Raw genomic sequence first — 57,671 nt, 5'->3', positions numbered from 1 at the left:
TTAAAAACAACCAGGGGGTTTCACAACTGTATCTTCACAGACCTCCGGGCATATCCTTTTTAAGGCTTTCTAACCCGGGAGAGAATGGAGATACTGCGGGTTTGGATATAAAGAGCGTATCAGAGATTTTTTCAGGGGCAAAAAATTCTGTCTGCCTTGAGATGGGGCGGTCAGGTCTTGTCACAGGGGGTGCTGTAGCTGTCTATAATGATGGAAAGATCGCTGGGAGTGTTGGCACCCTGTTTACCTTAGGGAATGCATTTATGGATGATTATCACAGGACCTGGAAGATAAATGCCGCACTTTACACTATAGCAGAAGGCAAACCTGAGAGAATAACAGCAGCCGGGGAGCTTTCTCTTGAAAACATTTCAGGGATATACAAAGGTCAAGGGAATATACATGAGCCAGATATAATGATATCACCTGAAAAACACCCGGACATGTCTGTTTTAATAGGCCCTGTTGTAAACTGCTCAGGAGAGGTTGTTGCACTGATAGTCTTCAACGCTGACAGGACAGCAACACTTAAAAGACTGGCAGGCACCAGGAATCTGATGGTTTCAGCTGGAATTGCGGTCATCCTCATATCCTTTCTGTTTATCTATCTTGTAATTAATCTGTTTATAAAACCTATAAAGGAGATAGTGGCAGAGGCCCGCGAGATTGCATCAGGGGAAAGGGAGAATGGACTTGATGTCAAGAGCTCAGACGAGGTGGGCTCCCTGACAAACACCCTTAACACAATGCTTGAGGCCCTTAAAACCAGACGCATGGAGATAGAAAACTATGCAAGGACCCTTGAAAAACGTGTTGATGAGAGGACATCAGAGCTCCTGGAATCTGAAGAAAAATACCGGACAATGGTGGAAAATGTCCCGCTTGTTGTCTACAGGATATTAAAGGACGGGACAACCGAGTTTGTAAACTCTTACCTGACAGAAAATATAGGTTATACTGTAGAAGAGGCGCTTGATGACAAGAGATTCTGGCGGGATAAGATAGCGAGTGAGGCGCCTGAGGCATTTAAAACAGTTTGGAATACCTGTTTTATTAAAGGTGAAGAGTGCAGGCTTGATCACAAGGTAAGGTCAAAGGACGGGAGGCTCCTCCATTTTATTACACATTCAATACCAACTACCGATGAGAATGGTGAGGTGAAATGGGTTGATGGATTTATGCTTGATATAACCGAGCTCAAAAGACTGGAGGATCGGGCCATACAGACAGAGGAGGTGCGGACACTTGGTGAGATATCTGCAAGAATGGCACATGAGATAAGAAACCCGTTAAGTATTGCCGGGGGATTTGCGCGAAGACTCAGGGATGCCATGAAGGATGATGACCCCAATAAGCGCCTTTCTATTATAATAGTTGAAGAGGTGGCAAAACTTGAGATATTCGTGACCGGCCTCTTATCCACTATAACCCCGTTTGAACTCACACTTTCAAGTGTGAATATAAACGAGCTTATACTGGAGTCTATCGCAGAACTTGACAGGCTCCTTGAATCAAGAAACCTTGAAATTGTCTCAGACCTTGAATCGAATATCCCAGATATAGAGGCGGATCATAAGATACTCTGCCAGGCAGTAACCAATATCATAAAGCACTCAATAATATCATCCCCTCCCGAAGAGAATATCTCGGTTTCAACCGCATTCAGGGATGATGAGGTGGTTGTTACAATCACCAATGCCTTTAAGCACATGTCAAATGCCGATATAGAACAATTCTTTTTTCCTCATATTGAGCAGAAGCTGGAGGAGAGCGTTCTTGATCTGCCACTTTCGAAGATTATAATCCACAGGCATGGCGGGAAGATAAACCTTATTAAAATCGGCGATAATATACTTAAAATAATTATTTCCTTTCCGATGAGAACTGCCTGACCTCTTTTTACTGTTTACCAAATCCGCATACAGGGTACCTGCACTCTTTACAGTTAGAGCAGTACCCCCCATGACCTAACGATGAGATATACTCCTTTGTTACCGGTTCATCTGCTATAACAAGGGGCAGGATAAGCTCAAATATGCTTGCCCTGTAATACATAACACACCCTGGAAGCCCCACAACAGGGATATTACCGATATATGCAAGCATAAACATGGCCCCGGGGTATACAGGCGCTCCATAGGTAATAACCCTTGCGCCTGATTTTCTTATGCTTAAAGGGGTCTGGTCATCAGGGTCAACAGACATGCCCCCTGTAAGGGCTATGAGTTCTGCCCCCTCCTTTATCAGCTCATGTATGGCCGAAACTGTCTTTTCCACATCATCAGAGACAAATACCTGTTTAATTACCTCGCAATCCATCTTTTTGAATTTGTCTTTTAGCACAGGCCCAAATTTATCCTTTATGCGCCCGGAAAACACCTCACTCCCGGTTGTAATAACACCAACCCTGAGATGTCTGAAGGGTTTAACCTCAATTACAGGATAGTTCTCCCTGCATATACGTTCCACCTCCCCTATATTCTTTTCATGTGTGGCAATAGGGATTATCCTTGTGCCGGCCATTGCCGTATCAGGTTTAACTATCTGGTTCCCATGGATGGTAGCAAAGGTGATATCCTCCACCAGATTTATTTTAAGGAGTGCTTCTTTATTGACCTTTAACAATCCTGTGCCGGTTGATATGAAATTTATTCTACCCTCAACAGGTTCTGAATGCCTGATGCCCCTTCCTGATGAGGCATTTGCAATGCGTCCTGCTGCCTCGTTTTCATGGATAAAACCGTCCTTTGGGTCAAGCACATATATATTCATTTTACCCATATCAAGTAACCGGGTAACATCCTCTTCTTTAATAATATGACCCTTTTTAAAGGCCGGGCCCTTAAATTCCCCGGGTATAATCTGGGTGAGATCATGCCCAAGCATCATACCTACCGCTTCATTGAGTGGCACACTTTTATATTTAATATCAGCCATTTACATCTCCTGCAATTATAATTCCTTAAAAATAAAAACTGCACAATAACATAGATATGTTAAATATGAAAGAAGGAAATTATAAAAAAATAAAGGGTTCAAGGGGTCCAGGGTCCAAGGAAAGCAGATTTTCATTAGACTACGTTTTTCACTCGAACCCTTGACCTCTGGAACCCTGCTGTTTAAATTCCTGTTGCCTGATTCTAATTACTTTATTAGAGTCGCAAAGTTGAAAAAAATTAAGGAAGCAGGTTCAAATAATGTTACCAGCTGTTAAGGTTTCAGGTGTATCAAAGTCCTACGGGAGTCTGAAGGCGCTTGAGAATATAGATTTCCAGATAGAACAGGGCAGTTTTTTCGGGCTTCTTGGGCCAAATGGCGCAGGAAAATCTACCCTGATAAATATTATGGCGGGCCTCACAAAGGCATCAAAAGGGTATATAGAGGTCAAGGGCTATAATGTAAGGAGCAGATGGAGAAAGGCCAGAAAGACCATCGGGGTTGTTCCACAGGAGCTTGCCTATGACCCCTTCTTTTCGGTTCGGGAGATGCTCAGGCTGCAATCAGGTTACTTTGGACTAGGTTCATCTAACCATGCATGGATAGAGGAGATCATCTTTCACCTTGATCTATCAGATAAGGCAACAGAGAACATAGGGAACCTCTCCGGCGGCATGAAACGACGTCTCCTGATTGCACAGGCGCTTGTCCATAGGCCTGAGGTTATAGTCCTTGATGAACCCACAGCAGGTGTGGATGTGGAACTTAGAAAAAGCCTCTGGAGGTATTTTCGCGAACTGAATAAACAGGGGCAGACCATTATTCTTACAACACACTACCTTGAAGAGGCTGAGGCCAACTGTGACATGATAGGGATACTCAGCCATGGAATTCTCAAGGCAGTAGAGGAGAAAGAGAAATTGCTCAACCGATATCCCTACAGGTTCCTTAATCTTAGATTGGCAAAAAGCAGTACAAAAAAAATCCCTGAAGGTATCAGGGAAAAGATAATCTCCTCGGAAAACGGGGATATCTGTCTGAAGCTGCATAAAGAAAATGATAAAATAGGGGCGATCATTGAGGAACTGCGCAGGGCCAGCGTAAACCTGATTGACCTTCAGACAAAAGAACCGGGACTTGAAGAGGTGTTCATAGAACTGACAGGTGCTGAAAATGATTAACTGGGGAGGGATATTTACACTCTTCTGGAAAGAGGTCTGGCGGTTCCTGAAGGTATCCATACAGACCATACTGACCCCTGTGGTAACAGTACTGCTCTATCTCCTTGTATTCTCCTCGGTGCTTACAGAGAGGCTTGAGGTGTATAAAGGGGTTCACTATGTAACATTTCTTATTCCGGGGCTTATAATCATGTCCATGCTCCAGAATGCCTTTGCAAACAGCTCATCCAGCCTGTTTCAGTCAAAGATGAACAGAAATATTGTATTTATGCTGCTCGCCCCTTTATCGGATCTGGAGATATATATCGCCTATGTTGCAGCATGTGTTGTAAGGGGAATCCTTGTTGGCTCAGGTGTATGGATAACAGCCTACTTTTTTGAAACAGTATGGATACATGACATTCCCCTGGTTCTTGCATTCAGTTTTTTAGGTTGCGGCATACTTGGGGCACTAGGGCTTATCGGTGCAGTCTGTTCAGAAAAATGGGATCACATCGCAGCATTTCAGAATTTTGTCATACTGCCATTATCCTTTTTGAGCGGTGTTTTCTTCTCAATACACACACTGCCTGACTTCTGGAAACAGGTATCCTATTATAATCCGTTCTTTTACATGGTGGATGGTTTCAGATATGCGTTCCTTGGGGTTTCGGATACAGACCCCTTGCTGAGCCTTGTCATAACAACCCTGTTTTTTATCCTGATAAGCATTGCAGGACTTATGCTTCTTAAAAGCGGTTACAAACTCAGGGAATAAAAGGATAAAGTTGCACCTGGACTCTATAATTACTCTCTTATAAATAAAGTGAAATATGACATATATTGTTATACTTAACCACGGAGGACACGGAGAGCACGGAGATATTAATTTTTAATTTTTTACTCCGTGTTCTCCGTGCTCTCCGTGGTGAGAATTGTGTTTTGTACTTACACAAATTTATACTAAAGCTTGCCTTGCAGCCTGTTTTTATGGCAGATTACATAAATATATTTCAGGTTCATACATGTCCTCAATTGAAGAAGGTATTTTAATATTAAAATGGATTTAAAAACAGCATTACTGAATTTAACAGCATGGTTTGAAAAATATGTAAAGGGCTTTATAAGCGGTCACTCGGAATCAGACATCAATGTAGAGCTGAAGAAAAACCATACCATACGTGTAAGAGAGGCAATCATTGATATTGCAAAAAGCATTGCCCTTGATGAAGAAGATATGTCAGTAGCCGAGGCATGCGCTATTCTCCATGATATCGGAAGATTTGAACAATACAGGAGATACAGGACATTTTCCGATTCAATATCGGAAAACCATGCTGCCCTTGGTGTTAGGATTATCAGGGAACAAGATGTTCTCAGGGATTTTCCAGCCGAATGCAGGGAGGTAATCATACGTTCTGTAGGGTGCCATAACATGCCTGCGATCCCCTCAGGATTCAGCCCGGAAAGTATAGAGTTTTTAAAGCTGATACGGGATGCAGACAAGATTGATATCCTCTATGTTGTAACCGAGTATTATATGACATCAGCTAGTGGCAGCAACAGGGTAATTGAATTGCATCTGCCTGATACAGAGACCATTTCTGATGAGGTCTTTAAACCTCTTACATCCGGGCAAATAGCCCAGGTAGATAATCTCAGGTCATTAAATGACTTTAAGCTATACCAGATGGGTTGGGTCTATGACCTTAATTACAGGCGCAGCCTTGAGATTATACGTGAAAGAAAATACCTTGAGATGCTGCGTGAGGCCCTTCCTGAAGTGTCTGACAGGGCCGATCAAGTCTACAGGATTACGAATGAATATCTTGATAAAAAATTGGGAGGTAAATAATGGGTAAACCTTTTTATTCAATCGATAACAGTATCTTTGAGATGTTTCCGGGATACTGCCGGGGTGTGGTGCTCGCATTTGATATCAAGGTGACTGGCTCACCAGCAGAACTGGTATCCATGCTTAGAGATGCTGAAAAGGCACTTAATAACAAGGTGAATGCTGATGACCCTGCATCTCACGTGAGAATTAACTCCTGGAGAGAGGCGTACCGGCTCTTCGGTGCCAAGCCTGCCAAGTTCAGGTCATCCATTGAGGGGATGGTGAGAAGGGTCTTGAACGGCAATGAACTGCCCTCCATTAACACTGTTGTTGATATTGGAAACATCTTATGCCTTAAGTATATTATTACAGCAGGTGCGCATGCAATAGATGTTGTTAAAGGTGATATCTCACTTAAAATAGCCACAGGGGAAGAGTCCTTTACCCCATTTGGCGCCGATATCACGGAACAGACAGAACCTGGTGAGATAATCTTTACTGAAGGAAAAAACTGCCTCGTCAGGAGGTGGAGCTGGAGACAGGCAGAGCATACATCCATAAAGAGTGCAACAACCGCCTTTGAGATGAACATTGACGGCCTTCCTCCTGTTACAAGGGATGAAACAGAGGGGATATGCATTGAGGCGGTTGACCTGATAAAAAGATTCTGCGGGGGCAGGGTGAGTTATAAAATCCTTGACTCGGATAATCCTAAAATAGAGTTAACATTATAACCTGTACCTCAAAAAAGATAACTGACCCTTTGTCAGATAATATCTGACAGAGGGTCAGTTATTATAATTACCCTATAATGCCCTGTAAATGATTGGAAAGTCCTGCCCTTTTATTTCAATCTTATTATCAGATTCAAGCAGCTCAAGATGTGAGAATATCTCTGAGAGTGCAATAAAGACATCTGCCTTTTCAACATTAGGAAATATCTTTCTTACCATATTGTATGCGGGTAACTCTTCATCCTTTACTGCATTCAATACCTGCTCCATCCTCTCTTTATAATGAACCCTGTACATGCCTATAACAGGCTTCATATCGCTAATATACTCACCATGACCGGGGAACAGGTGCCTCACATCCAATCCAGATACCCGGTCAAGGGATTTCAGATAATAAATCAACCCCTTGTAGTTTTTATCGATCATCCTGTCACGGCTTAAGGCCAGTATAGGCTTTGGAGTCAGATTTTTTATAATATGGTCACTGCTGAAGAGTATCTTCTGTTCAGATTCATACAGGCAGCATAAACCAGGATCATGTCCCGGGGTAAAAATCACCCTGAGACTGTAGCCTTCACCTTTAAATATATGGCCATCCGCCATCTCCTTCGGTTCATCAATGGGTTTTGCTATACTGTAATATTTTCTGATACCCCTTTTCATTGCATTTAGGATATCATCAGGTATCCCGGCCATCTGCTGAAGCAGATCAAGCTCATCAGCCCATATTTCATTTTTTAAAAATTCGCTGGATATCTTCCATACCCCTTCAGGGTGGATATATATCTCAACAGTATGATCAAGCCGCTTTATAATTTCAGAGGCAAGACCGAAATGGTCCATATGACCGTGTGTCAGGATTATCCTGTTGATGTTGTTAAATATGAGACCCTCTCTTTTAAAGGTATCCATTATGAATTGAAGGGCGCCGGGGATGTCAGGGCCGGCATCAATAAGCGTTATTTCCTCTTTACCAAGGGCGTAAATATTTGCTGTAAGGAGATAAGGCACCTCATTAAAGGGTATCGGGATCGGTGTAATATTTCTTGTTTCCGGAAACGGTCTGATCAACTCTTTTATCACTTTTAAAACCTGCAACTTTCTGACAACACCCAGGCTTAGCCGCCTGCGAGTGTATGTATAATATATATTTTGTCATCATCATAAACCTCTTTTTTCAAGGCATCAGGATATGCGCTTGATGAATTCACATATACCTCAATAAGCGGGTGCAGCTTACCCTCTGCTACAAAAATGGCCTTCTCAAACTCAGGATACAATAAAATTATATTCTGAAGGCATTCCTGCACAGTAGAGCCATTTACCTCTATTTTTTCCAGACTGCCGCAATACTTCTGAAAGACCCTGTGAAGGTGAACTGAGACACCCATATATTTAAACCTTACCAGTATTACATTCCCTGCACTCAGGGTTTCTGCTTAATTTAAATTCTCTGAAACTGAGATCCATGCCATCATATATCAGGAGCCTGTTTGTGAGCAACTCACCCATGCCTGTGAGGTATTTAATAACCTCTGTAGCCTGTATTATACCTATTATTCCAGGTGTAACACCAAGAACAGGAAATTTTCCTGGTTTTGTATCGGCCCTGTACATGCATCCGATACACGCGGTTTTAAAAGGGATAATGGTAGTCACCCTACCCTCCAGACCGCTTACAGCCCCGTGAATAAAAGGGATTTTTCTTTTTATTGCTGCCCTGTTCAGGACAAACCTTGTCGCGATGTTATCCATTGCATCGATAATAACATCACAACCGTTAGTTAAGCCTGATATATTATCATCATCTATTGTTTCATCAAAAATCTCAACCTTTGTATGCTCATTGAATGAGTTTATCTTTTCCCTGGCTGATTCAACCTTTTTCGAGCCGATATTTCTTGGCCAGTGTAAAATCTGCCTGTTGAGATTGGTTATCTCAACACGGTCATTATCAGCAATAACCAAAGTTCCCACACCCGCAGCAGCAAGATACAGGGATACAGGAGAACCAAGCCCGCCAGCGCCCGCTATAAAGACCCTTGAAGACTTTATCTTTTCCTGGCCCTCCAGCCCTATCTCAGGCACCATAATCTGCCGGTCATATCGGTTCAACTCATCCAGTGAAAGCATATTTACTCCTGTTAGAAAAGTTCAATTACAGGGCCTTTTACCCCAGTGTACCGCAATATTCCCAAACATGAATTTCCTGTATTTGACATCTGTAAGACCTGCACCTTCAAGTATCATGACCAGCTCATCAGGCATTATAAACTTAATAGTAGATTCAGGGAGGTATCTGTAGGCATCCCTTTCTCCTGAAATCAGCGACCCCACGAGCGGGATTAAAAGCCTGTAATATAAAAGCACAAACGGCTTAAAAATATTGTCTGGTACAGGGCTTGTATCCAGACATACAAGTCTTCCTCCGGGCTTAAGCACCCTCAACTGCTCCCTGAACATGAGAGCCATATCAGGAACATTTCTGGCAAGAAACCCGGATGTAACAGCATCAAACCTGGCATCAGGAAAGGGTAGTTTCAAGGCATCTGCCTGGCACCACTCTATTTCGTCACCGGCCTTCCTTTTCTTCCCTACAGTAATCATCTCATATGTTAAGTCAGCGGCAATCACCTTTAGCACAGGATTCCTTTTTTTTATCTCAATAGCGATATCACCTGTCCCTGCACCAGCATCAAGAACTGCACCACTGTCAGGAAGCTGCGCCATTTTGATCAGGAACCTGCGCCACATGGTATCAAGGCCAAGGGAGATGAGCCTGTTCATGAGGTCATATCTCTTTGAGATGCGCCCAAACATGCCCCTTATTTTTTGCGGCCTCTTATCCATGCCCTCCATACCCTATTTTAATTTCCTTACCATTATAAATGCAGAAGCCCTGTCCTGTATAGAAACAAAATGATTCTCATACTGAGGTTACCCAATAACAGGTTTTTTTTCAACTCCAGGGATCATAAAAATAAACAACCCCTCCTGAATACAATCAGGAGGGGTTGTTATATACTAAATCAGCCTTTTAAAAGGCAATAGAGAATGTCAATCCGCCATAAAAATGATTATCATCACCATCCCAGCTTCCACCCCTTATATTGTCTTTAGATTCACTTGTTAGAGCAAAAGTATATGCTGCATTAGGCGTTATGCTGATATAGTCATTAACAGCAAAGGTCATTGACGCAGAAATTGTGCCATCATGCAGTTCACTGTAGCCGTCTGAATCATAATAGCCCACGGATGCGCCAAGGTCCAGTGCCAGATTATCTGTAAAGGCAATAGAATGGCCTATACCCAGGTTAAAATACCATCCTGGAAATGCATCAATGACCTTATACACGGTTAATGAGGGTGAAAAAATGGTATCCAGCCCCAATGACAGGTATATTTCCTGTGTATCCTCTCCTTCAAGGGCATAATAGATGTAACCGGTACTGATACTGAATTTATCAAATGACCAATCATAAGATAATGTCATGTCAGTCTCATTAAATGAGGTATCATCATCAAACGGATCATCTGTATCCAGATTTCCCCAGAGATTAAAACTGAAGCCCTTATATGAAACAGTCACAGAGGGTTGCATCACGATACTGTCATCGCTTAATGCGTAACCACGCCAGACATATTGTGAAAGTGCAGAAACATCAGCAGAGGCTGATACGGGTGATTCTTCCCCTGCCCATGATGGTGAAACTGCCGCTGTAAGCGAAAAGAGCGTTATAATAACCAGTTGTTTAACAAAATTCTTTTTCATTTTTTCTCCTTTTTTAAGTTTAGAGTGTGCATTTCGCACACTCTTTTATTTTATTTTTAAGCCAATTACCTTTTATTGCTGAGTGTATGATGAGGTTTCAAAGTCAGGATATGCATTACCACCATGCTCAGCAAAATCCAGGCCCTCTGCCTCTTCCTGCGGACTTACCCTCAGACCAATGGTCTTTGATATAATCTTGAAGAGTATAAATGCCAGGACAAAAGTCCATATAAAACATGAGCCTATGCCTAAAAGCTGAACACCAACCACCTTTAAAGAAAATCCATCTATATGGAAAAGAGCTGCTGCAAGAGTTCCCCAGGCCCCGTTTACTCCATGAACCGAAATGGCGCCAACCGGGTCATCAATTTTTATCTTGTCAAAGAACAGCACTGAGAATACAACAAGCACACCTGCAACAGCGCCTATTATTATTGAACTTGTGGGTGTTACAGTTGCACACGGGCTCGTAATTGCCACAAGACCTGCGAGTGCGCCGTTAAGACTCATGCCAACCTCAGGTTTGCCAAATTTAATCCATGAGGTAAACATCGCGACAGTACATCCTGCAGCTGCCGACAGATTCGTATTTACAAATATCATAGCAATATCCTTATTGGCTGCTGTTGTTGAACCAGGGTTAAAACCAAACCAACCGAGCCAGAGGATGAAAACACCGAGCGCCGCAAGCGGCATATTATGACCAAGTATCGGCTTAATATTGCCATTTTTATCATACTTTCCAAGCCTAGGACCAAGCACTATGGCACCAGCAAGTGCTGCCCAGCCACCAACCGAGTGAACAACTGTTGAACCTGCAAAATCTATAAATCCCAGCTTTTCAAGCCATCCACTGCCATTAAACAGGCTACCCCATGCCCAGCCTCCAAATATCGGATAAATAATCGCGCTTATTGCAACACTGTATATCATATATGAAGAAAACTTTGTCCTCTCTGCCATTGCTCCTGAAACAATAGTTGCTGCAGTTGCTGCAAACACCACCTGGAACATCCAGAAGGCCAGAACCCAGGGATCACCTCCGGAGGTATAGTCACTCAGAAAAAAGCCTGAGGTGCCTATCCATCCTGTAGCAGATACACCAAACATGAGTCCAAAACCTATTGCCCAATATGCAAGTGAACCGAGTGAAAAATCCATGAGATTTTTCATCATGATATTAATTGCATTCTTTGCCCTGGTCATACCGGTTTCAACCATCGCAAACCCTGCCTGCATAAAAAATACAAGCGCTGCTGCAATCAACGTCCATACATAATCTGCATGGGTCTGCACAAGATCGATGGCCTCCTTATTTGTAAGAGGCGTAGGCCCTTCATCACCAGCCCACGCCTTTCCAATGCCAATTAAAGCTAATATAAAAACATATATAAATGCCTTTGGTTTCATCTTATTTCTCCTTTCTATATGGCATCATTGCCCTTTTCACCTGTTCTAATCCTTACGGCCTCTTCGACCGGAAGTACAAATATCTTGCCATCACCTATCTGGCCTGTCTGGGCTGTTTTCTTGATTACATCAATTGCGTCATTCATTATTGATTCATCAATAACAACCTCAATCTTTACCTTTGGCACAAAGTCCACCTGATACTCAGCGCCCCTGTAGATCTCCTTGTGACCACGCTGCCTGCCAAAACCTTTTACTTCGCTTACAGTTATTCCCTTTATCCCGATTGCGGTAAGGGCATCCTTAACCTCGTCAAGCTTAAAGGGTTTAATAATCGCTTCCAGTTTTTTCATCACGATCCTCCTTGGTAATTATATAGACCTTCATCCAGTCCATTTAAATTTTACATTAAGAAACAGCAAGAGATATGCCACTCTTTTATAAGATCATTTATGAGGTATTATCCTATTGATATCATTTTATATTTACTGATTTAACGTTATGGCGATAAAAAATTACATTACTACATTTTTGTCATTAGATCTTTATTGCATAACATTTTCGTATCATATATTGCCTTTTAAAGCCTGGGAAAAAACTTCACCAACCAGAGTTTTCTGTAATAAAATTAAAACAGCAGATCGAATATTCATATAGAAATTTGGATATACATTTGATAATTAAAAAGCTAAATAACCCTTCGAACTGATTATTTCAACAGGAGGCTTCTAATGTTGAGACTACAGAGCCTTGCAGGGCTCTTTATACTTGCATTTATTGCATGGTCGATTTCAGAGCACAGAAGCAGGGTAAAATACAGGACTGTCGGGGCAGGGATTGCACTTCAGCTGATAGTGGCGATTATCCTGGTGAAACTCCCCCTAAGCCACTCCTTTTTCATGAGGCTGAACAATATTGTAGGAGCCCTGCAGGCATCCATAGCAGAGGGCACAGGTTTCGTGTTCGGATACCTTGCAGGAGGAGATACGCCCTTTACAGTAACCAACCCCGGTTCGACCTTTATACTTGCCTTTCAGAGCCTTCCACTTGTGCTTCTTATAAGCGCACTTTCTGCCCTGCTCTTTTACTGGAGAATTATACCTGTAATAGTTAAGGGTTTGACCCGGGTACTGACAAAGATCATGGGTATAGGGGGAGTAGAGGGTTTTGGTGTCTCTGCAAACATATTTGTTGGCATGGTTGAGGCCCCGTTACTTGTGAAACCCTATATCCGTTCAATATCAAGAAGTGAGCTCTTTTCTATTATGACTTCTGGGATGGCAACAATAGCAGGTACTGTCATGGTACTATATGCAACAATACTTAACAGCGTTATTCCCGGTGTAGTTGGCCACCTTTTGATTGCATCCCTGATAAGCGCGCCAGCAGCCGTAACCGTTGCGAAGCTCCTGATACCTGAGACAGGCGGGATATCGGATGGCGAGATAACCCTTTCCGTTCATGCAGAGAGTTCAATGGATGCAATCACAAAAGGTACAATTGAGGGGATGACCCTGCTTATCAATATCATAGCAATGCTTGTTGTGCTGGTATCCCTTGTTCACCTCTTAAATCTTATCCTTGGTATTATCCCTTTCCCAGGATCAGAACCGATCACAATACAGAGGCTTCTTGGATATATAATGGCCCCTGTTACATGGGCCATGGGCATACCATGGGCTGAGGCAAAAGTATGCGGGACTCTCATGGGCGTAAAAACCGTGCTCAATGAATTAATAGCATACCAGAACCTGGTCTCCCTTGGTGAAGGGGTGATTTCAGAAAGGAGCCGCATTATAATGACATATGCCATATGCGGTTTTGCCAACCTGGGCTCACTTGGAATAATGATAGGCGGTATGGGCGCAATGGCGCCTGAACGGCGGAATGAGATCGTAAGCCTGGGCATGAAATCGATTATCGCCGGAACACTGGCGACCTGCATGACAGGCGCAGTTATAGGAATCATTTACTGAATTGTATATTGGTTATAAGACAGGTTAATCCGCTGCAGGGACCAGTATTAATCGACCCCTGCAGAAGATGGATACTAAATTATTGCGTTACAGGAAAAATCTTTTCTTCTGACTCATAACCGGATTTAATACCGTATGGCAGCATGGCCCCCGGGGCCTCTATTTCATACATCTTGCCGTTTCTGATCTTGTAGATATGCATTGCAGCAAGGTTGAACTGCCCGTAAGTGGTTTTATTATCGGTTCCAGGCGCAGCATCTTTAGGCAGCCTTTTTGTGCCGTCATGCCTGAACATTGAAAAACCGACAGAGAGCCCCTTCTGAACATCAGCAACAACCATGTGAGGCCTGATCTCAGTGATATAGGAGAAGACACCTGCGCTCAGCTGGCCTTCACAGTCCATTGGTATGTTTCCGAAACCGCCGGTAGGCATAGCAGTCCCGGGGGGTAAATCTTCAGGTTTGGGTGGTTTTCCTCCGGCTGTTGTCATGCCGTTTTCATGGCGTTCACACTCCTTTGCAAATGGCGTACGTGTGCCATCCTCGGATGTGAGTGAGTCATAGTATGAGAGCCCTATCTTTAGGAGCTCTTCCCTTGTCATCTGCTCAGCGGCAGGTATATCCTCCGCAAAACCAGGCCGGGCCTTCTGTAAAGATGGCATCGAGCTGTAAGGCTGTTTACTCATTGACTCTCCGCGCACAACAAGATGCTCGGCCTCTGTGATCTTGCCGTTTTCGAGTTTAATGCGTGCCCCGAAAATAATATCCTTATTATTCTCTTTCATAACAACAAGAGTGGCTGCTGACTGGGCCACAGGATCAGCCGCATAAATCTCAAAACCCTTAGGGCCTTCAGTTGCGGTCTCCCAGAGCCCTTTACCTACCGCCAGAAATTCAATCCCATTATCCGAGTTTTCGGTGAACTTGACCTTATCGGCAAATGGCAGGTCACCGGGTGTATGTTTAACTATTGCCCCGATATATTTCTGCATAAGGTCAACCAGGCCCTGCCTGTCGTAATCCTCTACACTCTTTTGCGAGCAAGCAATACCCATAATGGCAAGAGTAACAATTAACAATAATGTGACAAACAACCGTTGCGTTTTCATTACAGCCTCCTTTTTATTGAAACTAATAGATATGAATAATAAGAGAACCATCTTTGCTTTTTTTAAGCGGAAGAAGTATATGGAGTAAGCAGTTTTATGTCAACGTGTAATTTCGGTATATAAAACTAAAAACCCTGCTTTTTCCCTTTGAGCTTTGAACTTTCAGTTTTATATTTCAAGCAACAGCACAGCCCTGAATTTTTAATCACGCTTATTGCATGCAATATGCCAATAAAAAAATAAATCAAAATAGAAGGTTGGGTTAATTTTCTTAACCCAACCTTCTATTTCCGGTTATTTTGTAAAAACCGGTTTACGCTTTTCCATAAATGCAGTTACCCCCTCTTTTATGGCATCCATACAGGATATCCTGCCTGAATACATGTAGGAGACCTCCATTGCATCCTTAAAACTCTCTGCCTTTGCAGCATCTCTGATAACATCGGCTATTATCCCTATAGCCTCTTTGCTTAGCGTTATGTCACCTGATTTTGGTTCAGTAGGGGGCATAAACACAGGCATCTCAGCAACCCTGTCAGGGATTCTGGGAATCTGTCCTGACAATCTCTTTACTTCGTCAATGGCTGCCCTGATCATATTCATATAGCCGTCAGTTATCTTTGTAACGATACCAAGTTTTTCAGCATCATGACTACTGAGCCGTTCTGCCTGTGATGACATGGCACTAAACTTACCATTGGTCTTTGGCCATTTTCTATAGGGGATAACAACCCCGCCCATACCGGGGAAAATACCCAGTGTAATCTCAGGGAACTGAAAAAAGGCCTTTTTATCAGCAACAATAGAATGGCAGCCCATTGCAAGTTCACAACCTCCACCCACTGCGAAACCATTTACTGCCGCCACAACAGGCTTATTCATTTCGTTAATATACTCTACAATGCTGCCATATTTCCTGCTTAAGGCTGATCCGGCGGGGGCATTGCCGATGGTTGGTAAGAGAACGCTGATGTCAGCGCCTGCACAGAATGCCTTTGTGCCGTAACCTGTAATAATAATGCCTTTGACTGATGGATCACCCTCACCCCTTTTCAACTCTGATAATATCTCATCACAGGTGCTTATGTTTAAGGTGTTTGCTGCCTGGGGCCTTCTTATCGTGATAATCCTGATACCATTTATATCATCCACAAGGATATCCCTTGGAAAATTTATATAGCTGTCAATATCATGCTTTGGAATCGGGAATCCCGGACGTTCTGCTTTAAAGCCTTCCATTATATCTTTAACTCCTTGACTTCCCATATCCGCCATTACCTCAAAGACCCCCTTTTTAAAACCAAGGCCGATAACAGTCCCCAGGTTTAGATCAGAGCGCGTGCCAATAGACCTGTCGGTGATATCAAAACACTGAGAGAATATGGCGCCCAGAAGCCTTTTCTTGATCCATTTTTTAATATCATCAGGCACATCAACCTTTGTTCCGGGCCTGTTAACCTTCCAGGTATCAACAGATAAAAGAGAGAGGGATGGCTTATAACAGGTTGATTCGCTAATCCTGCGGCTCTGTGAAATATGGATCAGGGGATTTCCACCTGTAAAATTTAAAACAAAGAACGGGCCTGATGCAACAAACTCTTCAGCCACATGATCAACCTGCTGGCTTGTTGCTCTGTCAATAAGAAAGGCTGCCTCACTGCACCATGTTTCAAAAATCCTGTTAAGGAGAAATGAAAAGACATTGGCAGTCATCATGGGAACCTTACCTGTATTTGCAAAAAACCATAACAGATAATCAAGTGTCTTTGAAGAGGCGCCCTCCCAGTTTATCACCTCAACAGGGAGGCTTCTCCATGCAGGGGCAAAGAAATGGGTGATGGTGGCGCGTTCAGGGTGTTTCATCGCTGAAAAAATCTCATTTGCAGGGATACCGCTTGTATTACTTGTCAGGATAGTATCCGGTGAGGTTACCTCCTCAAGCGTCTGAAAGATCTTTTGCTTCAGTTCAAGGTTTTCTGTTGCCGCCTCAATAACAAGCCCGCAGTTTTTTATATCGTTATAGTCAGTGGTGTAAACAATATTCCCGAGTATCTTTTCAGCAGCTTCAGGGGTTATCTTTTTCTTCTGTACTGCCTTGTCAGCATATCCTTTGAAGCGCTCCTTTGCCTTGTCAAGCTGGGCTTCAACAACATCAACCACATATAATTTTTTGTGAGTCAAGCCGGTACGCAGGTAGTAGGCAATATCAGGGCCAATATGCCCGGCGCCTATTACAGCGACTTCATCAGGGATAGGACAATCAGGTTCAATAAGATAAGGATTAGTAAATGATGGGTAAAGCGCTTTTTTTTCCATAAATAAGTCTCCTTGATTTCAGATTGATAACCACTCCGGCATCTCCGCCTTTATTGGTCCCTCAGTAGGATTATTATGTAAAAAAGTACTGCGTATAAGGTTTAAAAATTACCCCCCATGTATAATATAAATAAGGTCTATCTTGTCACCATCTTTTACCGGGGTGGATAACCCGGTTTCATAGGTGCTTTCACCATTCAGGTATACCTCAAAACGGTTTGTTATGTTTCCATTGCTGTCAACAATCATATTTTTTGTCATAGGATATTTTAGAGAAAGATCATTCAGGCATTCGCCCACAGTCTTTCCCTTTACTGTTACTGATTTCTGCCCGTTAAAGTAAGACCTGAAAACATGGGCTATTTCCACTTCAATGCTCATATTTTTGCTCCGGATAAAAACCCTTTTTTTTAGTCAAAAGAAAAAGGCCGCATTATTTCTACCCAATGCGGCCTTTTAAGTCAATATTAAGGATTTAATTTATTTATATAATTCCCTTGCAACAAAATCCATGCCCAGGTCAAGAAGGGTCTCCTTTTTTGGTTTCCCTGTCTTTGTATCCCAGCCCATTGCCTCGTAGTACTCTGTATAGATCTCTTGAAGTTCCCAGGTAATGCCTGCCCTTGGCCCAACTGTCTTGGCCGGTTTTCCGAGCATCCTGTCAGGGAATTTCCATGGTGTTGTTATACCTTCACGGATATTGAATGCCTGACGCATTGCGTTAATACGCATCCCGGCCTTGATGATCTCTTCACGGGATACATCCCATCCTGTGATGGTTTTTATTGCCTCCAGAAAATATTCCGCCTTTCCATATCCATCGCCATAACAGATCATGCAGAGCCCGGCTGCATTATAGTAGTTGGAAAAGGCAGAGCCTATCATGTGGGGTATTCCGCGACCCTTAAAGGTTGTAGGATCATACTCAGGCATTGTTCCCGGAGGATGAGGCATCTCCCCGCTCATTGTGTGGCGGCCAGGTGTTGGTTCCGAGCAATAGGCTATCGCAAATCCGTGTCCGCCCCTTGAATCATGCGCAGGAAATTCCTGACCTCCCACATGCATTGCAAATTTTTCAGAACCTTTACCTAATTTTTTAGCCGCCACCTTTGTGCCGTCAGCAAGTATATCGCCGATACCTTCACGCCTTACAATCTTGTTAAGGAGAGCAATACTTGCCTTGTGGTCTCCCCACTTCATTTCAATACCGTCTGTATCCTTTGCGGTAATTATACCCTTTTCATAGCATTCCATTGCAAAGGCCACCACTGCGCCTGCCCCTATTGTATCCATACCATACCGGTTACAGATATCACTGGCCATAATTATTGAATCAACATTATTGACAAGAAGGTTAGTGCCAAACATTGCCTGGGTCTCATATTCCGGTTTGTGTGCGTGCTCACCCCATTTATACTCGCCTGTTGAAGGCTTCATTATACCGCCGCAGGCTATCGGGCATCGGTAGCAGCCATATCTTCTTTCCTGCTGGGCTATTATATGCGGCCCGCCAATATCTGCATAGTTGGGCATATCACCCTCACCGGTGCCTGCCCAGTTCTTGAATGGGGCATCATCCACCTTGGCGCACATCTCAAGCATACCACAGGTGCCGAACTCCTGCATGAATTTCACCATCGGCCCCATGTCACTCAGGTGTCTTTTACGCATTGCCTTTGCAGCCTCTTTATCAGCCACGGGTATTTCTAGAGATCCGTTTATGGCAATTGCCTTGAGCTTTTTTGAGCCCATTACAGCGCCAAGACCTGAACGTCCTGCTGCGCGGCCTTTATTATTCATGACAGCAGCTATAAGTGATAATTTTTCTCCGGATGGCCCTATACAGGCAACTTCAAGCTTTTTGCCATGCCTGTCTCTCAGGATGTCTTCTGTATCAAAGGTGTCCTTACCCCACAGGTCAGATGCATCCTTAAGCTCTGCCTTGCCGTTATCAATATAAAGGTATACCGGTTTTTCAGATATCCCTGAGAAAAATACAGCATCATAACCACCGAACTTCAAAAATGGGCCCACATTACCGCCTGAATTGGCATCACCCCAACCGCCTGTAAGGGGCGATTTACCAACCATTACATAACGTGAACCGCCTATAGCATCTGTTCCGGTAAGCATGCCTGTAACAATACCAAGCATTGCATCAGGGCCAAGAGGATCAACCCCTGGTTTCTGTCTTTCAAATAATATCTTTGCACCCAGACCATAACCGCCTATATATTCCCGGACTGTCTTTGGATCAAGTGCCTCTTCTTTAAGCTGTTTTTTGCTGAGATCAACAAACAGCATCTTTCCCATAACTCCATGCGCCATAATAAAGCCTCCTGATAATTTAGTTTAAACTGTTTAAAGCCCGGTTGTGCATATGTTATTGATGCATTTCAGGCTTAGCACTCTTTGATATAAATTCGTTGACGTACTCAACACATCTTTATAACCATTGAGGATACGGAGATTTTTTAAATTTTATTCCCGTGTACTCCGTGCTCTCCGTGGTAAAAAAAATGCTTTTTTTATTTATTCCAATGTATATATACTTACCTGCAACACCCATCACCGGACCTTGCGTTTTTTTAAATATAAGGGGCACAGTATACACATCTTACTGAATGATTTAAAGCTTTTTTTGAAGCCCTCCTGATATCTTTTTTGATATAACAGATTGATAACTGTAGATATTTTGGTAGCATTACAAGAAGTGTTAATCAACACCTTGGATTGACGGGGCTGATGAATCTATCCAGCCCCGTTATATCTACTTCTTCGGAGGAAAAGGTATCTGTGCAAAACTCGGGCGTTTGTTAAGTTTTGCTATCCAGCGTGTTATGTTTTTATATGCAGAATAATCATACTTTGCAAAATCAGCCGCCATAACACAGCTTGCCACATTGATATCAGCAAGGGTGAACCTGTTACCAAGGATATATTCCTTTCCTTCAAGCTGGTTATCCAGAATCTTTAACACCTTTGGAAGCTCATCCATCGCCTTTTTAATAGCCTTTTCATCCCTGTCTGCCTCTGGCACCCAGAATTTCTGGAATGCGATTGAATAGAGGTTCGCCTGCACCTCAAGTATGGACCAGTAACTCCACTGATCAATAAGGGCATTCTCCTCAATGGTTTTCCCAAGGAGGTCTGAATTGTGTTTTGTAGCAATATATTTATTGATTGCCATAGATTCCCACAGCACAAAATCACCATCAACAATGCATGGTATCTTACCGTTCGGGTTCAGCTTAAGGTATTCGGGTTTAAACTGATCACCCTTTTCAAAATCCACCTTTACCTCTTCATGCTTTATACCCATCTCAAGCATGAGCACATGGCATCTGAAGGCGCTTCCCATCTTTGCACCATAGATCTTTATCATATCCTTACCTCCTGAAAATGTTTTATAGATATTTACTATATACTCATGATAAATTTTATACCATTAATTACTTTAGCCATTTTTTCCTTTATCCTGTATTTTTTCGTGCCTTTCGCCTGCTTCGCGGTTCAGTCTATACCCCTCCTGAAAAGGCCTTCAGGGTGTAATAGAGATCATTCCACTTGAGTTCCTTTTTAAAAGAGCTGAGATCTGTTTTATCATCGATCAGGAGCATCTCTATACCACACATCTCACAGAAATCTGTCAGCATCTCTGTTGTTACCTGCTTGCTGTACCCGGTATGATGAGCGCCACCCCCCAGTATCCATGCATGGGATGCTATTTCAAGATCTGGTTTGGGTTTCCAGAGGACTCTGGCCACAGGGAGCCTTGGAAGCTTCTCTGTAATGTCTACAGTATAGACCTCATTCACCAGCAACCTGAACCTGTTTCCCATGTCAATAAGTGATGCATTAACAGAATCTCCTTCAGGCACGTTAAATACCAGCCTTACAGGGTCTTCCTTTCCACCTATCCCAAGCGGATGTATCTCAAGCCGCACCTTTTCTGCCCCTGATATGGTCGGGCAGACCTCCAGCATGTGGGCGCCCAGGACCATCGAGTTTTCCGGGTCAAGGTGATAGGTATAATCTTCCATAAATGATGTGCCCCCGGTAAGCCCTTTACCCATAACCTTCATGGCACGCACAAGAAGCGCTGTCTTCCAGTCCCCTTCTGCACCAAACCCATACCCCTTTTCCATCAGCCTCTGGCATGCAAAACCGGGAAGCTGCCTCATCCCTTCAAGGTCTTCAAAGGTGGTAGTAAAGGCGACAAAATTACCATCAACTAAAAAGTTCTCTATGCCTGCCTCCAAACGGGCAGCCTCTTTGAGGCTCTCGTGCCTGCTGCCTCCGGGAAGTAGTTCTTTGTCAACAACATAGGTCTCTTTGTATTCTTTGATCAATGCATCGATCCGCTCTTCTTTTACCTCTTTTATTCTTGCTACCAGGTCACCCACCCCGTAGCCATATACATCAAAACCAAAGGCGATCTGGGCCGCAACCTTGTCCCCCTCTGTAACAGCCACATCCCTCATGTTATCCCCGAAGCGGGCAACCTTTGCGCCCCTTATATCCCTTAGCGCAGCAGCAGCGCGTATCCATGAGCTGATCCCTTTATGCACCCTGTCATCCTTCCAAAATCCTGTGACCACCTTACGATCTATCTTCATGCGTGTATTGATGTATCCATGCTCCCTGTCACCGTGGGCAGACTGGTTCAGGTTCATGAAATCCATATCAATATCACCCCAGGGTATATCCCTGTTATACTGGGTGTGCAGGTGGAGGATCGGTTTGGTTATCACCTTGAGCCCGTTGATCCACATCTTGGATGGTGAAAATGTGTGCATCCAGAGGATTACACCCGCGCATTGGTCATCAGCGCTCGCCCTTATACAAAAATCAGTGATCTCCTGCAGCGTGGTCAGAATGCCTTTATACAGAATCTCCGCTGGAATGTTATCCAGCCCGTTCAGATACCCGGCGATCTCTTCTGTGTGTGACCGCACCTGCTTCAGTGTCTCTTCCCCGTAAAGGTGCTGACTCCCTGCAACCATCCATATAGAGATGTTCTCGTATGCTTTCATATCCTATCCTTTCAATATATTATTGATCATCATCAAAACGCCTTATGCTCATGAACAAGTGCTTCGAGATCGGTCAGTGTGATCTCTTCAAGAGTATTCACGACCCTGTCCGCATTACTCAGGTGGTCATGTGTGGAGAGCACCCCGACACATGCCATGCCTGCCCTGCGGGCTGCTGTCAGCCCTGCGGGGGCATCCTCAAGCACTATGCAATTTTTTGGAGATACACCGAGTTTCCGGGAGGCAGTAATACACCCCTCAGGATGCGGCTTACCCTGGCTCACATCTTCAGCACAAATCAGTACAGTAAATGTATCAGGGCGATTGAGCGCTTCAAGTATAGCAGTTATGTTCATACGTGGCGCGGATGAGACAACGGCCTGGGGCCAGCCGTTAGTTTCAGCCTGATCTATGATCTGCCCTGCGCCCGGCAGGAGCTTGACCCCCTCTCCTTTCAGCACCTCCCTGAATGCCTCCTCTTTTGTATCACCGATCCTTACTATCTCAGCATCCGGGAGACTCACACCTAACAGGCTGCGTAATATGGTATCATTCCTCTGCCCAAAAGTTTTAAGAAAGGTTTCCCATGTGAGATCATACTTTTCATCGGCCAGTATTTTTTTCCAGGCAAGCCAGTGCGCCTCGCGTGTATCCACCATAGTACCGTCCATATCCCAGATGATGGCCAACATGCTATTTCCTTTCATCGCTATTTTTGTGTCTCCTTAAACATTCATATGCAGTACAGCAGCCTTTTCTATTGCCAGCCCCTTGTGGTATCGTTCAAAGAATTTTTCAAAACCCTTCACATCCTCTGGTTCAGGTTTTACGGCATCCTGTATACTACCTTTAAAAACAAGTGAGAGAAATTCAGGCAGTATAACTGTTTTATCCTTACGAATCATAAAGGCAGACAAAAGGGCCATCCCCCATGCCCCGCCCTCCCCTGCGGTTTTAAGTGTGGAGACAGGCGTCCCTGTGGCAGCAGCCATGATCCTCTGGCCTACCTCCGCTGATTTGAAAAACCCGCCATGCCCCTTTATCTCATCCACCCTTACCCCCTCTTCATTAAAGAGTATATTAAGCCCTGTCTGTAAGGCACACAGAGAGGTGAACAGATGGGTGCGTATAAAATTGGCAAGGCTGAATCGTGCCTCAGAAGAGCGGACAAACAGGGGGCGGCCTTCGGTAAACCCGGTAATGTGTTCACCTGAAACATAACCATAACTCATTAGCCCGCCGCAGTCAGGATCGCCCTTCAAGGCCTGCTCAAGCAGGGTGTCATAAAGAAGAGGTTTGGATATCTCTTTACCCAGTGCCTGAAATGCCTCGCCGAATAGATTCAACCATGCATCATAATCCGTGCTGCAGTTGTTGGAATGGGCCATGCCTACAAGATTACCGTCCGGGGTGGTGACAAGGTCCACCTCATGGTGCACCTTTTTCAGCTCCTTTTCCAGTACGATCATTGCAAACACAGAAGTACCTGCTGATACGTTTCCTGTCCTTTTTGCCACACTGTTTGTGGCTGCCATGCCTGTGCCTGCATCACCTTCAGGAGGCGCAACAGGGACACCAGGTTTAAGCATACCGGACGGGTCAAGCAGAATAGCGCCTTCTTCTGTGAGTACAGCCCTGCCCTCTCCTGCACAAAGCACATCAGGAAGGATACCCCTGATCCTCCATTTGAAATTTTTTTCCTTTATGTGATTATCAAACAGGGCGCACATATACATGTTGAACCCTTTTGTTGTAAGATCAATCGGAAACATCCCTGAGGCGTCCCCTATGCCTAATTCTTTTTGTCCGGTTAGTTTCCAATGTATGTAACCTGCCAGGGTAGTCATAAAGGCAATATCCTTCACATGCTCCTCATTATTAAGGACAGCCTGGTAAAGGTGTGCAATGCTCCAGCGCTGGGGAATGGGATAATTAAAAAGATTAGTCAGCTCTTCTGATGCAGCCCCTGTTATATTGTTACGCCATGTCCTAAAGAGGGTGAGCTGATTGCCCTTCTTGTCAAAAACCATATAACCATGCATCATGGCGCTGAACCCAAGGGCCTTGATACGGGTTAAGGTCACACCATATTTATTCAGTACATCCTGTGCAAGGTCTGCGTAACATGCCTTAAGGCCCGCCCAAATCTGCTCAATGGGATATGTCCATATTCCGTTTGTCAGAGAATTTTCCCAGTTAAATCCTCCTGAAGCCAGGGGATTGTGATCTTCACCGATCAGCACAGCCTTGATCCGGGTTGAGCCAAATTCAATGCCAAGAACCGCATCTCCGCCTTCAATCATGGACAGGGTTTTGTCTCTTTTCATTTGATATCCTGCTTTTTTGCGTTATCGATAACGCGATATTATTAAACAGTGCCAATTTTGTCAATTATATCTTTTAGATAGATCAGGTAGACCCTTATGAAAAATTATTGACATGAAAAATGAGAGATAATATATTGCGTTATCGATAACGCATTAAGTAGAGAGTCACATGGCAACCATGAAGGATATCGCCGAGGCCGCAGGTATTTCTATCGGCACAGTGGACAGGATAATCCATAACAGGGGACGTTATTCAGAAGAAACAGCCGAGCTGGTGCGTAAGGCCATGAAGGAGCTGAACTATACCCCCAACATACATGCCAGGGGACTGAAGCAGACAAAAAAACATATTTTCAGTGTTGTTCTTCCCAAAAGGGAACAGGATGGAGGATACTGGCGTCTGGTAGAAGAGGGGATTCTAAAGGCAGCAAATGAACTGGCCTCCTTTGGAAACGATATCAGGATATTTCCCTTTGACCGCTACTCCTCTGCATCCTGCATAAATGCCCTTTACATGGCCCTCTCTTCTGATACAGAGGGTATGCTTATTGCCGCCTGCCGCCCGGATGATATGAGGGCGCCCCTGGAGGATACCGATTTACCATACATCTTTATTGATACGAATATCCCTGATCTAAAGCAAAGAACTGCATATATTGGCCAGGACTCCCGCCAGAGCGGTATACTCGCAGGAAAACTGATGAGCCTGCTTATTTCAGGCAGGGCCTCAGCAGGGCAGGATCAATATGTTCTTGTTGTTGATCCACCCGGCAGTAATTTTCATCTCTACAACCGCATCGAGGGGTTCCGCTATTATATGGATGCGGTCATGCCGGAAATAAGATTAATTACACTAAAGGCAGAGGTTGATAACGAATCGCACTTTCACAGCAGGCTTAAAGAATTCCACATAAAAAACCAGGCCCTGCCCATCGGGATATTCGCAGCAAACTCTTCTGTGTACTACATAGCATCGTTTCTTGAAAAAGAGGGGGATGAATACAGATCCGTTCCGCTTGTCGGATACGATATCATACCTGGCAGGGAGTCGGCTATTGAGAAAGGGACTATTGATTTCATCCTCACACAGCAGCCCGAAGTCCAGGGATACCGGGGCATCATAATGCTCTATGACCATATTGTGCTCAGAAAAGAGGTGAGTAAAGAGGTGATCATGCCCCTGAACATCATAACAAGGGAAAATATACATACCTTTACGGGTTACATGAACGGCTGACCATTGCAAAGGAGGTAAAATGAGTAATTACAAGGATCTGAAAGAGGTGTGCTTTAGGGCAAATATGGAGATCCCTAAGAATAAACTGGCGATCTACACCTTTGGCAATGTAAGCGCACTTGATGCATCAAAAGGCATATTTGCTATAAAGCCAAGCGGTGTCCCCTATGATGAAATGAAACCCGATGACATGGTTATTGTGGATATGGATGGGAACAGGGTTGAGGGAAAGATGAACCCATCTTCTGACACACCTACCCATGCCGTGCTTTACCGCTCTTTACCGGGTATTAACAGCATCGCACACGCGCATTCTGCCTATGCAGTGGCATGGGCGCAGGCATGCCGACCCATACCTATTTACGGGACAACACACGCTGACCATATGTCCCACGACATCCCTGTCACAAAGGTGATGAGTAATGAGATGATAAAGGGGCAGTATGAGGTAGAGACCGGCCATCAGATTATAAATGCAATTAAAGAAAATAATCTCTCGCACCTTGAGGTACAGATGATCCTGGTCGCATGTCATGGGCCATTCACCTGGGGCGAAACACCTGATAAGGCGGTCTACAATGCGGTTGTACTCGAAGAGATAGCCAGAATGGCCTGCATAACAGAGCAGATAAATCCTGATATCAGGCGGATGAAGGATACCCTGATCAATAAACATTATCAGAGAAAACACGGGGAAGATGCATACTATGGTCAGGCAAAAAAATAGAATTAACCAAAGGAGGGATATCATGAAAAATATATTTATCAGCCTTTTAGTTATAAGTCTTTTTGTAGTTCCTTTAGCAAAGGCCGAAACCGTTAACATAAAAATTGACCTTAAAAATCAGGGTGAGGCGATCAACCCCTTTATCTATGGTCAGTTCATAGAGCACCTTGGCCGCTGCATCTATGGCGGCATATGGGCAGAGATGCTTGAAGACAGGAAATTCTATTTCCCGATCACGTCTGATTATGCGCCCTATGTAAGCCTTACAGCTACAAGTTACCCTGTAGTAGGCTCATCCCCATGGGAGATTATCGGTGATCCTTCTCTGGTTACAATGGATAAAAAAGAGCCTTTTGTCGGCGATCATACACCGCGTATAAAGAAGAGAGCTGCAATAGAGCAGCATGACCTTGCGGTTGTCTCAGGCAAAAAGTATGTCGGCTATATCTGGCTTAAATCGGATAACAGTAAAAACACGCGTGTCAGCGTTTCGCTCATGATTGATGGTAAAGCCATCCCTGCCAGAATTATATCCCCCGGTAACAGTTATACGAAAACAGAATTTGAATTTGTTGCAGAAAAAGATAATGACAAGGCATCCCTTAAAATAGAGGTGCTTGAGGGTGAGGCATTTATAGGGACAGTTTCTCTCATGCCCGGAGATAATATAAAAGGGATGCGCAGGGATACAATTAACCTCCTTAAAGAGCTGAATGCGCCCCTTTACCGATGGCCAGGCGGAAATTTTACTAGCGGTTATGAGTGGCGTGACGGCATTGGGGAGAGGGACCGCAGACCACCGCGCAAGAACCCTGCATGGACCGGTGTAGAACATAACGACTTTGGAACAGATGAATTTATTATTTTTTGCAGTGAGATCAATACAGAGCCTATGATCGCCGCAAACACCGGTTTTGGTGATGCCCATTCTACTGCTGAATGGGTAGACTACTGCAATTCAGATGTTCATACCACCGGCGGCAGATACCGCATTGAAAACGGCCATGAAAAACCCTTCAATGTAAAATACTGGTGTGTGGGAAATGAGATGTTTGGAGACTGGCAGCTCGGTTTTATGCAGCTAAAGCATTACACTATCAAACACAATATGGTTGCCAGTGCCATGTGGAAAGCCGATCCTGACCTTGTTCTGGTTGGAGTGGGGAGCTTTGACACCATTAACGCGGCATTTGACCCTGATTCAAAGCAGAGGAACCGGACATGGTCAAGGGGTATGCTTGAGGAGAGCGCTGAATATATGAACATGCTCTCTGAACATTTTTATGTGGGCCGTGTGCCGTGGAATCAGGATGAACGCAAACCTGTTCTTGAGCATGTCCCCATGGTAAAAAATTCCATTCGTGAACGGGTGGAGGCACACAAGGTCTTACAGGCATCTATCGAAGGCCTTAAAGACCGTTTTGTACCCATTGCCCTTGATGAATGGAATTACTGGCACCGTGACTATGTATATGGCGAGCTGGGGTGCATATATGACCTGCAGGATGCCCTTGGCATTGCAATGGGTCTGCATGAGTTTTATCGCCAGAGCGAATATATCCATGCGGCAAATTATGCGCAGACCGTTAATGTAATAGGGGCCATCAAGACCACCAAAACAAAGGCGGAGTTTGATTCTACCGGGCTTGTACTCAAGCTTTACCGCAACCAATTCGGTTCAATACCATTAAGGTTTACCGGAGAGATTAAAGGGCTCGATGTGATGGCAGCCCTGAATGAAACCGGGGATATACTCACAGTAAGCGCTGTAAACCCCACCGACAAAGAGATTGTTATAAAGATGGATGGGCTGAAACTCCCTGCAAAGGCAGTACAGTATGTTATAACCGGTGAGAAGGATTCCTCATATAATGCACCTGGTAAAAAGCGGGGTGTGGATATCCATAGCAGGGGCAAGGTGTCTATTGATAAAGGACTTAAGGCCGCCCCTTTAAGCGCAAGCCTGTGGGAGATTAATATTGTAAAATAACGAGAGGAGATTATTCCTGTCCAAAAGCAATAAACACTAACTTATAGAAACAATAATTATGGACTATTCAAAAATATCAAGAATTAAACACCTTTATTCGTCATTCCCGCGAAGGCGGGTATCTATTTTTAAAAAAAGTCAAAGAAAATGGATGCCCGTCTTCACGGGCATGACGTCGTAGTAGGATTTTATTATTTATTTATGAAAATATGCCTTTGTTTAATTTTGGACACCAATAAGAGGAAATTATGAATAGAACAATCTTACTGCTTTTTATTTTGATTAACATCTCTTTTTCCATTTATGCCAGAAATGCGGTTATCAAAATAGATGTGGATCGAAAGATCGGTGATATTGACCCTAAAATATATGGCGTATTTATGGAGCCGATCCATTTTAACCCGGAGGAATTCGGTGGAGAGATACTGTTCCCTGAAAATACCCTCTATGGCACACTCTATGATCCAAACTCCCCCCTTTCCAATGAGGATGGTTTTAAAACCAATTTCATAGAGGCAGGCAGGGAGCTTAAGATCACCAACATGCGCTGGCCCGGGGGTAATTATGTTGCGGGTTACAACTGGCAGGATGGTATCGGGCCAAAGGATAAGAGGCCGGTGCGGAAGGAACTTGCATGGGGCACACTGGACACGAACCAGGTGGGAACAGACGAATGGGTTAAATTGAATAAAGCCCTCGGAACAGAAAATGTTGTTTGTATCAACCTTGGGACAGGAACCCTGGATGATGCCAGATACTGGGTGGAGTATACCAATTCCGAGGCTGGTACATATTATGCCGATCTTCGCGCCAGATACGGCAGTGAAAAACCTTTCAATATAAAATACTGGTGCCTGGGTAATGAGGTGGACGGCTCCCCCTGGATAATGGGTTATAAAAATGCTGAGGATTACACCAAGATTGCCAGAGAGGCCGCAAAGGTCATGAGATACACGGATAAATCGATCCGGTTTATCATTAATGGCTCATCCTACTATGAACCAACAGGGATATGGATAGACTGGAACAGGACTGTGCTGACTGAATTAAGGGATTTTGCAGATTTCATATCCATACACAGGTACTGGGAGCAGGATAAGGATTACTACTCCTATATGGGGAAATGGGCAAGGGATATAGAAGAAAAGATCAATATCACAGCAGCACAGATTCGTGAGGTACGAACCAGGTATAAGATAGAAAAACCGATATATATCTCCTTTGATGAATGGGCCCCGCACGGGAGCGGGCTATTGCCCACACTCGCGACAGCCCAGTTCTTCAACTCCTTCATACGCCATGCAGATGTTGTTAAGATGGCAAACTATACCATGTTTACAAGTATGCTGGGTTATGACCCTGAAAAAGGATTTTACAAGACACAGTTTTTTCATGTCTTTAAACTCTTCTCCAATAATTGCCTTGGTGAATCGGTTGATGTCTTTTTGGAGAGTGAAACATTTGATGTTGACGAAATGAATAAAGATATCCCCTATCTTGATGTAACAGCGGTCTATTCAAATGATCAGGATGCCTTATTTATAAATGTTGTAAACAGGCACAGGGAGAAGGCAATTACTGCTGATATCTTAAGCACCGCTGGCACATTCAGGGGAAAGGCACATATAAGCGAAATCAACAGGAAGGACATGGAGTCACGCTACAGGTATGAGGAGCAGGAGCAGTATTATCCGGTTTCAGGAGAGATAAAAGCTGATGGGAATAAAATGGCATATACCTTTCCGGCCCATTCGTTTACGCAGATAAAGGTGAAAACCAGTAAGTAAAGGAGAATATTATGCTAAGAAGAGTCATGGTTGAAAATGGTCTGGTCGAGGGTTTGCCTGCGGCTGATCCGCGTATCACATCCTTTAAGGGTATCCCCTTTGCTGCGCCGCCCGTTGGCACAAACCGCTGGAGGGCGCCTCAACCTGCAAAGGACTGGGAAGGGGTTCTCTATGCATACAAATTTGCGCCTATCTCCATGCAGCATATCCCTGGTGAAGACCCTGAGATCATCTATACAAGGGAGTGGAACGTTGACACATCCATTGAGATGGATGAAGACTCACTCCATCTAAACGTCTGGACACCCGCTAAAAAGGCTGATGAAAAACTGCCTGTATTTGTCTGGTATTTCGGAGGAGGATTACAGGAGGGTAATACCGCTGAGATGGAGTTTGACGGCGAGCGCATTGCAAGGCGCGGGATCGTGGTAGTCACAATCAATTACAGGCTGAATGCATTTGGATTTCTCTGTCACCCGGAGATTACTGCAGAAAACCCTGATGCCCCTGCCAACTTCGGCTTCCTTGATCAGCAGTGCGGGACACGCTGGGTAAAGCGCAATATAGCAGCCTTTGGCGGAGACCCTGACAACATCACAATAGGGGGGCAATCAGCAGGAGGCGGCAGTGTAATGGCACAGGTCACCTCACCCACAAATAAAGGGCTGTTCCAGAAGGCCATTGTAGACAGCGGACTTGCTATGACAGCCTACCCTGGAAACCTCTTTCATAAGGAAAAAAATCTTATCGAGGCTGAACAGGCCGGGGTTGAATTCTTTAAATTTATAGGCGTATCCACCCTTCAAGAGGCACGCAAACTGGATACAGTATCCTTAAGGGACAAAATGGTGGAATACAAGAGCTTCTGGGGGCCTGTAATCGATGATAAATTTTATGTGGGCGATGCAAATGAGCGTTTTATGGCTAACAGATGCGAGCTTGTCCCCATGATGTTCGGCCACACTGCCACAGAATTTCCTGACAGACCACTTGTCAAAACTGTCGATGAATTTGTGGCCTTTGCCAGAGAGGCCTATGGATCGGATGCGGACGAATTCCTTAATCTCTGTAAATCCGATACAGGCAGTATCTCCGAGATGCTCTACAGGGCCACTGTTAGCCACCTGGAATATTCCATCAGGCTTATCGGAAAGGCAAAAAAACGAACAGGTGATAAAACTCCCATATATTACTGGGTCTTTAACGCAGGGATACCAGGCTGGGATAACCCGGGGGCATTTCATTCTGTTGATCTCTGGTTCTTTTTTGAGACCCTTGCCAAGTGCTGGAGACCCTTTGTGGGTATGCATTATGACCTGGCGCGCAAAATGTGTAATTACTGGGCGAACTTTATACGCACCGGCGACCCGAATGGAAAGGATGCGGACGGATCAGACATGCCTTTTTGGAAACCGTTCACCGAAGAAGATCCAAACAGGATCTGTTTCTATGATGAGGTTTGTGTGGATAACAGAGGGCCGGATGAGCTGATGAAATTTCTGATGCGGCAATATCTAAAAAAACATAAACAGTGTTAGAGGTTACAGAGTCAGACCTGAAAGGAACAGATAAATGTCAGAGATATTTAAACCGTTACAGATAAACAGGATGATAATAAAGAATCGTTTTGTCCGGTCAGCAACAGTAGACAACCTTGGTGAAAACCAGGTTGTAACCGAGGCGCAGCTCAATTTTTACAGGGAACTTGCAAGGGGTGAGGTCGGGCTCATTGTTTCAAGCGGGCTCTTCCCCGGCCTTGACGGCTGGGCTGCCCCTGGTCAACTGGGGATCCATACTGATGAAATGATCCCCTCCCTTAAGAAGATAACAGACACTGTCCATGCCAATGGCGGAAAGATAGTCGCACAGCTTATGCATGCAGGCTGGTTCGGGAACCCTGACCTGTGCGGATTCCAGACGGTTGGCCCCTCAGAGACAGTCAATCCTGCAAACAATCTCAAGGTGAGAGAATTATCCTCCGATGAAGTTGAACAAAAGGTGGATGAATTCGTAAAGGCGGGAGCAAGGGCAGCCGAGGCTGGCTTTGACGGTGTGCAGATCCATGCTGCTCATGGCTGGCTTGTAAGCGCATTTCTCTCTCCTGTTACAAACAGGAGGAGTGATAAATGGGGCGGGTCACCTTCAAACAGGGCAAGGTTTGTAATAAAGATTACTGAAGGGCTGCGAAAGGCTACAGGGGCTGATTTTCCAATACTGATAAAGCTTGGGATAAAGGAATACCACCCTGAGGGCAAGAGCGCACAAGAGGGGATAAATTCAGCAAAAATGTTCATTGATGCAGGAATGGATGCAATAGAGGTGAGCGAGGGTGTCGAAGAGACCCCCTTTAACCATATCAGGCCGAACAGGATGGACCCCTATTATGCTGAGGAATGTAAAGGGGCAAGAGAGGCCATATCTAAGCCCTTAATACTGGTCGGCGGAATGAGAAACCTTTCTGATATGGAAAAGGTATTAGATGATGGGATAGCGGATGCCATATCAATGTGCAGGCCATTTATTATGGATCAGCATATTGTAAAGAAGTTCAGAGAAGGTTCATCAAAGAGATCTTTATGTACCTCCTGCAACAAATGTATACCAACAATGCTGGAGAGAAACCTGCATTGCACCTTTAATAAAGGATTGATTAATTTTTAAACCGGTTTTTTTAAAGGAGGTTTCAACATGAAAATTAAATACTCAATCTGGCTGACAATCATTCTGTTTATGTTTTTCATAACCTTTGCATGCGATTCAACACCTGATAAAAATCAGGTTAAGAAAAGCAGTGCGCCAGAGATAAAGGAGGCGCCTCCTGTAACAACAAAGGTTGAGGTAACAGGTGGAACAATTGAAGGGATAGAAGAGGATGGGATATTGACCTATAAAGGTATCCCCTTTGCCGCGCCGCCTATAGGAGATTTGCGCTGGAAGGCCCCTGCACCTGTGCGGCCATGGAGCGGCATAAAAAAAACCGATGTCTTCTGCGACGCATGTATGCAGACGGCAAACGCCATGGGTAATACCTCACCTGTCAGCGAAGACTGCCTTTACATTAACGTGTGGACCCCGGCAAAAAAAACAGATGAAAAACTGCCGGTTATCTACTGGGTGCATGGCGGCGGTTACAGCGGTGGCTCTACAAGCACACCCATGTATGATGGAATGGGTTTTGCCAGAAAGGGGGTTGTAATGGTGAGTGTCGCCTACAGGCTGGGGCCATTCGGTTTTCTTGCACACCCCGAATTAAGCATAGAGAGCGGTAATGGGTCAGGCAGCTATGGGATGCTTGACATGGTTGAAGGATTAAAATGGGTAAAGGATAATATTGCAAATTTCGGTGGAGACCCGGGGAATGTAACCATATTCGGCCATTCTGCCGGAGGCGCAGCCATAAGCCTGCTCGCAGCCACCCCCCTTACAAAGGGACTTTTTCACAGGGCCATCTGCATGAGCGGGGGGTCATTTACGCCCCTTATGACAGAGAATCAGGCAGGTATTGGCCTGGGGCTGCCTGCACTTAAACTTGCAGAATCAAACGGCGAACAGTTTTTAAAGGAGCTGGGTGCAGCAGACATTAAAGCGGCCCGTGCATTAAGCGCAGATGATATACAGAATAAACTTTCAGGCGGGATGGGTGGTATGAGGTTCAGGCCGGTGGCAGACGGTTATGTCATATCGAATGACCTTTACTCACTGTACATGGCAGGTAACTTTAATGACACACCGGTATTACTGGGGCACACATCCAATGAAATGGGCTCATTCGGCGGAAACCAGGAATTAACCAAGGCAGATTTTGAGAAGCAGATCAAGGAGCAGTATGGCCCGCAGGCAGAATTGATATTAAGCGCATACCCCCACGCAACAGATGCTGAGGCAACAAGGGCATCAAGGGATATCAGGAACGACAGCTCCTTCTCATGGAATACCTGGGCATGGTCACGCCTTCAGACACAGAAGGGTAAAAACAGTGCCTACCAGTATTATTTTGACTACAACCCCGGTCCACCTGATACAGGATCAGGGCATGGAAGCGACGTACCATATGCATTCCAGACATTGGGTGGAGTAGAAACAACACCTGAAGATGATCTGGAACTCTCTGACATGATAAGCAGCTACTGGGCTAACTTTGCAAAAACCGGTAATCCTAACGGCCAGGGTCTGCCTGAATGGCCTGCTTTTACAGAGACTGATCAAAAGGTAATGGTATTTGATGCAACTCCAGGGGCAAGGCATGTTCCTAATATGGAGAGATTGAAGGTAATTGATACATATTTTTCAGGGTTGAGGGAAAAGAGTAAATAAAAAATATCATTTACATAGAGGAGAAAAAACCATGAAATCGTCAAAAGGTATCGGCTTAACACGACGTGATTTTTTCAAAAATACTACTATCACAGGAGCAGCCATTGCTGCCGGGGCAGGAGGCATTCTGCTTCCTGTATCAGCCAGTTCAGCCCAGCAGGCCTCGATAACAGGTAAGACGATCAAAGAGGCTGCCCGTGAGACAAAGGTTTGCCGCACAGCGGATGTTGTGGTTGTTGGCGGAGGACCAGGCGGTATAGGTGCGGCCTTGTCAGCAGCAAGGAACGGGGCTGATACAGTTCTTATTGAAAGGTATGAACACCTTGGCGGCATGGGGACAGGGGGCCTTGTTACCATTATCCCGGCCATGACCGATATTACCGGTAAACAGGTGATAGCAGGAATCACCCAGGAATGGATAGAGAGGCTGGATAAAAGGGATGGGGCAGATTACCCCAAGAAGGAGCACTGGGGTTCAACCGATAAAAAGCTTGTTGAATATTACAATAACCGCTCCTTTTTTTATGCGACAGGTAACAGGGTCGGCTATTCCGCACACATCGATGCAGAGATATCAAAGTGCCTGTTTCAGGACATGATGGAAGAGGCTAAAATAAAGACCTATCTCCACTCCTGGGGGACAGAGCCCATAATGGAGGGCAACAGGGCCAGGGGGGTAATCTTTGAGAGCAAGTCAGGCAGGCAGGCGGTGCTTGCAAAGGTTGTCATTGACTCCACAGGCGATGGTGACCTACTGCCTTATGCCGGTGCAGAGTTTGAAACCCATATCGAGCGCACCATGAGGATAGCAAACCTCTCCTTTTCATACTGGATAGATAATGTTGATCTTAAAAAATATGAGGAATATAAAAAATCAAATGCAAAGGAACTCTCTGCCAAACTGGGTGAGCTGAAAAAACTCGGCGGGAAAGCCGGTTTTCTTACAAGCAACCTGAAAAACCAGGAGAATGTTGTCTGGTGCTTTCCCCGCTACGCAAATACATGTCAGTATGATGTAGAGGAGCTTACACGGGTAGAGTTTTTAGGCCGTAAAGAGATGCTCATAACACATGATTTTTACAAAAAACATATTCCAGGTTTTGAAAAGAGCTTCATAGTTCTGACAAATATGCAGCTCGGTACAAGAGGAGGCAGGCGGGTTGTTGGAGATTATGTTGTAAAAAAAGAGGATATGAATGCAAAAACCCCATTTAATGACACCATTGCCATATTCCCCAACCTGGATGATAAAAATCCCTTAATGTATATGCCCTATCGCTGCCTGATACCGCGCAATGTTGATAATATGCTTGTTGCATGCAGGGCCTTTTCATCAGACGCTGTTATCAATGATGCATTCAATCTAATTCACCATTGTGTCTGCCTTGGAGAGGCTGCAGGGGCAGCGGCGGCACAGGCGATTAATTCTGGCATTGATGTGAGAAAGGTTGATATCAAGGCATTACAGGCAACGTTAAAGAAACAGGGGGTGGTACTTCCAGGTTAGCTGGTATCCATCCAGAAAAAGACAAATTCTGGATGGAGCTTTCAGCAGTCAGCGATCAGATGTCAGCCAACTCTTTGTTTTGAATGCCTTTTGCTGAACGCTGATAGCAGACCGCTAGAATCTAAAAACAACAGTTTTGAATGAAGGTATGGAAATAAGATATTTATTTTTTTATAGAGGAGTTTTAATCATGAAATTGCAAAAAGAAAAGGGCATAACACGGCGTGATTTTTTCAAAAATACTACTATTACAGGCGCAGCCATTGCTGCCGGGGCAGGAGGCATGCTGCTTCCTGTATCAGTCAGTTCAGCCCAGCAGGCCGCGATTACAGGAAAGACAATCAAGGAGGCAGCCCGTGAGACAAAGGTATGCCGAACAGCCGATGTTGTGGTTGTAGGCGGAGGCCCCGGTGGTATAGGCGCGGCCGTAGCAGCGGCCAGGAGCGGCGCAGATACTGTCCTTATAGAAAGATACGAGCACCTTGGCGGTATGGGCACAGGTGGTCTTGTTACCATTATCCCCAACCTGAGCGACTTCAGCGGTAAACAGCAGATAGCAGGCATTACCCAGGAGTGGATAGACCGGCTCGACCGCAGGGAGGCGGCTGATTACCCGAAAAAAGAGCACTGGGGTTCGGATGATAAAAAGCTTGTGGCATATTACCAGAACCGCTCCTTTTTTAATATACGTGAGCAGAGGGTAATATACTCGGCTCATATTGATGCCGAGATATCAAAATGCATTTTACAGGATATGGTTGAAGAGGCAGGGGTAAAGACATACCTCCATGCATGGGGAACAGAGCCCATAATGGAGGGCAACAGGGCCAGGGGTGTCATCTTTGAGAGCAAGTCAGGAAGACAGGCAGTGCTTGCAAAGGTTGTAATAGACGCCACAGGCGATGGTGACCTTCTGCCATATGCAGGGGCCGATTTCAAGATGGATATAGAACGCACAATGAGGATTGCCAACCTCTCATTTTCATACTGGATAGATAATGTTGACCTTAAAAAATATGACGATTACAAAGCGTCACACACTAAAGAGTTGACAGATCACATGCGCGAGGTCAGAAAGGCTGGAGGGCACGGGGGATTCCTCACAAGCAACCTGAAAAACCAGGAGCATGTTGTATGGTGTTTCCCGCGCTATGCAAACACAAGCCAGGTGGATGTGGATGAGCTTACCCGTGTTGAGTTTAAAGGCCGTAAGGATATGCTGATAACTCACGATTATTTCAAGAAGCATATCCCCGGTTTTGAGAAGAGCTTCATTGTGCTCTCAAACCCCCAGCTCGGCACCCGCGGCGCAAGACGCGTTACAGGAGATTATGTAGTGAGTGAAAAGGACATGAATACAGAGACCCCCTTCACAGATACTGTTGCAGTATTCCCTGATGTGGATCGCGGCAAGGATTCTATAAAATACCCGGTAACATACATGCCCTACCGCTGCATGATACCGGCAAAGGTGGACAATATGCTGGTTGCATGCAGGGCATTTGCATCTGAGATGATTGTAAATGAATATTTTAACCTTATACCCCATTGTATTGCCCTTGGCGAGGCAGCAGGGGTAGCAGCGGCACAGGCAATAGCGGGCAATACAGACTTAAGAAAGATTGATATAAAGGCATTGCAGGCAACCCTTAAAAAGAGGGGCGTAATCCTTCCTGGATAGGCATGAGGAATATGGAATGAGAAAGTCCGGCAACAATCTATGGGCCATACTTGGCCCGGGTATTTTGTACACTGCCGCAGCAGTGGGTGTATCACACCTGGTCTACTCCACACGCTCAGGTGCAGTGTATGGTCTGGCAATGATCCCTTTTATCCTCTTTTTCTGTCTGGTCAAGTATCCCGGTATTCGTTTCGGCAGCGAGTTTGCTGCCGCAACGGGCCGTTCACTTGTGGACAGCTATATCAGCTTTGGCAGGTGGACCCTCTGGCTTTTCGGGCTTTCCCAGTTATTGAGCATGGTATTTATTACAGCGGCAATAACGCTTGTTACCACTGCGCTTATCAATGCTGTGCTCGGGGTGTCATTCGGGATGCTGGTTGACAACGGCCTCCTCCTTATAATTTGCGCCGTGATCCTGATAACAGGGCGTTACCATATACTGGAGAGGCTGACTAAAGGGATAGTTTCAGTATTCACACTGCTGATCATAATAACCACAATAAGCGCCCTGTTCAAGCTGAGATTTCATGGTATGTCACTTGGGTGCGTCAGCTTTGACGGGGCCACCATGCTCTATGTGGTTGCAATGGCAGGTTATATGCCCACCCCCATGGATGCATCTGTGCTTCAGTCTTTATGGGCCCGCGCAAAGGCAAGGGACTTTGGACGTGAGGTTACTGTTTCTGAGGCAAAGCTGGATTTTAATATCGGTTTTATCACTACCTTTTTACTGGCCGTATGCTTTGTTCTGCTGGGCATGGTTGTGATGTATTGCAACGGCATAACCCCGGAAAAGAATTCCATTGGTTTTGCCAATCAGGTTATCAGGCTTTTTACCGAACTTGTGGGGAACTGGGCCTATTACCCGATAGGTATAGCAGCCATTACTGTCATGTTTTCAACCCTTATCACGGTGATGGACGGATATCCCCGTGTGATAGAGGCGCTTGCTATTGAGATGCTGCCAGGGTCAGGCAATAAATTTATGGGCAGGCGTTTCTATGACTGGGTGATGGTGTTCCTGGTTATTGTAAGTCTGGCAGTTATAGCCACACTGATGAAAAGCTTTGAAGCATTTATTGACATGACATCAGTAATTGCCTTTCTTGTGGGGCCTTTTATAGCATGGCTTAATCACAGAAGCATGTTCAGGGGAGAGGTTCCTGCTTCTGATCAGCCAGGTTCTGTAATGAGGTTGTGGAGCGGTGCAGCCATTATAATACAGATCCTGATATCCGCTTACTATATCTATCTTAGAATTGCAGGTTAATATGGTAATGGAGGTTTTTAATAAATGACTGGAGAAAGGCAAAATATGCGCCTTTATGTAAGGCTGGGATGTTTTGTGATAACAATACTGCTGTTATTGCCATTCCCATTCTGGGTTCACAGCTCAAGGATATTAGTCCAGGCAAGCCCCTTTGTAACAATATGTACAATACTGGCAGGAGGGGCATTATGGCTTGGATCAATTCTGGGCCTCCTTTTTTCTTTTATTGCCCTGTTCCGAAAAAGGTTTTTCTGCCGCTATGTATGCCCTGTCGGCCTGTTACTTGATAATGTCTCAAGGATCAGGCCCATTGTTAAACCCTGGTGGAAAGGCTCTCCCCCGATAGGCAGATACATCGTGCTTTTAACCATTGCAGGCGCAATAGTCGGATACCCTCTTTTTTTGTGGATGGACCCGCTCGCATTATTAAACAGTGCATTTTCTGTCTATAAGGCATCAGCTTTATCCGCTGTTATTATTTCTATTTCAGGCATGGTAATCTTACTGTTGCTTTCACTGACTTCGGGTAATCTATGGTGTGCCCGCATATGCCCTTTAGGCGCAACACAGGATATTCTTGATGATGCAGCCTCTTTTTGCAGGAGATTTATAAAAAGGCCGGTAAAAGAGCCACAGGTAATAAATGGATATAAAGAGCTGCTTCCATCCACGCGCAGGGTATTTATCGCAATTGCAGCAGGATTGGGATTAGGCCTCCTGGCAAAAAAAGCGGGACATGCAGAATCCATGAATTCCCTGCTGCGTCCGCCGGGCGCAATTAAGGAGGCTGAATTCACAGCCCTTTGTTTAAGATGCGGCAACTGCGTCCGTGCCTGTCCCTCCAGGATCATACATCCTGATACTGGAGGCTCAGGTGTTCTGGGGTTTTTCACACCGGTAATCCGGTTTAACAAAGAATATTGCAATGAAAATTGCAATGCATGTACAAAGGCATGCCCCAGCGGGTCTTTACAGCACCTTAATCTGGAGCAGAAGAACAGGTATGTAATCGGGATTGCAAGGGTGGACATGTCCCTCTGCCTCTGGGGCATCAGCGACTGCAATACCTGCATACGCGCCTGCCCCTTTGAGGCGATAAAAATCACGTGGGATGAAGAGGCTTATGAATCATATCCCGCTGTTAATCCAATAAAATGCAATGGCTGCGGGGCCTGTGAGGCATATTGCCCGACAGGAGATATCAAGGCCATAAGGGTATGGAAACAAACAGGAACAATCTAATTTTTTTTGGAGGTATCATAATATGAAAAAGCAAATCAAGATCGCTGCTATAATTTGTGCAGCTCTGTTATTCATCTCAGGCTGTTCACAGACAGCCAAAGATGACGGCACCATTACTGTGGGCTTCTCACAGATAGGGGCTGAAAGTGCATGGAGGGTCGCCAATACCGAATCCATCCGGAGCGAGGCGGCAAAAAGGGCCAACATAAAGCTGATCTTCTCAGATGCCCAGCAGAAGCAGGAGAACCAGATCAAGGCTATCAGGAACTTCATTGCCCAGGGCGTGGATGTTATCGCATTTTCTCCTGTTGTTGAAACCGGATTTGAGGCGGTTCTGAGGGAAGCCAAGGATGCGGGTATACCTGTTATCCTGATTGACCGCGGGGTGGATGTGCAGGATGACTCTTTATGGGTGACATTCATGGGCTCAGACTTTGTTGAGGAGGGCCGCAGGGCCGCACGCTGGCTCGTTGAAAATGGCTACACGAATGTGAAAATAGTGGAACTTCAGGGTACTGTGGGTTCTGCCCCTGCTATTGACAGAAAGAAGGGTTTTGAGGAGGTTATAAAAGATCATCCGGGAATGGAGGTCATTAAAAGCCAGAGCGGGAATTTCACCCGGTCAGGCGGTAAGGAGATAATGGAGGCATTTCTTAAGACTGAAGGTAAAAACATAAATGTCCTCTTTTCACATAATGATGACATGGCCATAGGCGCCATACAGGCGATAGAGGCATATGGACTGGCGCCTGGCAAAGATATTATCATTGTCTCCATTGATGCTGTAAGAGGCGCATTTGAGGCAATGATAGAGGGAAAGCTGAACTGCACTATTGAGTGCAGCCCGCTCCTTGGGCCGCAGCTCTTTGATGCAGTGGAGGCGCTGGCAAAGGGTGAATCTGTACCTAAAAAGATTGTAACAGAAGAGGGGGTGTTTCCGCAGGAGACTGCCGCTGAGGCAATAGGGAGCAGGAAGTATTAAAAAGGCAGCTTTCAGCAATCAGCGTTCAGATGTCAGCCAGAACTTATAAAATTTCGGCCTTTTCTGAAGCTGCACCTGACAGGATAGGGGGCCAGGTAAAAATAACGTAGGGGCGGACCCCTGCGTCTGCCCTGTTGTTTAACAAGGAGATGAGATATTGATGCCAGATATTGGCAATGTTTTGCTTGAAATAAGAGGCCTGACCAGGAGCTTCCCCGGTGTTAAGGCCCTTGACGCTGTGGATTTCACCCTGAGGCGCGGGGAGATCCATGCGCTCATGGGTGAAAATGGCGCTGGTAAATCCACCCTGATTAAGGTGCTTACAGGAGTCCATAAAAAAGGCAGCGGTTCCATTAAATTTGAAGGCAAAGAGTTCGATGCCTCATCCCCCATGGATGCGGCCAGTAAGGGAATCAGCACCGTATACCAGGAGATAAATCTGCTCCCCAATCTTTCTGTAGCGGAAAATATATTTATAGGCCGCCAGCCCATGAAAGGCATCAGGATTGACTGGAAGGCCATTAACATGAATGCCAAAAATGCCCTTGCCAAACTCGATCTTGAAATCGATGTAACCCTCCCCCTCTCCTCTTTCTCCACAGCTATCCAGCAGATGGTGGCCATAGCAAGGGCCATTGATATCAGGGCAAATATCCTGATCCTGGATGAACCAACCTCCAGCCTTGACATGGCGGAATGCAAAAACCTCTTCAAGACAATGAAGAGGCTTAAGGATGAAGGAATGGGCATCATCTTTATTACACACTTTCTTGACCAGGTATATGAGACATCAGACCGAATCACGGTCTTAAGAAACGGGCAGTTTATCGGTGAATACAAAACAGCAGAGCTTCCGCGTTTTCAGTTGATATCAAAGATGCTGGGTAAGGAGCTGGAACAGGAGATGGTATCATCAGGTAAAAGAGCTGAAGAGACACCTTCACAAAAAGAACCCTTCATGACCCTCAATAATGTAGAAGAAAAGGGTGTCCTGTTTCCGTTTGATCTTGGGATATGCGAAGGTGAGGTGGTTGGCCTGGCCGGGCTGCTTGGCTCAGGGCGTACAGAGGTGGCAAAACTCCTTTTCGGCATTAACAGGCCCACAGGCGGAACAATGGAAATAGACAATGAACCTGTTGCCATTCACTCTCCCAGGCATGCTATCTCTCATTCAATAGCCTTCTGCCCTGAAGACAGGAAAACCGAAGGCATTATCCCGGATCTTACAGTAAGAGAAAATATCGTTCTACCGCTACAGTCCCGCAGAGGTTTCTTGAGGAGCATATCAAGGAAGGAACAGGATAGAATAACAGACCAATATATAGAGTTGTTAAAGATAAAGGTATCAGGCAGAGAGCAGAAGGCCGGAACCTTGAGCGGTGGAAACCAGCAGAAGGTTATCCTTGCCCGCTGGATGGCCATGAATCCGCGCCTCCTGATACTGGACGAACCCACACGGGGTATTGATGTGGGCGCCAAGGCAGAGATAGAGAAACTGATATTCAGGTTAAGGGAGGAAGGCCGCAGCATCCTCTTTATCTCCTCTGAGCTGGAAGAGATCGTTCACACATGCAGCCGTGTCGCAATACTGAAGGACAGAAAAAAGGTAGGGGAGATTTCGGGCGAAAATATATCTGAAGAGACAATCATGACAACACTTGCTCAGGAAGGCACTGGAGAGAGATTATGAACATTGTTAAGAAAAAGAGATCTCTTTTGAACCCTGGCTCTTCAGACCTGAGCATCATCTATCCCCTGCTCGCCTTTATAGCCATACTTTTATTCAATCTGATTTTCACAGATGGATTTTTCCACATTGAGATAAAGAACGGTCACCTGTTCGGCTCATTGATAGATATATTCAACAGGGGTGCGCCGGTTATACTTATCACAATCGGTATGACCCTGGTTTACGCAACCGGGGGCGTTGATCTGTCAGTGGGCGCAATCATTGCCATCTCAGGGGCTTTAGCAGCGCAGCTTATCAGGCCTGATTATGTTAAAGGCATCCTGGAATATGGTGACCAGACCTCTTTGATCATAGTGCTTCTTGTGCCTCTTGTGCTATCAATCATTCTGGGGTTATGGAACGGCTTTCTTGTGGCTTACATAGGTGTCCAGCCTATTATCGCCACACTTATACTCATGACAGTGGGCAGGGGGATTGCACAGTTAATCACACACGGGCAGATCATTGTATTTGAGCATGCACCCTTCCAGTTCATAGGAAGCGGTTTCTTCCTGGGGCTGCCCTTCCCTGTTATCATGGTGATTCTCCTCTTTATTCTCACCTGGGCCATTACCAGAAAAACAACACTCGGGCTTTTCATTGAGGCATCAGGCGCAAATCCCCTTGCAAGCCGTTACATGGGGATACCGGTAAGGATGATAACAACCTTAACCTATGGTTTTTCAGGGTTCTGCGCTGGCCTTGCAGGTCTGATCATTACTGCGGATATAAAGGCAGCAGATGCCAACAATGCAGGAATATTTATGGAACTGGATGCAATCGCCGCTGTTATTATCGGGGGGACCATAAACGGAGGACGTTTTTCAATGGCTGGCGCTATCATCGGGGCACTTATTATCCAGTCCCTTACAACAACCATCATTACGCGCGGTGTCCCGCCCCAGGTCGTGCTGGTATTCAAGGCAGTAATAATCATCATGGTGGCGCTGATCCAGTCTAAAAAACTGCGGGATCAGCTCTCGCTTATTTTACATTCAGGAGACAGGCCATCATGAGATTTCGATTAAGCCAGAAAAATATACCAATCCTTTCAACCTTTCTGGTATTCATCCTGATCTATCTCTCAGGTACATTTGCCTATAAAGGCTTTTTTTCTCTCCGTGTTTTTATTAACCTCTTTATAGATAACGCCTTTGTCGGCATCATCGCCATTGGCATGACCTTTGTCATCATCTCAGGAGGGATTGATCTCTCTGTTGGTTCTCTTGTCGCATTTACCGGGGTTTTATGTGCAAACCTGCTATCACGCACCAGCATATCGCCATTTATGGTTATCTTCATCTGCCTCCTCTGCGGCGCAGTGCTGGGCTTTACTATGGGAAGCATGATACACTTTCTTGAAATGCCCCCTTTTCTTGTAACCCTTGTCGGGATGTTTCTGGCCAGGGGGCTATCCTTCGTGATAAGCCTTGACTCTGTGCCCATCCGCAATGAACTTTTTCTCACTATCTCAAAGGCTTCTATTCCACTGGGTAATGGAATCAGGCTACCTGCCTATGCGGTTACCTTTATTGTAATGGCTATGCTTGGCGCATATATCCTGCATTATACACGTTTCGGCAGAAATATTTATGCCATAGGCGATAATGAAAAATCTGCCATCCTAATGGGTCTTCCGGTTGGAAGGAGCAAAATCCTCATATACACCCTCAACAGCACCATCTGTGCAGCAGGGGGGCTGGTCTATTCCCTCTATACCCTTGCTGGATACCCGCTTGCCGGCACAGGACTTGAACTGGATGTAATTACCGCTGTTGTTATCGGGGGAACCCTTTTAACAGGCGGTGTGGGCTTTATGGAGGGAACAGTTATCGGTGTCATGATCCTGGGGCTGATCCAGACCATCATCACGTTTCAGGGGAACCTGAGCACCTGGTGGACAAAGGTCTTTATCGGCATCCTTTTGTGTATCTTTATCCTGCTGCAGCGATATCTTTCATTAGGGAAGATAAAAACAGGATCAAGGGTTAAAACATAGAACTCCTTCCTAAATAAACATTTTTTCCAGTTTCGTACCGGGTGTACTGATGTCAAGTTAAGGAGGGGAATGTGCCTAATGTCATTTTTTTGGTGAGGAATTGTATGTGTTTTTCTACTTAGTGCGAGGTGAATCCACACCTGATAAAATTGCAAAGAGTCATCGGCCTACCTGCCGCTTGCTCAACGTATTCTTTTCTTGACCCGACACATGTATTTTCATATATTGTGTGCAAAAAAATTATCATTTAATTTGCTTCGCATCGGAAATTTGACCAAAAACTGTATTCTGATATAATAAAATGAAAATTCGCTATTACATAGATCCAGAAACAAATCTGCCTCATATTTACAATCATGATGTGCAGGAAAATGAAGTGAAGGATGTGTTACAGAAACCAAGCGAAGATCGACGAGGTAAAGAAAATTCTCGGATCGCAATTGGTCAGACAAGGGGTGGCAAATATCTTCGGGTTATTTATGTTCAGGACTCTGAGCCTGATAGTATATTCGTAATTACTGCTTATGAATTAAAAGGAAAGCCTCTAAAGGCGTTTAAGCGCAGGGGGAAAAGGAGAATAAACTGATGAAAAAAAACAGGTTTCCAAAAGGGTGGGATGAAGAACGTGTAAAATGTGTCCTTGATCATTATGAGAGCCAGACAGAGGAAGAAGCTGTTGCAGAAGATGAAGCTGCCTGGGAAGATATATCTCAGACTTTTGTTGAAGTTCCAAATGAACTTATTCCTGCAGTTCGCGAGCTGTTAGCAAAAAATGCGGCTTGACGTTTTATTATCATTTTTTGGAATATTTACCCACATTGATTCAACCTTCAGAGCCTCTAAAGATTGGTTTGCATTAACCACCTAAATAAAAAGCAAAAGACAGTTAAGATAAAAACCTTAACTGCCTTTGCATTACAGAGTATCTGATTTATCTATCAATAATAAAAAGCAGATAATCATCTTTTCACATATTACTTAACTCCGTACCCTATTAAAGCTTTGGATTGTGTAAACCCAACGCTTCTGTTAGCGTCCACCTCCCGGCATCCCTCCGCCTCCAAAGCCGCCCATACCGCCTCCGAGGCTGCGTTTCAGCTTGAGTTCATTGCCTGAAAGGGTTCCTGTCCATTTCATAGTAAAACTTTGTTCACCCATCTTGCGTTCATAGGAAAAAGAGAGATTGTCTCCTTGTATTGTTCCATCCTTAATCTCAATTGCCCCTGGCATTTGCGTATTCTCGATGGTGCCTGTGAGTATGGAGCCATCAACCCTGAAATCATACTTTAAATTGTTGTCACCATCCTTTGCGATCCATTTCCCTGCGATCCCCTTTGATGAACTCCCGCCATTCTCTCTTGTTGCCGTAAACTCGGAATTGACCCCGCCACCGGGTGCACCGGCCCCCGGCATTGGGCCACGGCCCATGCCCGGCATCCCCATTCCCATACTGATCGGCTGGGTGCCGTCATATGTTCCAATAGAGGGCGGAGGCGTAACTGATCCTGCGGGTTTAAAGAGCATCTGGGCGAACAGGTACAGGTTATTATCCCATACAGGGACTTCGTGCACCCCTGAATCAAGATACCATACATGATTAATTTTTGCCTCATCCAGGGCCTTATGCAGGTTCCAGCTTCCAGTAATCAGGTTGTCCTTGTCCCCGCAGCCTATCCAGAGCAGGCTCAGTTTTTCCTTGGCATTCTGAATCTTGGGTACGAGAACAGTGGGCGGCTGGAGGTTGGGTGCAGAAGAAAAGCCGCCTACCCATGCAAATTTGTCGATATTGTTGATCCCGAAATTAAGCCCCTGACCTCCTCCCATGGAAAGGCCTGTAAGGGCCTGGTGGTCCCTGCTCTTGTTTACAGAATAATGTGATTCAATATAGGGCATCAAATCATTCAGCAGGTCCGGCTCAAGGTTGGCGTAGTAATTAAAGTCTGCCATGAAATTACCTGAAGGCGGTTCGGCTGTGGCCCGTCCGTTAGGCATTACAATGATCATTGGCACAGCCTTTTTATCAGCAATCAGGTTATCGAGGATCTTATTGGCTGAGCAGAGGGTTGTCCAATGGGTCTCATTTCCTCCTATCCCGTGCATCAGGTAGAGAATCGGATATTTTTTATTCGGATCATAGTTTGGAGGGGTGTAGACGACCGCCTTGCGATCTACGCCTATACTCTTTGAATTATAGGTAATGGTCTCCAGCTTACCTTGCGGGATATCCGGTCTGATTTTGTTAAAGCCCTCCGGCGCGTGACCGGGAAGAGCAATGGCTGCAAAGGTTATCTGACTTCCGATTGTTGTCAGGATTAACAGTGACAGGAACAGGCAGTTGACCAGAAATCCATAACGCAACTTTATTGATCTATTCATGGTAAATCTCCTTTAGTAATTTATTACAGGATGGTTAATCGAGCATATTGAAACCCGATAAAAATATTGATGGCTCACAGATGAATTTGAAATTTCAGCACTCTGTTCTTGCCAAAATCATTACTAATGTATACAAGTATACAAAAGTCCATATTGTGTCAATATAATTAACCGAGGTCAAAAAGGAGTCATTACTTGAAGAGTTCAAAAACAGGGGTGCCGGTCACAATATGGAACCGTAATTTTATTTGTATATTGCTGATATCCTTTATACTCGCCATTTCACATTTTGCCATAAATCCTCTTATTGCCTCCTATGCCCTTCATCTGGGGGCCAGCGCCCATATTATGGGGCTCTTAACAGGCATCTTTTTTGGTGTCGCCTTCTCAATGCGGCCAATATCAGGCCCGGTTCTTACTAAATTTGACAAACGAAAACTGATGATACTGGTTTTCTTTATCGGTGGAGTTGCAAATATCGGTTACGCGCTTTTTGATAATATATCTGCCTTTATCGCTTTCAGGCTGCTTCATGGTCTTCAGTATGCACTTGTAGGAACCCTTACGATGACCCTGGCCGGGGATAACCTTCCCAAAGAAAAAATGGCCTCCGGGATGGGGATTTACGGGCTCAGTTCATCACTCAGTATGGCTTTGGCGCCAACCCTGGGAATAAGCATTCTGAACTTTGGCACAAATTTAAAAAATGAAAACTTTGGATTTACATCTGTTTTTCTTTTTGCAGCGGTTATTTCATTTCTGGGGCTCATTCCGGGTCTTTTTCTTTTACCGGATAAAAAAACAAAGGAAGATATATTAAGCACAGGGGCATGGTATAAAAATATAGCCTCTGTTCATGCGATTCCCATGGCACTGGTTATGTTTTTTATTTATTTAGGGTGGTCATTATATAATGTGTATACTGTTGAGTATGCAAAAGAGCTCAATATTTCGGGGATAAGCTCATTTTATACTGTACTGGCAGGAGTCCTTGTAATTACAAGACCGGCAAGCGGTTATCTGACCGATAGATACGGATTAACCAGGATTCTTATCCCAAGCCTGATAATAATGGCCCTCTCATTTATTATAATAGGATCAGCGAAAACAATCGGCACAATGCTCATTGGCGCAGCTGTTGCATCTTTAGGATTCGGCGCATTTCAGCCTGCAATGTATTCCATGTGCATGCTTTCCGAAACACCCCTTAAGAGAGGGGTTGCCAGCAATACCCTGTATATCGGCATAGATGTAAGCCTTTTTCTCGGTCCTGTTTTAGGCAGTATGGTGTATGATATGTATAATTATTCTATTATGTTTGAATCAGCTTCACTGGTGATACTGATGGCCATTGTTGTATTTATCCTGCTGCTGCCATCATATTACCGCAGGCGCAGGGCGCTGGAAGAGATGGATAGGGTTGAGACAGGGCTCAAGGTACAGGGCTCAGGGCACAGGGTACAGGGAAATAATTATAATCTGTAGGGGCAGGCCCCCGTGCCTGCCCGTGAAAGATAGCAGATTACAATAATTTCGGGCAACTATATTATATTTTCCCTGCTACTATTTGGTATCGTTAAAAATTAAGAAGGAGAATATTTGTATGAGAAGTATAATAATCTACCACTCATGGACAGGGAACACAAAACAGATAGCTGAGAAAATACACTCCGGCATCAAAGAGCTCTTTAATGAATGTGATATCGCACCTATGAAGGATGTGGATATCAATAAATTATCAAAATATGACTTGATTGGTCTGGGCTCCTTTGTGCAGAGTTTTCAGGAGCCCGCTCCTGTAACAGATTTTATTAGTGCCATGCCTGATCTGACAGGCAAATATGGATTTACCTTTTGCACACACGGCACATGCGCAGGGGGCTACATAGAAAGGGTGGTAAAAGGGCTAAGGAGAAAGGGGCTCACAGTTACCGGCTGGAATGACTGGTATGGCAGCGGTTTCATACCGCTCATGCCAAAACCATATTATACTGATGGACACCCTGATAAAATCGACCTGAAAGAGGCAAGGGAGTTCGGAAAGGATATCACTCAGCGCAGCCTGAGGATAGCACAGGGAGATACTCACCTCATACCGGAATTACCTGACAGGAAAGAATACGATAAACTCTACGGGGCAGTAATGGACCTTGGCGGCGGAGAGGGAATGGCCGATATGGTTAAACTTAAGCCAGTGCATAATGCGGATATATGCCTTTATCCCAAATGCACTAAATGCATGGATAACTGTCCCACTAAAAGCATTGATCTGGCCGATTCACCAAAAATAAACTATAATACCTGCGGCCCCTGCATGGTCTGGTTATGTGAACAGCTCTGCCCAACAGGCGCCATGGAGGTGAACTGGGATATAGCGGATAATATGATGAACACAATGACATCGATCTTTGAAAAACTCGCTGAACCAATGGAAGAGTATGGGGAGCTGCGCCGCTTCAGGAGCCTGATAACAGAGGAAGAAGGCAGCGGCATACCTTTATATAAGAAACAAAGGCATCCAAAGCTTATTATTCGTGATGGTGTGATAAGAGAAAGTTAAAAGGCGTAAAAAGCAGGTTCAATATATGCTTTTTATAAGCCATGTAATAAAAACAAATTTAAAAGAAAAGGAGACTGACATGAACAGATTATTATCAGCACTTTTTACAGGGCTTCTGGCCGTTTTCGCTTTTCAGGGGTCATCCATGGCTCAAGACGCAGGAAATTCCGGTACAGAAAAGCAAATTCAATATGAGGCATTAAGCCCCTGGGCAGATGTAGACCCGATCCCCATGCGTGGAATCTCTCCCAGGCTCGATAGCCTAAAAGGAAAAAAGATCGGGTTATACGTCAACACTAAACGTGCAGCCATGCCCATGGCAAAATCAGTCGATAAGAGACTGAAGGAGATGTACCCCGATATCCAGACAACCATTTTTCAATCTACAGAGCCGAATGTGAATGAGATCGAGACAAAAAATAAAGAGAAATTTACTGCATGGGTAAATGATATTGACGCAGCAATTCTCCTGGTAGGTGACTGAGGCTCCTGCACAAAGTACCTCGTCTATACCGGAATATCAGTCGAGGACTTTAATAAGCCGGTCGTGTTACTGGCTAATGTAGGTTTTGTTAATGATGCCCATTCAGCCGCTTCAAGCAAGGGAATGCCCGGGATAAGGGTTATAGGAGAAACAGTGCCCTGCGAATCTACCATCATTGCTGATATTGAAGAGGGTGTAGCAGCCGCCATGAAGGATGCTGTTGATGCCCTGGTCAGACCTCTTACGGCCGAAGAGAAATCCCCGAAACAGCAGACAGGCAAGAGCCCAAGGGTTGCTTTTAAGGGGACACTTCAGGAGATAAACCAGTTCTTTTACCGCAAGGGGTGGGGCGATGGTCTGCCTATTATTCCGCCAACTGAAGCGGCAGTAGCAGAGATGCTCAAAGGGACTGATCTTCCGCCCGATCATATTATGGGAAAGATCATACCGCGAAAAGGAAAGGCCACCATCGAAAAGATAGCCATCAACGCGGTTATGGCAGGTGCGCTCCCTACCCACATGCCTGTTTTGATCGCAACAGTGGAGGCATTTTCAGATCCAAAGGCGAGGTTTGATACATTTGAGGTGAGCACAGGTTCATGGGCCCCATCCCTTACCATAAACGGCCCTATCAGAAGAGATATACATGTCAATTCCGGTTCCGGATCGTTGAGCCCGGGCAATATCGCCAATTCCGCAATCGGCAGGGCTGTGGGGCTGATCGTAAAGAATATCGGCGGGGCAAGAAAGGCTATCGAGGACATGGGTGTCATAGGCAACCCCGGCAAGTACAGCCTTGTGATAGGTGAGGATGAAGAGAATAGCCCCTGGGAGCCCTTGAGTGTTGAGCGCGGCTTTACGAAAGAAGACAACACTGTAACAGTCTTCTTTCCCAACTCCTTTACTCAGACAGTCCCGGGTGGCACAGATGCAAAAGGGATTCTTAATACCCTTGTAACCATGGGTACCACCAGCATGTCGAGCGTTATTCTTATTCCATCCTGGGCAAAGGTTTTGGCAGGTGAAGGGTATACAAAGCAGAAGGTCAAGGATTATATAGCAGAACACAGCAAACCGGTTGTAATCTCCGGTTTTGAAGAGGTCACAAATCCGGCTAAAATGGATACTGAAAACCTCATGATCCTGGTAGCCGGCGGGCCGGGCTCCTTTATAGGCCTGTTAAAGAGCGTAGGGCCGGGATTTTTCAATAATGCCCTTGTTACAAAAAAGATAGTATTACCTAAAGACTGGAACAAACTGGTTGCAAAATACGGCAACCTTGTACCGATTTATGAGAGGTACTAGACTTAAAAAGGTTTTAAAAATGAAAGATCCTGCAATTAAGATTCGCAGGGGAAAATTTCCCCTCTGTTTTGAGAAGGCGCGGCTGATTACAGAGTCCTGTAAACAGACTGAAGGAGAACCCGCTATAATCAGATATGCCATGGCCCATGCAAATGTACTGGAAAATATCCCGCTGATTATTTACAGGGATGAACTGTTTGTTGGTGAAGGAGCCAGTAAACCGTGGGGGGCAGAGATTGATCCGTTCCTGGGCATTTGGAAAGAGGATGCAATCAGGGTCGCAGTAGAAGATGGGATTATCTCGATGGATGATGCGGACTGGCCCCTTATGAGAGATTTGGGCAGGTACTGGTCAACCAGGTGTTCCGAGTATGCGCAGTCAAAGCTCTTTGACGAAAGGTTCTTTAACTATCTTAAGGTCGGTATTACATTACCGCCCATGAAAAACAGGGATGAATTCAGGGGCGCCTATGCGGGGAGCGGCCTCTGCCTCTCCTTTAACTTTACTGATTGTTATACTGACTTTGGGCGATGGATGAAAGGGCTTAACCCTATAATAGAGGAGATCGAGGAAGAGCTTAAAAATCTCAGGTTTTTTTCTCTGGAGGCTGTTAACAAAAAACAATTCCTGACCGCTTCATTGATCGTGCTCAAGGCAATAATCCGGCTTGCTGAAAGATATGCTGAAGAGGCTATACGAATGGCGGCGGAGGAAACAGATGCTGTGTGCAGGAAAAATCTTGAACGTATTGCCTCAGCCTGCCGCATTGTTCCTGCCAATTCCCCTGATAATTTTTATCAGGCCATGCAGTCCTTATGGTTCAACCAGATCATCTCAACACCAAGCTCAACACATAATTTCGGTAGGTTTGACCAGTATATGTACCCCTTTTATAAAAAAGAGAGGGATGAGGGAAAGATCACTGATGAAGAGGTGCTGGACCTTCTGTGTGAACTGCGTGTAAAGAGCATGCGACCTGAAAATATAAAGCTTTCAGCAGCAAAACGCTCCCAGCACTCAGGGTTTGCAAAATGGCGCAACATGACCATAGGCGGTGTCACGGCTGATGGCAAAGACGCCAGCAATGAACTGACCTGGCTCGTCCTTGAGGCGGCAACCCGTGTCAGGACGCCTCACCACACCATTACCCTGAGGGTGCATAAGAACACACCGGAAGATCTGATGCTCAAGGCCCTGGAGGTGGTAAAGACCGGTATCGGTATGCCAGCCCTTGCGCTGGATGGTTCCTTTATTGACTACATGACATCCGGCGGCATTCCACTTATTGAGGCCCGTGATTATCACCTGGCCGGCTGTGTGGACCCTGCTGTCCCTGGCAAACAGAGTTTCTTAGCCGGCCTGTTCTTTGTGGTTCCAAAGGTTCTTGAAATTTATCTGAACAATGGAACAGACCCTAGAACCGGGCTGGAAGTGGGGCCGCATAAACCGGATGTTGAGGACAGCAAAACCTTTGAAGAATTCATCGCAGGGTTTAAGGATTATCTGAAATATTTTATCGGTATATGGCATGAACACAGCTTTCTTGTGTCCGGGAGATCAGGGGATGTTTATGGTTATAACGATATTGTTGAAATAGTTGAGACGATTCTTATGCATGATGGTGTCAGGATGGGTAAGGCGCTCTCCAACAGGGACGCCATACCCCCATATGATTTCAGGGCTGTAATGATACCGGTTGGGGCTATCAATACAGCGGATTCGCTTGCGGCTATCAAACAGGTTGTATTTGAAACAAAGAGGATCGCCCTTAAAGAACTAAAACAGGCACTGGATGCAAACTGGGAAGGCAATGATGATATCAGGAGATTATGCCTGAATGCACCCAAATATGGAAATGACAATGATTATGCAGACTCGATTGCAGCAGACCTCTATAATTTTCTGATCGATGTGGAATCAAATTACCGCTCCTTTGGCAGGCCCGCAAACGCAAAGGTGAGGGGAATCGGAGGAGCCTCGATTTCATCCATGTTTGCAGGGGGCTCGATTATCGGGGCAACCCCTGACGGCAGGTATGCCGGAACAACATTATCTGATGGAACAGTATCGCCGGCCCAGGGCATGGACATAAAGGGTCCAACAGCCATGCTGAGGAGTGCCGCAAAAATCAACCAGGCAGCATGCGCGTCTGCGCTTCTTAACATCAAGCTGCACCCGTCGTTTATTGGAGGCAGTGAAGGGCTTGCAAAACTTGGCATTCTCATAAAAACTTATGGCGATATGGGAGGCAAGTGGGTACAGTTTAATGTCGTTGGAAACGAAGAGCTGCTGGACGCACAGCAGCACCCGGAAAATCACAGGGACCTGATTGTAAGGGTTGCAGGCTACAGCGCCTATTTTACTGATCTTGGCAAAGGGGTTCAGGATGATATCATCAGGCGTATGGAGGTAGAAATCTGATGAATTATGGCATGTTTAGGTTGCAGTACTAGTTTATGAAATAAAGTTTCGCAGCTATCTTTTATGTAATATAGGGGTAAGCAACGTTTTGTTATTTTTAGAGATTCTTTTGCTGGATTCCACGGTCAAGCCGTGGAATGATGGCCTACCCCCATCGTCATTCCCCGACATGATCGGGGAATCCAGGTTTTTCTCAAAGCAACTGGATGCCAGATCCAGCCTTCGTAAAAGCTACAGACTGGCAGGCAAGTCTGGCATGACGTGTAGGTATAGCACGCAATAATGTATTTATCAGGCTTTGTAGGTTCATAATGTTCAGGCATTGCCTCTTGACATTATCACCCCGATAGGGTGTGGATTTTGATATTAATTAAAGGAGAAGATCTTATGAAAAAATATTTTATCAACGCACTTATTTTTATCACTTTTTCATTGTTGTGCCTTTTTGTGCTCTGCAATAATACCTCTGCCTCAACCGGTAAAATGGGTTCAGAGGGGCTGATAAAGGTGATGGATAACTATCTTGGCCAGCTTGTAAAAAACAATCCTCAAAGTCTGGTGGTTGCAAAGGATGTTAAGATCACAGAGAACGGTTACCCCATTAAGCTCGGTAAAGGGCTTTTTCAGACGGCAAAGGAGATAAACTATAAACAATACATGGCAGATCCTTCGGTGGGTCAGGTTATGGTGTTTGGCGTGGTCAAAGAATCAATGCTCCTTGCCAATTTCATGGTTCGGTTAAAGGTTGCAAACGATAAAATAACAGAGATTGAGACTATCGTGGCAAGAAAAGATGAGGCCTCATTCGCCAGCCCGGAAGCGCTCAAAGAGCCAAGGCAAATATATGCAAAGGTGCTTTCCGAATCGGAGCGTTCTCCCCGCGATAAATTGATAAAAATCGCTAACAGCTATTTTGAAGGCATAGAACAAAACACAGGCGATATAGTACCCTTTCACAAGGAGTGTAACCGCTTTGAAAACGGCACCCAGACCACCAATAACCCGGCAACAATCGCAACCGGATGCAAGGAACAGTTTGATAATAAGAACTACGCCTATATCACGGAGATCAGAGACCGCCGCTTTCTGATGGCTGATGAGGAAAGGGGTCTGGTCTTTGGAATGTTTATTTTTGATATGCCCGGTAAAAGAGAAGACTTTGAATTTTTCCCGACCCCTTTTGATGAACTTCCAACACGATTTTATAAACCCCGTTCCCTGCTCCTGGCCGAGATGTTTAAGATTGTTAATGGACAGATCATCTCTATTGAAGCAGTAATGGTGAATGCGCCCTTTGGAGCCACTTCCGGCTGGTAATATATTTTAAAACAAGGAGATTTTATGAGACGATTTTTTTTCTTACTGGCAGTAGTTGTAATGTTTGCTTTCAATATTTCAAATATTTTTGCTGCTGAATGTGACCGTGAGTGCCTGATAAAGATGGCAGATGACTACCTTTCAGCGCTGGTGACACATACACCTGGAAATATGTCCTTTGCCAGGGATGCGAGGACAGTGGAAAATGCAAAACAGATTAAGCCCGGCGAAGGGCTCTGGAAAACAGCAACTGCGGGCCCCACTGAATTCAAAATAATAGTGCCCGATACCTTTTCACAACAAGTAGGAGGTATGGTTATAATGCAGTCCGAAGGAAAACCCGCACAAGTCGGATTCCGGTTAAAACTTTCCAATGGCAAAATTGTTGAGGCAGAGCACCTTGTCTCGTTACTGCGCGGAACTGAAATACCTGACACACTCAAAAAGGTGAGGCCTGCCATCCCCATGGAAATACCATATGAATACGCGGATTCGCGCGGTAGGCTTATCCATATTGCAAAATCATATTATGATGCGGTTGATCTGAACAATGGTAATCTCGCCCCCTTTGCAGACGACTGCGACAGGATTGAAAACGGATATCGAACCGCACCGACAGGCGGGCATTTGGGCGGAGTAGGTATCCCCGGTACAGCGCCACGGCCGGCTGGTCTTTTGGGCATGGTCACATGCAGGAGCCAGATCAATCTACAGAATTTTGAATATATAAGTGACATTGTTGATAGGAGGGTTGAAATAGCAGATACAAAGACCGGGCTTGCAATAGGCTTTTCCAATTTTCGTCATAAGATGGATAAAAAGGAGTACAGGCTTCTTAATGACCCTGGCAGGGATAAGGTAGAAAGAAAATATGATCCCTTTGACATGATAGCCATGCATATATACAAAATCTGGGGAGGAGAGATACACCAGATTGATACTGTAGGGGTCATGGCCCCATTCAATACGCCGAGCGGCTGGTAACAGGACATGGAGTGGGTAAAAAGGTAAATCAAGTAATTTTTTACCTTTTTATCTATGTCCCACAGTCTCAATTTTTTTGACTTACACTCTGCGGTTCAATTTTAGTCCGTCATTCCCTACTCGATCGGGAATCCATTTGTCTTTCGTAGGGGCAGGCCTGACGCATGGCCCGCCATAGCCTTGGCGAAGGCGGCTGTCTGCCCGGTTTTCCCCCTGCACCCCGCACCATAATTATTTTACACCTGTAGGGGCACAGCGCCTGTGCCCTTCTTCTCTTATTGTTTTTTCATTCGGTGTTCATTGCTTTTGCCTTACGCTTTAATCCTTGCGCCCTGCAACATATAATGAGTAATGACGTCCATAAGTTTCTAAGTTATCAATCTTTCGAGAAGATTATCCCTGTCTGCATCGTCTTGGAATATTCTTTTTAGTTCTATGACCCTTATCATTACATGATGTAATACCCCAGTTGCGTCTAATCTGGATTGTCTTGGCATAATGCCTAACTTAACTAACAGATCATTCTTTAACTATCAAGTTATTTAGTTTCTTATGGACGTCCCGGTTTCGGTTTCCCCATCTATCACTAGAAAATATTTTAACCCTCATACCATTCGACATACTACGGCAATGCACCTGCTGCGCTCAGGAAATGATATCAACATGGTCAGCTATTGGCTGGGACATGCAAGTATCAATACCACACATGTTTACGTGGAGATCGATATGAAAATGAAACTTAAAATGCTACAAAATACTAATGCCCCTAATGTCAAAAAATCTCTTCCATGGCAAAACCCAGGCGTCTTGGAGTGGCTCAAAACACTTAAAGGGCACCACAATTATGTGCAGTAAATATTTAAGATAGGTTGATAAATAAAGGAGAATCCTAAAATGATCGGCTTCAACTCAACATAATTTTAAACTTCACATAACATTTATTATGTTGAGCTCAACATAAAAAATGATTGGGCATGAAGGCCCAGGCATAGCATTGTGTTTTTGTTTTGGGCAGGAGATCAGAAAGCCTTTCCATGAGGTTTTCACGGTCTTCATCGTCTTTGAAGATCCTGCGGCGTTCTATCCCCCTGATCATCACATGGTGTAATAAACCTGGTGTATCTAGTCTGGCTATTCTTGGCATG

The 57,671-nt window shown here is 45.0% G+C and carries 49 protein-coding genes (1 of these 49 running past the window's edge); 31 read left to right on the top strand and 18 right to left on the bottom strand.

Annotated features, from left to right (window positions below):
- Positions 1–1,892 carry the 3' portion of a PAS domain S-box protein gene (locus GX654_17260; protein ID NLD38612.1) on the top strand. Its footprint begins 325 nt before the window's first position, so 1,892 of the gene's 2,217 nt are visible here — the last part of the coding sequence; its start codon lies off the left edge, out of view; it ends in the stop codon at positions 1,890–1,892.
- Between the two features lie 7 nt (positions 1,893–1,899).
- Here the strand turns inward: GX654_17260 and GX654_17255 are convergent, their stop codons facing one another.
- A complete protein-coding gene (locus tag GX654_17255; protein NLD38611.1) occupies positions 1,900–2,937 on the bottom strand; it encodes a molybdopterin-binding protein in 1,038 nt (345 codons plus the stop codon).
- 260 nt (positions 2,938–3,197) lie between these two features.
- On the opposite strand from GX654_17255, the gene GX654_17250 reads away from it, so the two are divergent.
- The 4 genes from GX654_17250 to GX654_17235 all read left to right on the top strand — a co-directional run bounded on the left by GX654_17250 (position 3,198) and on the right by GX654_17235 (position 6,668).
- Positions 3,198–4,118, top strand: coding sequence for an ABC transporter ATP-binding protein (locus GX654_17250; GenBank protein ID NLD38610.1), 921 nt, complete (start codon positions 3,198–3,200; stop codon positions 4,116–4,118).
- Positions 4,111–4,875 carry an ABC transporter permease gene (locus GX654_17245; protein ID NLD38609.1) on the top strand — a complete coding sequence of 255 codons (765 nt, stop codon included), beginning with the start codon at positions 4,111–4,113 and terminating at the stop codon, positions 4,873–4,875. The genes GX654_17250 and GX654_17245 overlap by 8 nt, the downstream gene beginning before the upstream one ends.
- Positions 4,876–5,157: 282 nt before the next feature.
- Complete coding sequence (locus GX654_17240) at positions 5,158–5,952, top strand: HD domain-containing protein (GenBank protein ID NLD38608.1); 795 nt, start codon at positions 5,158–5,160, stop codon at positions 5,950–5,952.
- Positions 5,952–6,668 (top strand): hypothetical protein, encoded by a 717-nt coding sequence (locus tag GX654_17235; GenBank protein NLD38607.1) that lies wholly within the window; start codon positions 5,952–5,954, stop codon positions 6,666–6,668. Before GX654_17240 ends, GX654_17235 begins: the two co-directional genes overlap by 1 nt.
- Positions 6,669–6,740: 72 nt before the next feature.
- Here GX654_17235 and GX654_17230 read toward each other — a convergent pair whose 3' ends face one another.
- From GX654_17230 to GX654_17200, 7 genes are all read right to left on the bottom strand, one after another.
- Positions 6,741–7,751 carry an MBL fold metallo-hydrolase gene (locus tag GX654_17230; GenBank protein NLD38606.1) on the bottom strand — a complete coding sequence of 337 codons (1,011 nt, stop codon included), beginning with the start codon at positions 7,749–7,751 and terminating at the stop codon, positions 6,741–6,743.
- 35 nt (positions 7,752–7,786) lie between these two features.
- Positions 7,787–8,059 (bottom strand): MoaD/ThiS family protein, encoded by a 273-nt coding sequence (locus tag GX654_17225; protein ID NLD38605.1) that lies wholly within the window; start codon positions 8,057–8,059, stop codon positions 7,787–7,789.
- Positions 8,060–8,063: 4 nt separating this feature from the next.
- On the bottom strand, positions 8,064–8,801 hold the full coding sequence (locus tag GX654_17220; GenBank protein NLD38604.1) for a HesA/MoeB/ThiF family protein: 738 nt from the start codon (positions 8,799–8,801) through the stop codon (positions 8,064–8,066).
- A 21-nt stretch (positions 8,802–8,822) separates the two neighbouring features.
- On the bottom strand, positions 8,823–9,518 hold the full coding sequence (locus GX654_17215; GenBank protein ID NLD38603.1) for a ubiquinone/menaquinone biosynthesis methyltransferase: 696 nt from the start codon (positions 9,516–9,518) through the stop codon (positions 8,823–8,825).
- A 187-nt stretch (positions 9,519–9,705) separates the two neighbouring features.
- Positions 9,706–10,440 carry a hypothetical protein gene (locus GX654_17210; GenBank protein ID NLD38602.1) on the bottom strand — a complete coding sequence of 245 codons (735 nt, stop codon included), beginning with the start codon at positions 10,438–10,440 and terminating at the stop codon, positions 9,706–9,708.
- 72 nt (positions 10,441–10,512) lie between these two features.
- Complete coding sequence (locus GX654_17205) at positions 10,513–11,850, bottom strand: ammonium transporter (GenBank protein ID NLD38601.1); 1,338 nt, start codon at positions 11,848–11,850, stop codon at positions 10,513–10,515.
- A gap of 14 nt (positions 11,851–11,864) precedes the next feature.
- Positions 11,865–12,203, bottom strand: a complete 339-nt coding sequence (locus tag GX654_17200) for a P-II family nitrogen regulator (GenBank protein ID NLD38600.1) — start codon at positions 12,201–12,203, stop codon at positions 11,865–11,867.
- A 378-nt stretch (positions 12,204–12,581) separates the two neighbouring features.
- Between GX654_17200 and GX654_17195 the strand changes: the two genes are divergently transcribed.
- On the top strand, positions 12,582–13,826 hold the full coding sequence (locus GX654_17195; protein NLD38599.1) for a nucleoside:proton symporter: 1,245 nt from the start codon (positions 12,582–12,584) through the stop codon (positions 13,824–13,826).
- Between the two features lie 79 nt (positions 13,827–13,905).
- Here GX654_17195 and GX654_17190 read toward each other — a convergent pair whose 3' ends face one another.
- The 8 genes from GX654_17190 to GX654_17155 form a co-directional block, all read right to left on the bottom strand.
- Complete coding sequence (locus GX654_17190) at positions 13,906–14,934, bottom strand: hypothetical protein (GenBank protein ID NLD38598.1); 1,029 nt, start codon at positions 14,932–14,934, stop codon at positions 13,906–13,908.
- A 294-nt stretch (positions 14,935–15,228) separates the two neighbouring features.
- Entirely contained in the window at positions 15,229–17,250 is a 2,022-nt protein-coding gene (locus GX654_17185) for a 3-hydroxyacyl-CoA dehydrogenase/enoyl-CoA hydratase family protein (protein ID NLD38597.1), read from the bottom strand.
- 108 nt (positions 17,251–17,358) lie between these two features.
- Entirely contained in the window at positions 17,359–17,631 is a 273-nt protein-coding gene (locus tag GX654_17180) for a MoaD/ThiS family protein (protein NLD38596.1), read from the bottom strand.
- 99 nt (positions 17,632–17,730) lie between these two features.
- Positions 17,731–19,578, bottom strand: coding sequence for an aldehyde ferredoxin oxidoreductase family protein (locus tag GX654_17175; GenBank protein ID NLD38595.1), 1,848 nt, complete (start codon positions 19,576–19,578; stop codon positions 17,731–17,733).
- A 442-nt stretch (positions 19,579–20,020) separates the two neighbouring features.
- On the bottom strand, positions 20,021–20,635 hold the full coding sequence (locus tag GX654_17170; GenBank protein NLD38594.1) for a glutathione S-transferase family protein: 615 nt from the start codon (positions 20,633–20,635) through the stop codon (positions 20,021–20,023).
- Positions 20,636–20,768: 133 nt separating this feature from the next.
- On the bottom strand, positions 20,769–22,286 hold the full coding sequence (araA, locus tag GX654_17165) for an L-arabinose isomerase (protein ID NLD38593.1): 1,518 nt from the start codon (positions 22,284–22,286) through the stop codon (positions 20,769–20,771).
- A 32-nt stretch (positions 22,287–22,318) separates the two neighbouring features.
- Entirely contained in the window at positions 22,319–22,993 is a 675-nt protein-coding gene (locus GX654_17160) for an HAD family phosphatase (GenBank protein NLD38592.1), read from the bottom strand.
- A gap of 18 nt (positions 22,994–23,011) precedes the next feature.
- Positions 23,012–24,613 carry an ATPase gene (locus GX654_17155; protein ID NLD38591.1) on the bottom strand — a complete coding sequence of 534 codons (1,602 nt, stop codon included), beginning with the start codon at positions 24,611–24,613 and terminating at the stop codon, positions 23,012–23,014.
- 169 nt (positions 24,614–24,782) lie between these two features.
- Here GX654_17155 and GX654_17150 point away from each other — a divergent pair, with 169 nt between their 5' ends.
- The 17 genes from GX654_17150 to GX654_17070 all read left to right on the top strand — a co-directional run bounded on the left by GX654_17150 (position 24,783) and on the right by GX654_17070 (position 45,861).
- Complete coding sequence (locus GX654_17150) at positions 24,783–25,850, top strand: LacI family transcriptional regulator (GenBank protein ID NLD38590.1); 1,068 nt, start codon at positions 24,783–24,785, stop codon at positions 25,848–25,850.
- 19 nt (positions 25,851–25,869) lie between these two features.
- Positions 25,870–26,577: an L-ribulose-5-phosphate 4-epimerase AraD gene (gene araD, locus GX654_17145; protein NLD38589.1), complete on the top strand. Its 708-nt coding sequence runs from the start codon at positions 25,870–25,872 to the stop codon at positions 26,575–26,577.
- 22 nt (positions 26,578–26,599) lie between these two features.
- Positions 26,600–28,567 (top strand): alpha-N-arabinofuranosidase, encoded by a 1,968-nt coding sequence (locus tag GX654_17140; protein NLD38588.1) that lies wholly within the window; start codon positions 26,600–26,602, stop codon positions 28,565–28,567.
- A 248-nt stretch (positions 28,568–28,815) separates the two neighbouring features.
- Positions 28,816–30,354 (top strand): alpha-N-arabinofuranosidase, encoded by a 1,539-nt coding sequence (locus tag GX654_17135; GenBank protein NLD38587.1) that lies wholly within the window; start codon positions 28,816–28,818, stop codon positions 30,352–30,354.
- Positions 30,355–30,365: 11 nt separating this feature from the next.
- Positions 30,366–31,892 carry a carboxylesterase family protein gene (locus tag GX654_17130; protein NLD38586.1) on the top strand — a complete coding sequence of 509 codons (1,527 nt, stop codon included), beginning with the start codon at positions 30,366–30,368 and terminating at the stop codon, positions 31,890–31,892.
- A gap of 34 nt (positions 31,893–31,926) precedes the next feature.
- Positions 31,927–33,015 carry an NADH:flavin oxidoreductase gene (locus GX654_17125; GenBank protein NLD38585.1) on the top strand — a complete coding sequence of 363 codons (1,089 nt, stop codon included), beginning with the start codon at positions 31,927–31,929 and terminating at the stop codon, positions 33,013–33,015.
- Between the two features lie 69 nt (positions 33,016–33,084).
- The gene (locus GX654_17120; protein NLD38584.1) at positions 33,085–34,668 is read left to right on the top strand and encodes a carboxylesterase family protein; all 1,584 of its coding nucleotides are present in this window, start codon (positions 33,085–33,087) and stop codon (positions 34,666–34,668) included.
- 31 nt (positions 34,669–34,699) lie between these two features.
- Positions 34,700–36,175, top strand: coding sequence for an FAD-dependent oxidoreductase (locus GX654_17115; protein NLD38583.1), 1,476 nt, complete (start codon positions 34,700–34,702; stop codon positions 36,173–36,175).
- Positions 36,176–36,365: 190 nt separating this feature from the next.
- Positions 36,366–37,856, top strand: a complete 1,491-nt coding sequence (locus GX654_17110; GenBank protein ID NLD38582.1) for an FAD-dependent oxidoreductase — start codon at positions 36,366–36,368, stop codon at positions 37,854–37,856.
- A gap of 16 nt (positions 37,857–37,872) precedes the next feature.
- On the top strand, positions 37,873–39,126 hold the full coding sequence (locus GX654_17105; GenBank protein NLD38581.1) for a divalent metal cation transporter: 1,254 nt from the start codon (positions 37,873–37,875) through the stop codon (positions 39,124–39,126).
- Between the two features lie 24 nt (positions 39,127–39,150).
- Positions 39,151–40,368: a 4Fe-4S binding protein gene (locus GX654_17100; GenBank protein NLD38580.1), complete on the top strand. Its 1,218-nt coding sequence runs from the start codon at positions 39,151–39,153 to the stop codon at positions 40,366–40,368.
- 22 nt (positions 40,369–40,390) lie between these two features.
- Entirely contained in the window at positions 40,391–41,350 is a 960-nt protein-coding gene (locus tag GX654_17095) for an ABC transporter substrate-binding protein (GenBank protein ID NLD38579.1), read from the top strand.
- A 160-nt stretch (positions 41,351–41,510) separates the two neighbouring features.
- Positions 41,511–43,040 carry a sugar ABC transporter ATP-binding protein gene (locus GX654_17090; protein ID NLD38578.1) on the top strand — a complete coding sequence of 510 codons (1,530 nt, stop codon included), beginning with the start codon at positions 41,511–41,513 and terminating at the stop codon, positions 43,038–43,040.
- A complete protein-coding gene (locus tag GX654_17085) occupies positions 43,037–44,095 on the top strand; it encodes an ABC transporter permease (protein ID NLD38577.1) in 1,059 nt (352 codons plus the stop codon). The genes GX654_17090 and GX654_17085 overlap by 4 nt, the downstream gene beginning before the upstream one ends.
- A complete protein-coding gene (yjfF, locus tag GX654_17080; GenBank protein ID NLD38576.1) occupies positions 44,092–45,078 on the top strand; it encodes a sugar ABC transporter permease YjfF in 987 nt (328 codons plus the stop codon). Before GX654_17085 ends, yjfF begins: the two co-directional genes overlap by 4 nt.
- A gap of 301 nt (positions 45,079–45,379) precedes the next feature.
- Positions 45,380–45,664 carry a DUF4258 domain-containing protein gene (locus tag GX654_17075; GenBank protein NLD38575.1) on the top strand — a complete coding sequence of 95 codons (285 nt, stop codon included), beginning with the start codon at positions 45,380–45,382 and terminating at the stop codon, positions 45,662–45,664.
- On the top strand, positions 45,661–45,861 hold the full coding sequence (locus GX654_17070; GenBank protein ID NLD38574.1) for a hypothetical protein: 201 nt from the start codon (positions 45,661–45,663) through the stop codon (positions 45,859–45,861). The genes GX654_17075 and GX654_17070 overlap by 4 nt, the downstream gene beginning before the upstream one ends.
- A 246-nt stretch (positions 45,862–46,107) precedes the next feature.
- On the opposite strand, the gene GX654_17065 is transcribed toward GX654_17070, so the two are convergent.
- Positions 46,108–47,454, bottom strand: coding sequence for an esterase family protein (locus tag GX654_17065; GenBank protein NLD38573.1), 1,347 nt, complete (start codon positions 47,452–47,454; stop codon positions 46,108–46,110).
- A 195-nt stretch (positions 47,455–47,649) separates the two neighbouring features.
- Between GX654_17065 and GX654_17060 the strand changes: the two genes are divergently transcribed.
- From GX654_17060 to GX654_17025, 8 genes are all read left to right on the top strand, one after another.
- Positions 47,650–48,939 (top strand): MFS transporter, encoded by a 1,290-nt coding sequence (locus tag GX654_17060; GenBank protein ID NLD38572.1) that lies wholly within the window; start codon positions 47,650–47,652, stop codon positions 48,937–48,939.
- A gap of 118 nt (positions 48,940–49,057) precedes the next feature.
- Complete coding sequence (locus GX654_17055) at positions 49,058–50,014, top strand: hypothetical protein (GenBank protein NLD38571.1); 957 nt, start codon at positions 49,058–49,060, stop codon at positions 50,012–50,014.
- Between the two features lie 79 nt (positions 50,015–50,093).
- On the top strand, positions 50,094–50,498 hold the full coding sequence (locus GX654_17050; protein NLD38570.1) for a hypothetical protein: 405 nt from the start codon (positions 50,094–50,096) through the stop codon (positions 50,496–50,498).
- 63 nt (positions 50,499–50,561) lie between these two features.
- The gene (locus GX654_17045) at positions 50,562–51,803 is read left to right on the top strand and encodes a hypothetical protein (GenBank protein NLD38569.1); all 1,242 of its coding nucleotides are present in this window, start codon (positions 50,562–50,564) and stop codon (positions 51,801–51,803) included.
- Positions 51,804–51,822: 19 nt separating this feature from the next.
- On the top strand, positions 51,823–54,225 hold the full coding sequence (locus GX654_17040; protein ID NLD38568.1) for a hypothetical protein: 2,403 nt from the start codon (positions 51,823–51,825) through the stop codon (positions 54,223–54,225).
- A gap of 387 nt (positions 54,226–54,612) precedes the next feature.
- On the top strand, positions 54,613–55,542 hold the full coding sequence (locus GX654_17035) for a hypothetical protein (GenBank protein ID NLD38567.1): 930 nt from the start codon (positions 54,613–54,615) through the stop codon (positions 55,540–55,542).
- Between the two features lie 24 nt (positions 55,543–55,566).
- Positions 55,567–56,526 (top strand): hypothetical protein, encoded by a 960-nt coding sequence (locus tag GX654_17030; GenBank protein ID NLD38566.1) that lies wholly within the window; start codon positions 55,567–55,569, stop codon positions 56,524–56,526.
- Positions 56,527–57,078: 552 nt separating this feature from the next.
- A complete protein-coding gene (locus tag GX654_17025) occupies positions 57,079–57,381 on the top strand; it encodes a tyrosine-type recombinase/integrase (GenBank protein NLD38565.1) in 303 nt (100 codons plus the stop codon).
- Positions 57,382–57,478: 97 nt separating this feature from the next.
- On the opposite strand, the gene GX654_17020 is transcribed toward GX654_17025, so the two are convergent.
- Positions 57,479–57,670, bottom strand: coding sequence for a hypothetical protein (locus GX654_17020; protein ID NLD38564.1), 192 nt, complete (start codon positions 57,668–57,670; stop codon positions 57,479–57,481).
- Position 57,671: the final 1 nt, after the last annotated feature.

The sequence above is a fragment of the Desulfatiglans sp. genome, from assembly GCA_012513605.1.
Classification (GTDB): domain Bacteria; phylum Desulfobacterota; class DSM-4660; order Desulfatiglandales; family HGW-15; genus JAAZBV01.
This window is presented reverse-complemented; position numbering and strand designations above follow the sequence as displayed.

Bases quoted from the DNA above. Each gene is read 5' to 3' on its own strand.
- GX654_17135 (NLD38587.1), top strand. From the start codon at position 28,816: ATGAATAGAACAATCTTACTGCTTTTTATTTTGATTAACATCTCTTTT.
- GX654_17110 (NLD38582.1), top strand. From the start codon at position 36,366: ATGAAATTGCAAAAAGAAAAGGGCATAACACGGCGTGATTTTTTCAAA.
- GX654_17185 (NLD38597.1), bottom strand. From the start codon at position 17,250: ATGGAAAAAAAAGCGCTTTACCCATCATTTACTAATCCTTATCTTATT.
- GX654_17240 (NLD38608.1), top strand. From the start codon at position 5,158: ATGGATTTAAAAACAGCATTACTGAATTTAACAGCATGGTTTGAAAAA.
- GX654_17055 (NLD38571.1), top strand. From the start codon at position 49,058: ATGAGAAGTATAATAATCTACCACTCATGGACAGGGAACACAAAACAG.
- GX654_17170 (NLD38594.1), bottom strand. From the start codon at position 20,635: ATGATAAAGATCTATGGTGCAAAGATGGGAAGCGCCTTCAGATGCCAT.
- GX654_17150 (NLD38590.1), top strand. From the start codon at position 24,783: ATGGCAACCATGAAGGATATCGCCGAGGCCGCAGGTATTTCTATCGGC.
- GX654_17180 (NLD38596.1), bottom strand. From the start codon at position 17,631: ATGAGCATTGAAGTGGAAATAGCCCATGTTTTCAGGTCTTACTTTAAC.
- GX654_17255 (NLD38611.1), bottom strand. From the start codon at position 2,937: ATGGCTGATATTAAATATAAAAGTGTGCCACTCAATGAAGCGGTAGGT.
- GX654_17030 (NLD38566.1), top strand. From the start codon at position 55,567: ATGAGACGATTTTTTTTCTTACTGGCAGTAGTTGTAATGTTTGCTTTC.
- GX654_17200 (NLD38600.1), bottom strand. From the start codon at position 12,203: ATGAAAAAACTGGAAGCGATTATTAAACCCTTTAAGCTTGACGAGGTT.
- GX654_17175 (NLD38595.1), bottom strand. From the start codon at position 19,578: ATGGCGCATGGAGTTATGGGAAAGATGCTGTTTGTTGATCTCAGCAAA.
- GX654_17105 (NLD38581.1), top strand. From the start codon at position 37,873: ATGAGAAAGTCCGGCAACAATCTATGGGCCATACTTGGCCCGGGTATT.
- GX654_17215 (NLD38603.1), bottom strand. From the start codon at position 9,518: ATGGATAAGAGGCCGCAAAAAATAAGGGGCATGTTTGGGCGCATCTCA.
- GX654_17130 (NLD38586.1), top strand. From the start codon at position 30,366: ATGCTAAGAAGAGTCATGGTTGAAAATGGTCTGGTCGAGGGTTTGCCT.
- GX654_17115 (NLD38583.1), top strand. From the start codon at position 34,700: ATGAAATCGTCAAAAGGTATCGGCTTAACACGACGTGATTTTTTCAAA.
- GX654_17160 (NLD38592.1), bottom strand. From the start codon at position 22,993: ATGAAAGGAAATAGCATGTTGGCCATCATCTGGGATATGGACGGTACT.
- GX654_17040 (NLD38568.1), top strand. From the start codon at position 51,823: ATGAAAGATCCTGCAATTAAGATTCGCAGGGGAAAATTTCCCCTCTGT.
- GX654_17050 (NLD38570.1), top strand. From the start codon at position 50,094: ATGAACAGATTATTATCAGCACTTTTTACAGGGCTTCTGGCCGTTTTC.
- GX654_17090 (NLD38578.1), top strand. From the start codon at position 41,511: ATGCCAGATATTGGCAATGTTTTGCTTGAAATAAGAGGCCTGACCAGG.
- araD (NLD38589.1), top strand. From the start codon at position 25,870: ATGAGTAATTACAAGGATCTGAAAGAGGTGTGCTTTAGGGCAAATATG.
- GX654_17195 (NLD38599.1), top strand. From the start codon at position 12,582: ATGTTGAGACTACAGAGCCTTGCAGGGCTCTTTATACTTGCATTTATT.
- GX654_17020 (NLD38564.1), bottom strand. From the start codon at position 57,670: ATGCCAAGAATAGCCAGACTAGATACACCAGGTTTATTACACCATGTG.
- yjfF (NLD38576.1), top strand. From the start codon at position 44,092: ATGAGATTTCGATTAAGCCAGAAAAATATACCAATCCTTTCAACCTTT.
- GX654_17190 (NLD38598.1), bottom strand. From the start codon at position 14,934: ATGAAAACGCAACGGTTGTTTGTCACATTATTGTTAATTGTTACTCTT.
- GX654_17220 (NLD38604.1), bottom strand. From the start codon at position 8,801: ATGCTTTCACTGGATGAGTTGAACCGATATGACCGGCAGATTATGGTG.
- GX654_17095 (NLD38579.1), top strand. From the start codon at position 40,391: ATGAAAAAGCAAATCAAGATCGCTGCTATAATTTGTGCAGCTCTGTTA.
- GX654_17155 (NLD38591.1), bottom strand. From the start codon at position 24,613: ATGAAAAGAGACAAAACCCTGTCCATGATTGAAGGCGGAGATGCGGTT.
- GX654_17235 (NLD38607.1), top strand. From the start codon at position 5,952: ATGGGTAAACCTTTTTATTCAATCGATAACAGTATCTTTGAGATGTTT.
- GX654_17125 (NLD38585.1), top strand. From the start codon at position 31,927: ATGTCAGAGATATTTAAACCGTTACAGATAAACAGGATGATAATAAAG.
- GX654_17025 (NLD38565.1), top strand. From the start codon at position 57,079: ATGGACGTCCCGGTTTCGGTTTCCCCATCTATCACTAGAAAATATTTT.
- GX654_17075 (NLD38575.1), top strand. From the start codon at position 45,380: ATGAAAATTCGCTATTACATAGATCCAGAAACAAATCTGCCTCATATT.
- GX654_17085 (NLD38577.1), top strand. From the start codon at position 43,037: ATGAACATTGTTAAGAAAAAGAGATCTCTTTTGAACCCTGGCTCTTCA.
- GX654_17205 (NLD38601.1), bottom strand. From the start codon at position 11,850: ATGAAACCAAAGGCATTTATATATGTTTTTATATTAGCTTTAATTGGC.
- GX654_17210 (NLD38602.1), bottom strand. From the start codon at position 10,440: ATGAAAAAGAATTTTGTTAAACAACTGGTTATTATAACGCTCTTTTCG.
- araA (NLD38593.1), bottom strand. From the start codon at position 22,286: ATGAAAGCATACGAGAACATCTCTATATGGATGGTTGCAGGGAGTCAG.
- GX654_17065 (NLD38573.1), bottom strand. From the start codon at position 47,454: ATGAATAGATCAATAAAGTTGCGTTATGGATTTCTGGTCAACTGCCTG.
- GX654_17140 (NLD38588.1), top strand. From the start codon at position 26,600: ATGAAAAATATATTTATCAGCCTTTTAGTTATAAGTCTTTTTGTAGTT.
- GX654_17120 (NLD38584.1), top strand. From the start codon at position 33,085: ATGTTTTTCATAACCTTTGCATGCGATTCAACACCTGATAAAAATCAG.
- GX654_17225 (NLD38605.1), bottom strand. From the start codon at position 8,059: ATGGGTGTCTCAGTTCACCTTCACAGGGTCTTTCAGAAGTATTGCGGC.
- GX654_17245 (NLD38609.1), top strand. From the start codon at position 4,111: ATGATTAACTGGGGAGGGATATTTACACTCTTCTGGAAAGAGGTCTGG.
- GX654_17100 (NLD38580.1), top strand. From the start codon at position 39,151: ATGACTGGAGAAAGGCAAAATATGCGCCTTTATGTAAGGCTGGGATGT.
- GX654_17250 (NLD38610.1), top strand. From the start codon at position 3,198: ATGTTACCAGCTGTTAAGGTTTCAGGTGTATCAAAGTCCTACGGGAGT.
- GX654_17035 (NLD38567.1), top strand. From the start codon at position 54,613: ATGAAAAAATATTTTATCAACGCACTTATTTTTATCACTTTTTCATTG.